The sequence below is a fragment of the Salinimicrobium flavum genome (assembly GCF_042684505.1).
Classification (GTDB): domain Bacteria; phylum Bacteroidota; class Bacteroidia; order Flavobacteriales; family Flavobacteriaceae; genus Salinimicrobium; species Salinimicrobium flavum.
Map to the genome: position 1 here is coordinate 170,779 of NZ_JBHULT010000008.1, position 57,671 is coordinate 228,449.

General features: G+C 42.8%; 54 protein-coding genes and 1 tRNA gene (1 of these 55 running past the window's edge). 28 read left to right on the top strand and 27 right to left on the bottom strand.

What is annotated here, in order from left to right; translation table 11 throughout:
• A protein-coding gene (prfA, locus tag ACFSTG_RS08960; RefSeq protein WP_380751830.1) for a peptide chain release factor 1 crosses the window boundary here: on the bottom strand, positions 1–189 show its start. 888 nt of this gene lie to the left of the window's left edge; only the first 189 of its 1,077 coding nucleotides appear in the window; it begins with the start codon at positions 187–189; the stop codon falls past the left edge of the window.
• A 120-nt stretch (positions 190–309) separates the two neighbouring features.
• On the opposite strand from prfA, the gene ACFSTG_RS08965 reads away from it, so the two are divergent.
• The gene (locus ACFSTG_RS08965; RefSeq protein ID WP_380751346.1) at positions 310–786 is read left to right on the top strand and encodes a peptide-methionine (S)-S-oxide reductase; all 477 of its coding nucleotides are present in this window, start codon (positions 310–312) and stop codon (positions 784–786) included.
• Positions 787–855: 69 nt separating this feature from the next.
• A complete protein-coding gene (locus ACFSTG_RS08970) occupies positions 856–1,233 on the top strand; it encodes a GxxExxY protein (RefSeq protein WP_380751349.1) in 378 nt (125 codons plus the stop codon).
• 81 nt (positions 1,234–1,314) lie between these two features.
• Here ACFSTG_RS08970 and ACFSTG_RS08975 read toward each other — a convergent pair whose 3' ends face one another.
• The 3 genes from ACFSTG_RS08975 to ACFSTG_RS08985 all read right to left on the bottom strand — a co-directional run bounded on the left by ACFSTG_RS08975 (position 1,315) and on the right by ACFSTG_RS08985 (position 5,868).
• Positions 1,315–2,496, bottom strand: coding sequence for an AIR synthase related protein (locus tag ACFSTG_RS08975; protein WP_380751352.1), 1,182 nt, complete (start codon positions 2,494–2,496; stop codon positions 1,315–1,317).
• A 119-nt stretch (positions 2,497–2,615) separates the two neighbouring features.
• Positions 2,616–4,802, bottom strand: coding sequence for a glutamine synthetase III family protein (locus ACFSTG_RS08980; RefSeq protein WP_380751355.1), 2,187 nt, complete (start codon positions 4,800–4,802; stop codon positions 2,616–2,618).
• A 118-nt stretch (positions 4,803–4,920) separates the two neighbouring features.
• Entirely contained in the window at positions 4,921–5,868 is a 948-nt protein-coding gene (locus tag ACFSTG_RS08985) for a calcium/sodium antiporter (RefSeq protein WP_380751359.1), read from the bottom strand.
• Between the two features lie 169 nt (positions 5,869–6,037).
• Between ACFSTG_RS08985 and ACFSTG_RS08990 the strand changes: the two genes are divergently transcribed.
• From ACFSTG_RS08990 to ACFSTG_RS09005, 4 genes are all read left to right on the top strand, one after another.
• The gene (locus tag ACFSTG_RS08990) at positions 6,038–6,397 is read left to right on the top strand and encodes a BlaI/MecI/CopY family transcriptional regulator (RefSeq protein ID WP_380751363.1); all 360 of its coding nucleotides are present in this window, start codon (positions 6,038–6,040) and stop codon (positions 6,395–6,397) included.
• Positions 6,397–8,367, top strand: coding sequence for a M56 family metallopeptidase (locus ACFSTG_RS08995; RefSeq protein ID WP_380751366.1), 1,971 nt, complete (start codon positions 6,397–6,399; stop codon positions 8,365–8,367). The genes ACFSTG_RS08990 and ACFSTG_RS08995 overlap by 1 nt, the downstream gene beginning before the upstream one ends.
• Positions 8,367–8,504, top strand: coding sequence for a hypothetical protein (locus ACFSTG_RS09000; protein ID WP_380751369.1), 138 nt, complete (start codon positions 8,367–8,369; stop codon positions 8,502–8,504). Before ACFSTG_RS08995 ends, ACFSTG_RS09000 begins: the two co-directional genes overlap by 1 nt.
• 192 nt (positions 8,505–8,696) lie before the next feature.
• Positions 8,697–8,846 carry an SsrA-binding protein gene (locus ACFSTG_RS09005; protein ID WP_380751372.1) on the top strand — a complete coding sequence of 50 codons (150 nt, stop codon included), beginning with the start codon at positions 8,697–8,699 and terminating at the stop codon, positions 8,844–8,846.
• A 2-nt stretch (positions 8,847–8,848) separates the two neighbouring features.
• On the opposite strand, the gene ACFSTG_RS09010 is transcribed toward ACFSTG_RS09005, so the two are convergent.
• Positions 8,849–9,367 carry an adenine phosphoribosyltransferase gene (locus tag ACFSTG_RS09010; RefSeq protein WP_380751375.1) on the bottom strand — a complete coding sequence of 173 codons (519 nt, stop codon included), beginning with the start codon at positions 9,365–9,367 and terminating at the stop codon, positions 8,849–8,851.
• A gap of 158 nt (positions 9,368–9,525) precedes the next feature.
• On the opposite strand from ACFSTG_RS09010, the gene ACFSTG_RS09015 reads away from it, so the two are divergent.
• From ACFSTG_RS09015 to ACFSTG_RS09045, 7 genes are all read left to right on the top strand, one after another.
• Positions 9,526–10,011: a YciE/YciF ferroxidase family protein gene (locus ACFSTG_RS09015; protein ID WP_380751378.1), complete on the top strand. Its 486-nt coding sequence runs from the start codon at positions 9,526–9,528 to the stop codon at positions 10,009–10,011.
• 267 nt (positions 10,012–10,278) lie between these two features.
• Positions 10,279–10,761 carry a hypothetical protein gene (locus tag ACFSTG_RS09020; RefSeq protein ID WP_380751381.1) on the top strand — a complete coding sequence of 161 codons (483 nt, stop codon included), beginning with the start codon at positions 10,279–10,281 and terminating at the stop codon, positions 10,759–10,761.
• 90 nt (positions 10,762–10,851) lie between these two features.
• The gene (locus ACFSTG_RS09025) at positions 10,852–13,209 is read left to right on the top strand and encodes a S9 family peptidase (RefSeq protein ID WP_380751384.1); all 2,358 of its coding nucleotides are present in this window, start codon (positions 10,852–10,854) and stop codon (positions 13,207–13,209) included.
• A gap of 109 nt (positions 13,210–13,318) precedes the next feature.
• Entirely contained in the window at positions 13,319–13,756 is a 438-nt protein-coding gene (locus ACFSTG_RS09030) for a universal stress protein (protein WP_380751387.1), read from the top strand.
• Positions 13,757–13,963: 207 nt separating this feature from the next.
• A complete protein-coding gene (locus tag ACFSTG_RS09035; protein WP_380751390.1) occupies positions 13,964–16,705 on the top strand; it encodes a PAS domain S-box protein in 2,742 nt (913 codons plus the stop codon).
• Positions 16,698–17,162 carry a response regulator gene (locus tag ACFSTG_RS09040; RefSeq protein WP_380751393.1) on the top strand — a complete coding sequence of 155 codons (465 nt, stop codon included), beginning with the start codon at positions 16,698–16,700 and terminating at the stop codon, positions 17,160–17,162. The genes ACFSTG_RS09035 and ACFSTG_RS09040 overlap by 8 nt, the downstream gene beginning before the upstream one ends.
• 79 nt (positions 17,163–17,241) lie before the next feature.
• Positions 17,242–18,288 carry a Gfo/Idh/MocA family oxidoreductase gene (locus tag ACFSTG_RS09045; protein ID WP_380751396.1) on the top strand — a complete coding sequence of 349 codons (1,047 nt, stop codon included), beginning with the start codon at positions 17,242–17,244 and terminating at the stop codon, positions 18,286–18,288.
• A gap of 10 nt (positions 18,289–18,298) precedes the next feature.
• Here the strand turns inward: ACFSTG_RS09045 and ACFSTG_RS09050 are convergent, their stop codons facing one another.
• The 3 genes from ACFSTG_RS09050 to ACFSTG_RS09060 all read right to left on the bottom strand — a co-directional run bounded on the left by ACFSTG_RS09050 (position 18,299) and on the right by ACFSTG_RS09060 (position 23,025).
• Entirely contained in the window at positions 18,299–19,669 is a 1,371-nt protein-coding gene (locus tag ACFSTG_RS09050; RefSeq protein ID WP_380751399.1) for an alanine/glycine:cation symporter family protein, read from the bottom strand.
• Between the two features lie 117 nt (positions 19,670–19,786).
• On the bottom strand, positions 19,787–22,342 hold the full coding sequence (locus ACFSTG_RS09055; protein ID WP_380751402.1) for an ABC transporter permease: 2,556 nt from the start codon (positions 22,340–22,342) through the stop codon (positions 19,787–19,789).
• Positions 22,336–23,025, bottom strand: a complete 690-nt coding sequence (locus ACFSTG_RS09060; RefSeq protein ID WP_380751405.1) for an ABC transporter ATP-binding protein — start codon at positions 23,023–23,025, stop codon at positions 22,336–22,338. The genes ACFSTG_RS09055 and ACFSTG_RS09060 overlap by 7 nt, the downstream gene beginning before the upstream one ends.
• A gap of 64 nt (positions 23,026–23,089) precedes the next feature.
• Between ACFSTG_RS09060 and ACFSTG_RS09065 the strand changes: the two genes are divergently transcribed.
• From ACFSTG_RS09065 to ACFSTG_RS09080, 4 genes are all read left to right on the top strand, one after another.
• Complete coding sequence (locus ACFSTG_RS09065; protein ID WP_380751833.1) at positions 23,090–23,776, top strand: arylesterase; 687 nt, start codon at positions 23,090–23,092, stop codon at positions 23,774–23,776.
• A gap of 237 nt (positions 23,777–24,013) precedes the next feature.
• Positions 24,014–24,271 (top strand): GIY-YIG nuclease family protein, encoded by a 258-nt coding sequence (locus ACFSTG_RS09070; protein ID WP_380751408.1) that lies wholly within the window; start codon positions 24,014–24,016, stop codon positions 24,269–24,271.
• Positions 24,249–24,322, top strand: a tRNA-Arg gene (locus ACFSTG_RS09075). The genes ACFSTG_RS09070 and ACFSTG_RS09075 overlap by 23 nt, the downstream gene beginning before the upstream one ends.
• Before the next feature lie 39 nt (positions 24,323–24,361).
• Positions 24,362–24,733 (top strand): hypothetical protein, encoded by a 372-nt coding sequence (locus ACFSTG_RS09080; protein WP_380751411.1) that lies wholly within the window; start codon positions 24,362–24,364, stop codon positions 24,731–24,733.
• A gap of 120 nt (positions 24,734–24,853) precedes the next feature.
• Here ACFSTG_RS09080 and ACFSTG_RS09085 read toward each other — a convergent pair whose 3' ends face one another.
• Both ACFSTG_RS09085 and ACFSTG_RS09090 read right to left on the bottom strand, forming a co-directional pair.
• Positions 24,854–25,525 carry a M23 family metallopeptidase gene (locus ACFSTG_RS09085; protein ID WP_380751414.1) on the bottom strand — a complete coding sequence of 224 codons (672 nt, stop codon included), beginning with the start codon at positions 25,523–25,525 and terminating at the stop codon, positions 24,854–24,856.
• Between the two features lie 238 nt (positions 25,526–25,763).
• Positions 25,764–26,429, bottom strand: coding sequence for a class I SAM-dependent methyltransferase (locus tag ACFSTG_RS09090; protein WP_380751417.1), 666 nt, complete (start codon positions 26,427–26,429; stop codon positions 25,764–25,766).
• A gap of 409 nt (positions 26,430–26,838) precedes the next feature.
• On the opposite strand from ACFSTG_RS09090, the gene ACFSTG_RS09095 reads away from it, so the two are divergent.
• The gene (locus ACFSTG_RS09095) at positions 26,839–27,954 is read left to right on the top strand and encodes a DUF2914 domain-containing protein (protein WP_380751420.1); all 1,116 of its coding nucleotides are present in this window, start codon (positions 26,839–26,841) and stop codon (positions 27,952–27,954) included.
• Between the two features lie 553 nt (positions 27,955–28,507).
• Positions 28,508–28,798, top strand: coding sequence for a GIY-YIG nuclease family protein (locus ACFSTG_RS09100; protein ID WP_380751423.1), 291 nt, complete (start codon positions 28,508–28,510; stop codon positions 28,796–28,798).
• Between the two features lie 451 nt (positions 28,799–29,249).
• Here the strand turns inward: ACFSTG_RS09100 and ACFSTG_RS09105 are convergent, their stop codons facing one another.
• Together ACFSTG_RS09105 and ACFSTG_RS09110 are read right to left on the bottom strand one after the other, a co-directional pair.
• Complete coding sequence (locus ACFSTG_RS09105; RefSeq protein WP_380751426.1) at positions 29,250–31,061, bottom strand: alpha-amylase family glycosyl hydrolase; 1,812 nt, start codon at positions 31,059–31,061, stop codon at positions 29,250–29,252.
• 84 nt (positions 31,062–31,145) lie between these two features.
• Positions 31,146–31,340 carry a DUF2200 family protein gene (locus tag ACFSTG_RS09110; RefSeq protein WP_380751836.1) on the bottom strand — a complete coding sequence of 65 codons (195 nt, stop codon included), beginning with the start codon at positions 31,338–31,340 and terminating at the stop codon, positions 31,146–31,148.
• Between the two features lie 233 nt (positions 31,341–31,573).
• Here ACFSTG_RS09110 and ACFSTG_RS09115 point away from each other — a divergent pair, with 233 nt between their 5' ends.
• A complete protein-coding gene (locus ACFSTG_RS09115) occupies positions 31,574–32,842 on the top strand; it encodes a hypothetical protein (RefSeq protein WP_380751429.1) in 1,269 nt (422 codons plus the stop codon).
• Positions 32,843–32,965: 123 nt separating this feature from the next.
• On the opposite strand, the gene ACFSTG_RS09120 is transcribed toward ACFSTG_RS09115, so the two are convergent.
• Positions 32,966–33,262, bottom strand: a complete 297-nt coding sequence (locus tag ACFSTG_RS09120) for a transposase (RefSeq protein ID WP_380751839.1) — start codon at positions 33,260–33,262, stop codon at positions 32,966–32,968.
• A gap of 86 nt (positions 33,263–33,348) precedes the next feature.
• Between ACFSTG_RS09120 and ACFSTG_RS09125 the strand changes: the two genes are divergently transcribed.
• From ACFSTG_RS09125 to ACFSTG_RS09140, 4 genes are all read left to right on the top strand, one after another.
• On the top strand, positions 33,349–33,822 hold the full coding sequence (locus ACFSTG_RS09125; protein ID WP_380751432.1) for a YybH family protein: 474 nt from the start codon (positions 33,349–33,351) through the stop codon (positions 33,820–33,822).
• A 177-nt stretch (positions 33,823–33,999) separates the two neighbouring features.
• Entirely contained in the window at positions 34,000–35,862 is a 1,863-nt protein-coding gene (locus ACFSTG_RS09130) for a cystathionine beta-synthase (RefSeq protein WP_380751435.1), read from the top strand.
• A 399-nt stretch (positions 35,863–36,261) separates the two neighbouring features.
• Complete coding sequence (locus tag ACFSTG_RS09135) at positions 36,262–37,464, top strand: serine hydrolase domain-containing protein (RefSeq protein WP_380751438.1); 1,203 nt, start codon at positions 36,262–36,264, stop codon at positions 37,462–37,464.
• 168 nt (positions 37,465–37,632) lie between these two features.
• On the top strand, positions 37,633–38,307 hold the full coding sequence (locus ACFSTG_RS09140) for a site-2 protease family protein (protein WP_380751441.1): 675 nt from the start codon (positions 37,633–37,635) through the stop codon (positions 38,305–38,307).
• On the opposite strand, the gene ACFSTG_RS09145 is transcribed toward ACFSTG_RS09140, so the two are convergent.
• From ACFSTG_RS09145 to ACFSTG_RS09175, 7 genes are all read right to left on the bottom strand, one after another.
• Positions 38,308–39,165: a universal stress protein gene (locus ACFSTG_RS09145; RefSeq protein WP_380751444.1), complete on the bottom strand. Its 858-nt coding sequence runs from the start codon at positions 39,163–39,165 to the stop codon at positions 38,308–38,310.
• A gap of 10 nt (positions 39,166–39,175) precedes the next feature.
• Positions 39,176–40,801, bottom strand: coding sequence for a BCCT family transporter (locus ACFSTG_RS09150; protein WP_380751447.1), 1,626 nt, complete (start codon positions 40,799–40,801; stop codon positions 39,176–39,178).
• Positions 40,802–40,830: 29 nt separating this feature from the next.
• Positions 40,831–41,970, bottom strand: a complete 1,140-nt coding sequence (locus tag ACFSTG_RS09155; RefSeq protein WP_380751450.1) for a hypothetical protein — start codon at positions 41,968–41,970, stop codon at positions 40,831–40,833.
• 179 nt (positions 41,971–42,149) lie between these two features.
• Positions 42,150–43,838 (bottom strand): FAD-dependent oxidoreductase, encoded by a 1,689-nt coding sequence (locus ACFSTG_RS09160; protein ID WP_380751453.1) that lies wholly within the window; start codon positions 43,836–43,838, stop codon positions 42,150–42,152.
• Between the two features lie 229 nt (positions 43,839–44,067).
• The gene (locus ACFSTG_RS09165; RefSeq protein WP_380751456.1) at positions 44,068–45,942 is read right to left on the bottom strand and encodes a T9SS type B sorting domain-containing protein; all 1,875 of its coding nucleotides are present in this window, start codon (positions 45,940–45,942) and stop codon (positions 44,068–44,070) included.
• Positions 45,943–45,983: 41 nt separating this feature from the next.
• Positions 45,984–46,979 (bottom strand): PorP/SprF family type IX secretion system membrane protein, encoded by a 996-nt coding sequence (locus ACFSTG_RS09170; RefSeq protein ID WP_380751459.1) that lies wholly within the window; start codon positions 46,977–46,979, stop codon positions 45,984–45,986.
• A gap of 294 nt (positions 46,980–47,273) precedes the next feature.
• A complete protein-coding gene (locus ACFSTG_RS09175; protein WP_380751462.1) occupies positions 47,274–47,642 on the bottom strand; it encodes a hypothetical protein in 369 nt (122 codons plus the stop codon).
• A 452-nt stretch (positions 47,643–48,094) separates the two neighbouring features.
• Here ACFSTG_RS09175 and ACFSTG_RS09180 point away from each other — a divergent pair, with 452 nt between their 5' ends.
• The gene (locus tag ACFSTG_RS09180; protein ID WP_380751465.1) at positions 48,095–48,760 is read left to right on the top strand and encodes a DNA-binding response regulator; all 666 of its coding nucleotides are present in this window, start codon (positions 48,095–48,097) and stop codon (positions 48,758–48,760) included.
• Between the two features lie 169 nt (positions 48,761–48,929).
• Here the strand turns inward: ACFSTG_RS09180 and ACFSTG_RS09185 are convergent, their stop codons facing one another.
• The 5 genes from ACFSTG_RS09185 to ACFSTG_RS09205 all read right to left on the bottom strand — a co-directional run bounded on the left by ACFSTG_RS09185 (position 48,930) and on the right by ACFSTG_RS09205 (position 52,730).
• The gene (locus tag ACFSTG_RS09185) at positions 48,930–49,205 is read right to left on the bottom strand and encodes an ATP-dependent Clp protease adaptor ClpS (protein WP_380751468.1); all 276 of its coding nucleotides are present in this window, start codon (positions 49,203–49,205) and stop codon (positions 48,930–48,932) included.
• Between the two features lie 50 nt (positions 49,206–49,255).
• On the bottom strand, positions 49,256–50,089 hold the full coding sequence (gene prmA, locus ACFSTG_RS09190) for a 50S ribosomal protein L11 methyltransferase (RefSeq protein WP_380751471.1): 834 nt from the start codon (positions 50,087–50,089) through the stop codon (positions 49,256–49,258).
• Between the two features lie 12 nt (positions 50,090–50,101).
• The gene (tpiA, locus tag ACFSTG_RS09195; RefSeq protein ID WP_380751474.1) at positions 50,102–50,854 is read right to left on the bottom strand and encodes a triose-phosphate isomerase; all 753 of its coding nucleotides are present in this window, start codon (positions 50,852–50,854) and stop codon (positions 50,102–50,104) included.
• A 209-nt stretch (positions 50,855–51,063) separates the two neighbouring features.
• Positions 51,064–52,158, bottom strand: a complete 1,095-nt coding sequence (locus ACFSTG_RS09200) for a BT_3928 family protein (protein WP_380751477.1) — start codon at positions 52,156–52,158, stop codon at positions 51,064–51,066.
• A 14-nt stretch (positions 52,159–52,172) separates the two neighbouring features.
• The gene (locus tag ACFSTG_RS09205) at positions 52,173–52,730 is read right to left on the bottom strand and encodes a DUF1599 domain-containing protein (RefSeq protein ID WP_380751480.1); all 558 of its coding nucleotides are present in this window, start codon (positions 52,728–52,730) and stop codon (positions 52,173–52,175) included.
• Positions 52,731–52,814: 84 nt separating this feature from the next.
• Between ACFSTG_RS09205 and folP the strand changes: the two genes are divergently transcribed.
• Positions 52,815–53,639: a dihydropteroate synthase gene (gene folP, locus ACFSTG_RS09210; protein WP_380751483.1), complete on the top strand. Its 825-nt coding sequence runs from the start codon at positions 52,815–52,817 to the stop codon at positions 53,637–53,639.
• Between the two features lie 37 nt (positions 53,640–53,676).
• Positions 53,677–54,450: a diadenylate cyclase CdaA gene (cdaA, locus tag ACFSTG_RS09215; protein ID WP_380751486.1), complete on the top strand. Its 774-nt coding sequence runs from the start codon at positions 53,677–53,679 to the stop codon at positions 54,448–54,450.
• A gap of 6 nt (positions 54,451–54,456) precedes the next feature.
• Here cdaA and ACFSTG_RS09220 read toward each other — a convergent pair whose 3' ends face one another.
• Both ACFSTG_RS09220 and truA read right to left on the bottom strand, forming a co-directional pair.
• A complete protein-coding gene (locus ACFSTG_RS09220) occupies positions 54,457–56,229 on the bottom strand; it encodes an ABC transporter ATP-binding protein (RefSeq protein ID WP_380751490.1) in 1,773 nt (590 codons plus the stop codon).
• A complete protein-coding gene (gene truA / locus ACFSTG_RS09225) occupies positions 56,229–56,969 on the bottom strand; it encodes a tRNA pseudouridine(38-40) synthase TruA (RefSeq protein ID WP_380751494.1) in 741 nt (246 codons plus the stop codon). The genes ACFSTG_RS09220 and truA overlap by 1 nt, the downstream gene beginning before the upstream one ends.
• A gap of 103 nt (positions 56,970–57,072) precedes the next feature.
• Here truA and ACFSTG_RS09230 point away from each other — a divergent pair, with 103 nt between their 5' ends.
• Positions 57,073–57,567, top strand: a complete 495-nt coding sequence (locus ACFSTG_RS09230; protein WP_380751498.1) for a metallophosphoesterase family protein — start codon at positions 57,073–57,075, stop codon at positions 57,565–57,567.
• Positions 57,568–57,671: the final 104 nt, after the last annotated feature.

Here is a 57,671-nt window from a genome sequence, read left to right on the forward strand (position 1 = left end):
CTCTTCGGCCTCAGAAATATTTTGTGTCAGGGCCATGTATTTTTCACGTTCCTGCATCAGTTTTTTAAGGTCCTTGTATTCCTTGTTCAGCTCTATATAACGCTTTTGATCTGCAATCACATCGGGTTGAATGATCAGGTCATTCACCTCGTCAAAGCGTTGCTTCACAATATTCAATTTCTCGATCATAACATCTGCTTCTAAAGTGGCAAATTTACGATAATTCCACGGATTTTTAGAATGCATTTTTTCTACGGAAGAATACTTAAAAAATTGGTCATACTGCGGAAATTCTTTAATTTCAGACGGATGAGAAATACCAAAAAAATAGGTCTTGGCGGCGGTTGTCACTGGTGCACCGAAGCAGTTTTCCAGGCGGTAGAAGGGGTGCAAAAAGTAGAACAGGGATACATTGCTGCCCATGGGATAGCATCCTCTTTTTCTGAAGCCGTCATTGTCCATTATGAGCCAAAAAAGGTAGATCTCGATAGACTCCTGAAAATTCATCTTCACACCCACAATTCCACCTCCAATCATTCCTTCCGGAAGAAATACCGTAGTGCGGTTTATTTTTTCTCTTCGGAAGATGAAAAGGCGTTGCATAAAATTCTAGAAAAACTACAGCAGGATTTTGAGAAGACACTGGTTACTGAAGTACTGCCGTTCGAAGAATTCAGGTCTTCACGAGAGTCTATCCAAAATTATTACCACAAAAATCCAAATGCTCCTTTTTGCAAGAGATATATTGAACCGAAACTTACCGTAGTAAATAAAATTCTAAAGTGATGATCTCCCGCTGTTTTCGGAGATTTTCGCAGATCTATTTTTTATTCTTTAAATTCAAGAAAAACAACAATGGAAGAAAATGATATTTCCTTTAAAATAAGAGGAGCCATCTATAAAGTTTTTAATCATTTTGGTCCCGGCTTACTTGAATCAGTGTATGTTGCCGCTTTGGCAGCAGAATTAAGGAGGGACGGATTATCTGTAAGAAAGGAGGTGCCAATTCCAGTGGTGTTTAATGAAGAAAAATTAGAAGTGGGATTCAGAGTGGATCTTCTAATACAGGAAAAGGTTTTGATCGAAGTTAAATCTATAGAAGCTATTGCTCCCGTTCATCACAAACAGACATTAACCTATTTAAAATTAACAGGATTAAAATTAGGAATACTGGTCAATTTTAATGTAGAAAACATTAATGATGGCATCCACCGCAAGGTTAATAATTTTTAATCTGCGAATATCAGCGCCATCTGCGGGAAATTTCTCCTTTGCTATTTTTGCAGAAACCTCTGCACTCTATGCGTGAACACTTTAGAAATACTCGAATTCCCCAAATTCACTTTTAATCGTCAGCTTTTTCTCGTCTGCTGCTTCTACTCTACCTACAATTTTCGCATCCACATTAAAGGATTTTGAGATGGAGATAAGGTCTTCGGCGATAGCTTCATCGACATATAGTTCCATGCGGTGGCCCATATTGAACACCTGGTACATCTCTTTCCAGTCTGTCCCGCTTTCTTTCTGAATAAGTTTGAACAAAGTTGGAACTTTAAAAAGATCATCCTTGATCACATGAACCTTATCCACGAAATGCAGCACCTTGGTTTGGGCTCCCCCGCTGCAGTGAACCATTCCGGAAATGTCATTTTTGGAATATTTTTCCAGGATCCTTTTGATCACCGGGGCATAGGTGCGGGTTGGGGAAAGAACAAGTTTACCGGCATCCAGCGGACTACCCTCAACCTTATCTGTCAGGTTCCTTGACCCTGAGTAAATGAGTTCCCCGGGAATAGAAGGATCAAAACTTTCGGGATATTTTGACGCCAATGCTTTTCCAAAGACATCGTGACGCGCAGAGGTAAGCCCATTGCTACCCATCCCGCCGTTGTATTCTTTTTCGTAAGTGGCCTGACCAAAAGAGGCAAGCCCCACGATCACATTTCCGGGTTTGATATTGGCATTATCGATCACCTCACTTCGCTTCATGCGTGCCGTGACCGTGGAATCTACGATAATGGTACGCACCAGGTCACCCACATCTGCCGTTTCCCCGCCAGTGGAGTGGATATTGATTCCGAAGCCCTTAAGATCTGCAAGCAATTCTTCGGTGCCGTTGATTATAGCAGAGATCACTTCCCCGGGAACGAGGTTCTTGTTTCGCCCAATGGTGGAAGAAAGCATGATGTTATCAACAGCCCCTACACACAGCAGGTCATCGATGTTCATAATGAGGGCATCTTGCGCGATCCCTTTCCAAACAGAGAGGTCACCCGTCTCTTTCCAGTACATGTAGGCAAGGGAGGATTTCGTCCCCGCCCCGTCTGCATGCATAATGAGACAGTGATCTTCATCACCCGTAAGATGATCGGGTACGATCTTGCAAAAAGCCTTTGGGAACAGACCTTTATCAACATTCTTTATGGCGTTGTGAACGTCTTCTTTACCCGCAGATACTCCTCTTCCGGCATATCTCTTACTTATTTCCTTGCTCATGGTTGTGTGTTTGTGGTGCCCAAAGATAAACAGATTTCAACTTTTAGTCCCGTTACCTTCCGAATTAAAAAAGCCACACCGGGGATTCCCAATGTGGCTTAAAATATTTCTGCTGAGTCTTACCTGGTAAACAACAATTCCCTGTATTTGGTCAATGGCCAGATCTCATCATCGATCAACAGCTCCAGCTTGTCACAGTGGTAGCGGATGGTTTCAAAGTAAGGCTTGACCTCATCGCAGTACATGATCGCTTTTTCTTCGGCATCTTCCAGCTTGTTGGCTTTTTTACGCACTTCGATCATTTCAGTAATACCTGAATTTATTTTCTCTATGTGTCTCGAAATTTCCTTGATGATCTCCAGCTGCTCCTTGGAGTGCTCTGTAAATCCTTCGTCAAAGATCTCCTTAAGGCCACGAACATTTTTGATCAATATATTCTGATACCTTATCGCTGTGGGGATCACATGATTCCTGGCAATATCCCCAAGGATCCTACTTTCGATCTGCACCTTCATTATGTAATCTTCAAGTTCGATCTCATGTCTCGCATTTATCTCGACCCGGTTCATCACCTTTAGATTCTCAAAGAGAGCTATATTCTTTTCGGTCATCATAGCTTTAAGAGCCTGAGGAGTATTCTTATTGTTGCTTAACCCTCTTTTTTCGGCTTCCTTTTCCCATGCTTCAGAATATCCATCACCTTCAAACCTGATATTCTTTGATTGTTTGATATATTCTCTCAGGACATTGAAGATGGCATCATCTTTCTTCATCTTCTTTCCTTTGGTAAGGCCGTCTACTTCTTTTTTAAATTCCTTTAACTGGTGGGCCACGATAGTGTTAAGAACTGTCATTGGCTGGGCACAGTTGGCGGTTGAACCTACAGCCCTGAACTCAAATTTATTTCCGGTGAAGGCAAAAGAGGAGGTTCTGTTTCGATCTGTATTGTCCAACAGGATCTCAGGGATCTTACCAACTACATTTAATTTAAGTTCGGTCTTCTCTGCAGGGGAAAGTTTCCCGTCGGTCACTTTTTCAAGTTCATCGAGGACTTCGGTAAGTTGCGTCCCAATAAAAGTAGAGATGATTGCCGGTGGGGCTTCATTTGCTCCCAGACGGTAATCATTGGTTGCACTGGCGATAGTTGCCCGCAAAAGTTCCTCGTGATCATGTACAGCTTTGATGGTGTTGATAAAGAAAGTAAGGAACTGAAGGTTTTTCATGGGTGTTGAACCGGGGCCTAAAAGGTTCACTCCGGTATCTGTACTCAAAGACCAGTTGTTGTGTTTCCCGCTTCCGTTAATTCCTGCAAAAGGTTTTTCATGGAAAAGAACCACGAAATTATGTCTTTCAGCCACCCGGTTCATAATATCCATCAACAGGGAGTTGTGGTCTACAGCCAGGTTGGCTTCCTCAAAAATTGGTGCAAGCTCGAATTGGTTTGGTGCTACCTCGTTATGTCGTGTCTTTACAGGCACCCCTAAAAGCATACATTCTTTTTCAAGATCTCTCATATAAGAAAGTACACGGGAAGGGATGGAACCAAAATAATGGTCATCAAGTTGTTGTCCTTTTGCCGGCGAATGTCCCAATAAGGTTCTTCCTGCCAGCTGTATATCAGGTCTGGAAGCTGCCAGTGCAGAATCGATCAGAAAATATTCCTGCTCCCAACCAAGGGTTGCATGGACTTTGGTGACATTTTTATCAAAATATTTTGCCACGGCTGTAGCTGCAGAATCTACTGCATGAAGTGCTCTGAGTAACGGAGTTTTAAAATCAAGCGCATCTCCGGTATAAGATACAAACACACTTGGAATACAAAGGGTGGTTCCGTAAATGAATGCAGGAGAAGTAGGATCCCAGGCAGTGTATCCGCGGGCTTCAAAAGTATTCCTTATTCCCCCGTGCGGAAAGCTGGATGCATCAGGTTCCTGTTGTACCAGTTGTCCCCCTCCGAATTTTTCAATGGCAAGTCCGTCTCCAATAGTTTCAAAAAAGGCATCATGCTTTTCTGCTGTAGTTCCTGTTAGAGGCTGGAACCAGTGAGTATAGTGGGTTGCTCCTTTAGTAATAGCCCATTCCTTCATTCCGGTCGAAATATGGTCGGCGATGGTGCGGTCAATCTTTTTTCCGGTCGCATTGGCTTCCAAAACACTCTGGAAAGCTTCCTTTGTAAGGAATTGACGCATTACACTTTCGGTGAAAACGTTTCTGCCAAAAAGTTCTGACCTGCGCTCCTTTTCTTCTATTTCTACAGGTTTACGGTTTAGGGTTTCTTTTAAAGCCTGAAATCTTAATGTTGCCATGTTGTGCTGTTTGAGGGTTTTGTACAGCGCAAAAGTACATTTTTTTATTTCACCCCCAATTTTTTAAGGGTAGTTTCCAGTAAATTTTAATTTATTTTAAGAATACCCCCCTATTTTTTCACCCTATGAACGCCAAACTGATAAAAATAGCATACCCGGCGAACAGAAAAAGACCTTTTAATCTGCCCAGGGAGAATCTACGGGGAAGGAAGGCCAGGGGAATAAGAATAAAAGCAATACCCATCATCCAGAAGATATCACTGGTAAGGGTGGCTTCAGATTTTACAAGTATGGGTTGAATTATTGCGGTGATCCCCAATACTGAAGCTATATTAAAAATGTTGGAACCTATCAGGTTCCCCATGGAAATCGCCTTTTCCTGTTTTAAAGCTGCAATTACTGAAGCAGCCAGTTCGGGCACACTGGTCCCAATGGCGATCATTGTAACAGAGATCACCCTTTCACTTATACCCATAGTGGTAGCAAGATCTACAGCCCCGGTTACCAGAAGTTCAGACCCTCCCCAAAGTGCTGCTCCTCCAATAACCAACCAAAGCACTGTTTTGAAGGTGGAAGTTGCCTGCAGGGCGGGATCAACCTCATCTGCCCCTATTTCTGGTTTTTTACGTGCGCGACGTATTAAAAGGATTAGATAAAGAACAATACCTCCCAGAAGGAGCAAACCTTCCCACCTGGAAAGCACAAGACCCGAAGACAGAAAAAAGTAAAGTACAAAGGAGAAGATCATCATAATAGGCCAGTTGAACCTGTAAAAATCCCGGTCAACCAACAAGGGAGAGATCATTGCGGTAATACCCATCACCAGTCCTATATTGGCAATGTTTGAGCCTATAATATTCCCCAGGGAAATATCTGAAAAACCTTCGAGAGCTGCCTGCAGGCTCACCAGCAATTCGGGGGCCGAAGTGGCGAAGGAAACTACGGTGAGACCAATTACCATCCGGGAAAGATTCAATTTAAAGGAGATTGCTACAGAAGACCTTACCAGGAATTCCCCTCCTACTACCAACAAAATAAATCCAAGGACTATAAATAGTATGCTCATCAATTTTTTTTGCGAAGATAAAAGATTCTTACCTAATGCAGGAATTTCGGCACTTTTAGGCAGGTTAATAAAACCTTAAACCGAAAAATGAACATAATAACTAGAAAAATAGTTGTGAAACGAATTTTTTAGTTATGTTTGTTTTTAAGTACGTGTAAAAATAATATTCATGGAAAAACTTACCAATAAAGAAGAGGAGATCATGAGGATCTTATGGCAACTGCAGACTGCTTTTGTCAAAGATGTCATTGCAGAGATTCCCGACTCCGGTCTGCATTATAATACCGTTTCCACGATCATCAGGAATCTGGAGGAAAAAGGATACGTGAGCCATAAAGCTTTCGGAAAAACACACCAGTATTATCCTTTAATCACCAAAGAAGAATACCGAAAGCAGTTTATGAATATGGCCACTAAACGCTTTTTCGACAGCTCTTATAAGAATGTGGTTTCTTTTTTTGCCAAAGAGGAAAAGATAAGTGCACAGGAACTGCGGGAGATCCTGGAGATCATTGAAAAGAAAAAATAATGCAGGAATTGATCATATACCTCTTAAAAAGTGCAGGATTAATAAGCCTTTTCTACGCCGGCTATTATTTCCTGCTAAAGGACGATACCAACTTTAAAACCAATCGCATCTTTTTACTCGCAGGAATCATAACCTCTCTACTCCTGCCCTCTCTTGAGATCACACGTACTGTTATCGTTGATACAGCTTCTGTACCGATCTTCTTTGAAAATGCCTCGGCCACCTCAATATCAACAGTGCCGGCCGAAGCAGCAGGGACCGACTGGTGGCAAATCGCCGGCATGATCTATCTTATTGGCTTCAGCTTTTTCCTCCTGAAGTTCCTCCTCGAACTCTTTTTTCTTCTGAAGTTGATCTTTAAGCATAAATCATTTCGAAAAAGTGATCATTATCTTATTCACAAACCCGGAATCACCCAACCTTTTTCCTTTTTTAAGCATATCGTGCTTGATCCTGATCAGCATAGCCCGGCCGAATTGGAAATCATCCTGAAGCACGAGCACTCACACGTCCGCCAATGGCATTCGGTTGACCAGCTACTTAGTAGCTTTAGCGTTTACCTGCTATGGTTTAATCCGTGGAGCTGGCTATACAGGAAAAGCCTTGTTCAAAATCTGGAATACCTGGCAGACAAAGAAGTTATTCTTGAAGAGGTGTCAAAAAAAGAATATCAAAAAACCCTTTTAAAGATCTCTCTAGGCGATTATCGTCCGGCCCTTACCAATCAATTCTATCAATCCTTTATCAAAAAACGAATTATGATGCTCAATAAAAATACAACTCAAAAATCCAGTTTTTGGAAGACAGGTTTGTTATTGCCTTTCCTGTTTTTCTTCATTCTAAGCTTTAACGTAAAGACAGAAGCCCAGGAAGTTATTAGCGGGTCAAATCCTAAGATTTCAAAAATGGAAGTTTCAGCCTACGTTACAAAAGATTCAGAAGAGAAAGAGCTTCGGGCATTAGAAAACCTCTTCGGGAAACAGGGAGTGGAATTAAAATTTGATGACCTTGAATTTTCTGAAGGATTACTAACCAATGTGGCGGTTTCCTTCAGAAAAAAATCTACGGGAACTACCGGCAACCTTTCCCTCAATAACTCTAACGGGATAAGTCCCTTGTTGATCTATACAGATGGAGAGAAAGTAGTGATGACTCCCAAAACTGCTGTACCCGAAAAATCTGAAGGTGCATTATCCGGATTGGGAAATTCCCCGTTATACATCATTGCGGGAAAAGAATACAAAACCTCCCAGCTTACAGATAAATATATAGAGACTAAAGGAACCTGGAGTGTCATTAAACCAAAAGAGGCCTTAGAAGAATTTGGGAGCAAAGCAAAAGATGGTGCCATAATTATTTCTGAAAGCAATATTATTGATGATTTCAAAGAAGCGCTTAAACATATGGATCTCAAACAACTGAGTTTCAACCAAAGATATATTCAGGTGAAAAAGAATGCTCCTCCTGTTCTATTAAGAATTGAAACAAAAGTTAATCAGAACTCTACTCCTGCACCCTCCAGTTTTAAATCCCAAAAAATTCAGTTTCATTCCGATCCAGATGAAATTATTGCCTTCCAAACCGGAAATAAAAAGGATCAGAAATATTATTTCAGGCAAATGAATACGGTTGTGATCCTTGATGGAGAAGTAATGGAAAAGGATTTTGACGTAAATACTATTGAACCTTCAACTATAAAAAGTCTCAATATTCTAAAGGACGCAGACGCTGTTGAGAAGTATGGAGAAGGTGCTAAAAATGGGGTGATCAAAATCGAACTTAAATCTGAAGAAGAAATTAAGGCCACCAGCGAACTTTCAGAAGAAAAGTCAAAACCTTTAAACATAAGAGTTAGTAATGTGCAATTTGATAATTCAAAGGAGAAGAGAAGCGCCAGGCTTTCTGTACGGGATGTAGGAAGTGCAGATCCAGATGCATTGACAGGCTTTACGTGGTCGACGGAAAAATAATGGACAAGGATTTTGATCCTGATTTAATTGCACCAAATGATATTGAATCAGTAACTGTGCTAAAAGGAGATAAAGCAACTGCAAAATATGGAGAGAAAGCTTCCAAAGGGGTAATTGAAATCATTACAAAAAAGTAATACCGGTTTTGGGTGGCCGCCGGCCATTCAAAAGTTCAAGGTTTAAAGCTCATCTGACCTGCAAGGTTTCTAAATCCTTGTAGGTCTTTTTTTTTGTTCCAAACCTACAAGGTCCCAAAAAAGTCCTTGCAGGTTAGTTGGCAGCCAACCACTGAATACTATTTTCCTATCTTTGATAGAAACCAACCCTTCATGAAAAAGAAATTTTTCAAGCTGTTGTCAAAACTCAATAAAAAGATATTGCCCAGCTACAGCAAAAGACAACTCGACCTGGCCAAAGCCACCAAATTTCAAAAAGCCATCATTGGCTGGAAATTGTGGGTGACCAAAAATTCCCTTTGATGCTATTCTACTGTGAGTAGCGATACCACCTGGTAGGGTTTTAATTTGTCCTTTCCATGCAAGAAGGCCAGTTCCATAAGGAAATTACACTGCACAATCTCCCCTCCCATTTTTTCCACCAACCTGCATGCAGCCGCAGCAGTACCCCCCGTTGCCAAAACATCATCATGAATGAGTACTTTCTCTCCTTGTTTGATGGCATCTTTATGGATCTCCAGTACATCCTCTCCATACTCCAGGGAATAATTTTCCCGGTAGGTTTCATAAGGTAGTTTTCCGGGTTTACGTATAGGAACAAAACCTGCATGAAGTCTTTCTGCGAGTAGGGTTGCGAAAAAGAAACCACGGGATTCAATACCCACTACCTTATCTATTTTAAGGCCGTTAAGTTTTTCCAACAGGATCTCTGTCGCTTTTTTGGCTGCTTCAGGATCCTGAAGCAATGGGGTTATGTCCTTATAAACGACACCGGGTTTGGGAAAATCGGGTACATCCCTAATATAATCTTGAAGGTTGAACATGGAGGATAATTTAAGTTACGAAGATAGAATTTTCCGCAGGAAAAATACAAACTTCCTACACCCTGTTAGTAAAACAGCAACAAACATTTAGAACTCATTTAACTGCTCCACAGACCCGGATGAATTAAATTAGATGGAACCAAAAAAATATGGAAACTATGAAAAATTTGAAAGATTTGTTCGAACATGAGTTGAAGGATTTGTACAGTGCAGAAAACCAATTGCTGGCGGCACTTCCTAAAATGCAAAAGAGCGCCAATGACAGTAAATTGAAAAAAGCTTTTGAGAAACATCTCAAAGAGACTGAAGGCCATGTAAAAAGACTGGAAGAGATCTGCGAAAAACTTGGGATCAAACCTACCGGCGAAACCTGTAAGGCCATGAAAGGACTTGTAAGTGAGGCAGAATCCTTCCTTAAAGAAGATGCCGAAAAAGAAGTAAGGGATGCGGGTCTTATCGCCGAAGCTCAACGGGTAGAACATTACGAGATCGCAGCTTATGGTACCGCCGTAAGATATGCCCAGGAACTGGGACATGACGACGTTGCGGCCAAGTTGAAAAAAACTCTCGACGAAGAATACAAAACTGATGATCTTTTAACCGATATGGCAGAAGACAGAATAAACAAAAAGGCGATAAAATAATAGCTCTTTCAGCTTTTTTGTGAAGAAAGAAGTCGTCTAAAAAATCAAATTTAGACGACTTCTTTTTTCTCCTATAGAAGAATGAAACCACAACTCATAAAAGAGAAATTATACTATAAATATTTAACTGAAAACCAGCGAATTATACAGCTTCCTGATGATGTGCTAAATTTTAGTTAACCCTTTGAAAAGCAATTAAATAACACCATATTTTTTCTTATATTATATTCCCCTGCCATGATAAAGGAAAAGAATAAAATTTCAGCAATGAACGAGCAAATAAAAAGGGCCAAACAGCTTCAGGAACTCCTTATCGACAATTTCCTTGTCGCCAGGCATTGCCGTAAATCAACGGAAATCATTTCAGAAGTTTCCCTTAGCTATTATTTTCAGAAGCTGGCCTCAAAACGCTCACAATTTGCCGTTGAACTAGGACAGCAAACTACCAGGTTGCAGGAGGTAAAACCCGCCGTGTCTCCTGCCTCCTATGAAAATAGATGGAGCGAGAAAGCCCCGGAAGATAAATTGAAGATAGTCCGCAAAAGTATTAAACTCTATAAGATCAGCCTTGCAAAGTATAAGAAGGCGCTCAGTCAGATCAACGAAGGCGGCTGCAGGGAGATCTTAATAAGGCATAAAGCCCATATTGCCAATACAATCTCTGAAATGAAAGCCCTTAAAATGCTGCTAAAGGAAAAAGAAGTGAGAAAAGCAGGAGAGGAACCTCAAAAGATCCACGAGATCCTTTAAACAGCACAACTCCAAACCATCCCGGGTTTATGGGTTTTCATTATATTGCCGGAAATTATTTAAGAATCACTACTTAAACGGTTTCCTCCCATGAACAAAACTTTATTTTTCTTTGTCGTGGCCTGCCTTGGCCTCTACCCAGCTTTCGCCCAACAATCAGACCTCAGTGTTGAAAAAATCATGCAAGACCCCCAATGGATGGGATCCTTTCCTTCCAATATCTCCTGGGGGGCGCATAGCGAAAATATTTACTTCAATTATAACCCGGAAAGAAATCCGGCAGATTCCCTGTACCGTATCAATATTAAAGATCAGGAAAAGATAGTTCCTGTTTCCTGGAAAGACCGGGAAAAACTACCCCCTGCTTCAGGCGATTTCAATGATAAAAAAACAAAGAAGGTCTTTACCCGCAGCGGCAGTCTTCTTATTTATGACCTGAAGAGCAGGAAGGAAAAGACCATTCTCGACCTGGGTGCACAGATCAGGGAACCAAAATTCCTGGCCAATGAAGATCTGATAAGCTTCGTGTTCAGTGATAATGCCTATATCTATGATCTCAGAAATGGAACGCTCAAAAAATTGACCAACATAAGGCGAGGGAATGAGAAAGAGGACAAAGACAAAGACTTATCAGAACAGGACGAATGGCTGAAAACCGAAAACCTGGAACTTCTTCAGGTAGTGCAGGAAAGAGAAACCAAGAAAGAAGAAACTGAGAAGTACAGGGAACTTACCCAGGCTCCTGAACCTTTTACCTTTTATACCGGAAAAAAACAGCTTTCCAATCTTGCCGTGGCACCTAATGGCAGGTATGTTACTTTCAACCTCATCACCAGGGCTGAAAATCCGGATACCAACGTACCCAATTATGTTGATCCCACAGGGTATACCGTGAATCTCCCGGCCAGGAGTAAAGTGGGCAGTGAACCCACAAAAATGGAACTGGCAATATACAATCTTAAAAAGGATACGGTTTACCTGGTGCAGACCAATGCCTTGCCCGGTATTAAAGACCTACCCAATTATATCAAGGATTATCCTGACCGTGAGTGGAAGGAAGAAGAAAGGGAAGTGATCGTTACCGGACCCGTCTTTTCTGACAATGGGGAGAGAGCCGTGGTCAATGTACGCTCACATGACAACAAAGACAGGTGGATCGCGCAACTTGATCTGGGAACCGGAGAACTCACATCCCTGGACAGGCAACGTGATGAAGCCTGGATAGCCGGTCCCGGAATAGGATATTCCTTTAGCAAGGGAACCCTCGGTTGGCTGCCCGACAATAAGTCCATTTACTATCAAAGTGAAGAGACAGGATATTCCCATCTCTACCTGTTAAATACAGAAACCGGAAAGAAACAGGCTTTGACCTCGGGAGAATTTGAGATCTTCGATCCTTTCCTTTCCAATAATAAAAAGCACTGGTACTTTACCTCTTCTGAAGTTGATCCCGGGGAAAGACATTTTTACAGAATGCCGGTTAACGGGGGGCAAAAGGAAAAACTAACTAACATGACGGGAAACAATGAGGTTGAACTTTCGCCAGATGAAAAATATATGGCCATAAGACACTCCTACAGCAACAAACCCTGGGAACTCTACCTGAAAAGGACCTCGAAGCAGGCAGAGGCAAAACAACTTACTGCCGGGGCTACAGAAGATTTTCGGGCTTATGATTGGAGAGATCCGCAGCTGGTAAGTTTTACCGGTAAAGATGGAGCAGAAGTTCCCGCTAGGTTGTATACGCCGGAAACATCGAACGGAGCCGCAGTGATCTTTGTCCACGGTGCCGGGTATCTTCAAAATGTTCACAAATGGTGGTCAAGCTACTTCAGGGAATACATGTTCCACAACCTGTTAACAGATCTTGGGTATACCGTGCTTGATATTGATTACCGCGGCAGTGCAGGTTACGGGCGTGACTGGCGAACCGGCATCTACCGGCATATGGGTGGAAAAGATCTCGCAGATCAGGTCTCGGGGGCTGAATTCCTGGTAAAAGACCATGGGGTAGATGCAGAAAAGATTGGGATCTATGGAGGTAGCTACGGCGGATTCATTACACTGATGGCTATGTTCACCGAAGCAGACACTTTTAAGAGCGGGGCAGCTTTAAGATCTGTGACAGACTGGGCGCATTATAATCACGGCTACACATCTAATATCCTGAACGAACCGGTAAGTGACCCTATAGCCTACAGAAGGTCCTCCCCTATTTATTTCGCGGAAGGATTAGAAGGCAACCTGTTGATCGCCCATGGAATGACAGATGTCAACGTGCATTACCAGGATGTGGTAAGGCTTGCGCAGCGATTAATAGAACTTGGAAAAGAAGATTGGGAAATGGCGGTCTATCCTGTAGAAGGCCATGGATTCGTAGAACCCAGCAGTTGGACTGATGAATACCGAAGGATCCTTGAACTCTTCAATGAGACCCTTTTAGATTAGATAAGTTTCAGATCTGGTGCAGAAATGCACCAGATCTTTTTAGTGACCCCCGGGAAGGTTTCCCGCCTGAACTTTTTTTAATATCTTTAATCGACTAATTAACCACCCCATGAAAAATATCCTTGTTGCTATCAATTTTGAGAAGAATGCTGAACGCCTTTTAAATAAGGCCGAAGAATTTGCCAGAACTTACAATTCCAAGATCTGGATCCTCCATGTCACAGAACCTGATCCCGATGATTTCCTCGGCCTGGAAGCAGGTCCTCAATTTGCCCAGGACAGAAGGGTAGAAAAAAGGAAAAAGGAAGGTGTACTGGTGCAGGAACTGGTTCAAAACCTTAAAGCAAAAAATCTGGACGTGGAAGGTCTTCTAATAGAAGGGCCTACAGCCAAGACCATTAAGAAGAAGGTAAGGGAGCTGGATGTAGATCTTCTGGTGGTTGGTCATCAAAAAAGAAATTTCTTTTATCAAATGTTCGTAGGGAACATTGAACAAGATCTGGTGGAGGATCTAAAGGTTCCGGTGGTGTTGGTGCCGCTGAATTAATCCAGTATGTAAGAAATATTTTACATTTATTTAATTTCTATACGATAAAACACATATTTTTCCGATTATCAGCACCTTAGAAATAATTTATAATTTTGAAAACCGATAAATTATAATATCTTTATCTTTTATTTAACAAATCATTAAGATTTGTTTTTTATCCTGTTTCAGCTGAATCTGACCAGGAAATGAAGGCAAGATGGATCTATGACTGAATACTGGAAAGAAATCTTTGCGGAAATACCTGTTCCCTGCGTGGTTTTGGAACCGGAGGAAAACAGGGTGTTTCGAATTCTTGATGCCAACGAGGCTTACTGTGAATTAACCGGTACACGTCCACAGGATCTTTACAAAAAAAGTAGTGAAGAAGCATTTCCCGCCAATCCGCAGCAGCCGGACCACGGCCATCACAAACTCCTGGAATCCCTTAATAAAGTTATGGAATCTGCAGAGAAGGATGTGCTGGAGTGCTTTAGGTATGATATTCCCATATGGGGTACAGATCAATTCGAAGAGCGTTATTGGAACACCCAGAACATTCCGCTCAGGGATGAAAACGGCCGGGTAAAACTTATACTACACACCATCCGCGACATAACCCTCGAAACCTTATTTGAGAAAAAGGAAAAAGAAATACAGGAAGAGCTTAGTATCAACAGGCAGCAATACAAAAATTTTATTAGAGAGAATCCTGACGGCTTGTATCGTCTGGACCTCAAAGGAAAGATCCTGCATTCCAATGAAGGCCTGGCCACACTGGCAGATATTCCTCTGGAAGAAATTATTGGTATGGATCTCCTGCCTTTTTTCGCACCCCATCACAAGGAGATGGTAAGGACCCATTTTTTAAAAGCCACCCGGGGCAGTATTACCTCTTTTGAAGCAGATTTCATTTCTTCACAAGGTGCAGCCAGGGTCTTAAGAGTGCTTTTAATGCCCATGCATCTTGAGGGGAAGGTCACCGAAGTACACGGGATCGCCAAGGATGTTTCGGGACTTAGGGAATCTGAAAAAGTTATTGTTGAAAAAAGTCGGTTCCTGGAGGTCAATGCCGCCTTTATAAGTTCCCTTCTTGAAAATGACCTCGATGACAAGGCCTTACATGAAACTTTTGCGATCATTGCCAAAACTGTTGAGGCAGACAGAATGTATTATTTTGGGGCAGACAAGGACCCTGAAACGGGAGAGATACTTATAAGTCAAAAAGTAGAATGGTGCAGTGACCGGGCAAGTGTACAACTAGACAATCCCGAATTGCAGAATATGCCTATAAAACGAGTGGAGGAGATCACCGCTCCCCTCACCCGGAACCTACCTTTTTCAGCCGTTCTGAGTGAACTTTCTGAAGGGCAAATGAAACAGATCTTCATTGAACAGGAGATCAAATCTATGTTATTGCTGCCCATTTTTGTGGAAGAACAGCTTTTTGGTTTTGTAGGTTTTGATGATTGTAAAAAAGAACGCTGCTGGAAGAATGAGGAAGTGACCTTTCTTCAAAGTTTAACCCACAACCTTACAAATGCGTTCGAAAAAGAAATTGCACTTGACAAGGTGAAGAAAAGGGAAGAGGAATTGATCCTGAGTGAGCAAAAGTTCCGTGCCCTGGTGCAGGAAGGCTCTGACCTCATAGGGATCCTTGACCTGGAAGGGAATTACTCTTTTTTAAGCGAGAACTATAAATCTGTTCTGGGGCTTGAACCTTCTGAACTTATCGGGAAAAATGCTTCACAATTCATTCACCCGGAAGACTGGGAACGGGTACGGGAGCAATTTTTAGCACTGGAGAATACCAAACAGGTTAAAATATCTCCATTCCGCTTCAGGAATAGCAAAGGAGACTACCGTTGGGTACAGACCACGGCTACTAATTTACTCAACGATACGGCTGTAAATGGTATAGTGGCCAATTCACGCGATATTACTACGATAGTGGAACAGGCCCGGGAGATAGAACATATCAATGAGCGCTATCAACTGGCTGCTACGGCCACCCAGGACCTTATCTATGACTGGGACCTGGAAAAGGACGAGGTAACCCGTTTTCACAGAAGTTCAAGGGAATTCTTCGGTTATCCTTCAGAAGTGGTTACTAAACGCAACTTTTGGCGGGATCACATTCATCCAGATGACCTTCTCGTTGAAAAACGTAAGCTGGCTTATATATTTGAGGACCCTTCAGAGAATCACATTAAGACCGAGTACCGTTTCCGAAGAGCTGACGGCACTTATGCCCAGGTGGTAGATAAAGGGTATATCATAAGGGATGCCAATGGAAAACCCAAACGTTTAATTGGGGCAACCAGCGATATTTCTGATATTAACGCCAAAAAAGAGGCTCTAAAGATCGCCAATAAACGCTTCAAAATGGCCATGAAGGCCACCAATGAGATGATCTGGGACTGGGATATCGCGACAGATTCTGTTACCAGAAGCAAAGGTTACAAGAACATTTTTGGCTATGATACCAATGATGCCACCTCGGTTCATTCCTTCTGGCTTACCAAAGTTGATCCAAAAGACCAGGAAAAAGTAGTTAATTCCCTGAACAGGGCTATAGCTAACAAAGACCAGGAAAAATGGAAACTGGAATACAGGATCATCAAGGCAGACGGTAGTGTTGCTTTCGTTAACGACCGTGGCTATATCATAAGAGACAATGAAGGCAAGGCAACACGTATGGTTGGAGCCGTGCTCGATGTTACCCATTCCAGAAAGCTGATAAGGAAGATCAAAAAACAAAACACGGTACTTAAAGAGATCGCGTGGGAGCAGTCTCACGTAGTACGCGCCCCTTTGGCACGCATTAAAGGTTTACTGCACCTGCTGGAAAATGAGTATTTTGAAGATATGACAAGGGAACAGGTTCTTTACCACATTCATAATTCTGCCGATGAACTAGACGGTATCATCAAGAACATCGTTGGCAAAACAGAAGAGATCAATGCCTGATCATAGTGAGAAAAAATCATTTGAGGTCCTAATCGTTGATGATGACCCCGTTGTGTCGCTGCTACACAAGAATCAGCTGAAAGTGACCATGATGCCCCTACCACCCCTTTTGTTCAGGAATGGGAGAACTGCGCTTGACTATCTCAAAAAGAAGGATTCTGAAGAGAATAATTTTTTGATCCTGCTTGATATTCACATGCCTGTGCTCAATGGCTGGGAATTTCTCACGGCTTTAAAAAATGAAAATCTTTCTTCTGGAATCTTTGTGATCCTGGTCACCTCCTCCATTAATAAAGAAGACCATATGCGGTCAAAGGAATTCAACCATGTAATAGGTTTTTGCCGAAAGCCTTTACTGGCAGACCAACTTAGGCAGATCATGCAACTAAAGGAGGTGCACACTTTATTCTCAGGCTTCCGGAAAGCGGCCATGCGGGAAGGTGAGCTTCGGAAATAATCCCTTAAAGGTCTGAAGACCTGCTCCTGTTAAAATAATTCTGAAATTTTCCCCATTTTTGGGTATCTTAAAAATAAAAATGAGAATCCTCAATACAGCCCTTGTAGGTTACGGCTCCGGTGGAAGAATATACAATGCTCCCCTCATTTCAAGCCTTCCACAGTTTAGAGTAACAAGGATCTTAACCTCCAACCCCGAAAATATACGGGCTGCCAACATAGATTTTCCTGAGGCCAAAGTGGTTGATGAATTTTTGGAGATCTGTAATGACCCGGAAATTGAGCTGGTGATCATTGTTCTCCCTAATCACCTCCATTACCGTTATGCCAAACAGGCACTGGAAAACGGTAAACATGTACTGGTAGAAAAACCTTTTACCACCACGGTGAATGAAGCCAATGAACTTATCGAACTGGCGAAACAGAAGAACCTCGTTCTCAGTGTCAACCACAACCGCCGATGGGACAGCGATTTCAGAACGGTGAAAAAGCTGGTGGAACATAACATTTTGGGAGACATCGTGGAATATGAAGCTCATTTTGACCGGTTCAGACCCTCTGTCAAAGTTGGCTGGAAGGAAGATCCCGACATTCCCGGCAGCGGGATCGTTTATGACCTGGGGAGCCATTTGATAGACCAGGCCCTCAACCTTTTCGGAAATCCTACAGAACTCTTTGCAGATATCCGTATTCAGCGGGAGGGGGCAAAAGTTCCCGATAATTTCGAGATCCTGTTGTTCTATTCCAATCTAAAAGTGAGCCTGAAGGGAGGCATGCTGGTAAAGGAAAAAGGTCCCGCTTTTAGTGTTTTTGGCACCCGGGGCAGCTTTCTAAAATATGGGGCAGATGTACAGGAAGAAGCTCTTAAAGCCGGTAAAAAACCCGCAGATGATCCTGAATGGGGTATGGAACCTGAAGAGAGTTGGGGGAAACTCAATACCATAGATACAGAGGAATTCCTTGCGAGTGCGCCCGGGGATTACCTTCTCCCCTACCTCAACCTTTACCAAACTATTCTGGGAGAAGAAGAGCTGGAAGTAAAACCCGGGCAGGCCCGGGATGTCATCAAAGTAATTGAGCTCGCAGAGAAGAGCCACCGGGAGAAATGTATCGTTCAGTTCACCTGATCTCTTTTACTTAGATTTCCAGTTTGGCAAAATATTTCTTTGCCTCTTTCAGTACTCTTGGCGCCATAATAAGAGTGGCAGTCATGGTTGGGATAGCCATCAATGCGAAGAATCCGTCGATTAGATTGATCATCATGCTCAGGGAAGTGGTAGCTCCTACCAATATACTCAGCACGTAGAAATAGTTGTAGTAATGCTTCCTTTCAGCACCTATCAGGAAGGAGAGACATTTAGTTCCGTAGTAAGAATAGGAGAAAAGAGAGGATATACTAAAAATCGCTATACACAGGAGCAAAAGATAATTCCCAAATACAGGCATGGAATCATCAAAGGCTGCGGCCGTAAGGCTCACCCCGTTCACATCTGTGGTTTGCCAAACCCCCGTCACCAAAATAGCCATTCCCGTAAGGGAACAAACCACAAGGGTATCTATTGCAGGTCCAAGCATGGCGACCAGCCCTTCCCTTACCGGTTCTGTGGTTTTTGCGGCGCCGTGGGCCATTGGAGCGGTTCCTATCCCGGCCTCGTTGGAGAACGCACCACGTCTGATCCCCAAAATGATAATTCCGCCGAGCACCCCTCCTAAAAACGGTTCTCCGGAATAATTTTCCGCAGCAAAGGCATCCGTAAAGATCATTCCGAAGTAATGGGGCACCACCTCATAATTCACAATTAAAATAATGACTACTGAAATAAAATAGAGGGCTACCATTGCCGGCACCATACGGGACACCGTTTTACTGATGCGCTCCAGTCCTCCCCATATCACCACGGCGGTGATCCCGGCGAGCGTTATCCCAATGACCAGATTGGACATGAAATCCACCTCCACTCCATTTGGGGTCAGCAAAATATAATTGATCGCCTGAGTAAGCTGGTTAACATTAAAAACGGGCAGAGCACCAATAAGGCCCGCCACACTGAAGAAAGCGGCCATGATCCACCACTTCTTTCCAAGGCCTTCTGTGATGAAATACATAGGCCCGCCCTGAAGATCTCCCTTACTGTCCCTGCCGCGGTACATCACCGCCAGGGTATTGGTAAAGAATTTTGTGGCCATTCCAATCACCGCGCTTACCCATAACCAGAACATCGCCCCCGGACCTCCAATGGCAATGGCGACCGCTACCCCGGCAATATTCCCCATCCCTATGGTTGAGGCCAGGGCTGTTGAAAGTGCCCTGAAATGGTTTATCTCCCCCGGATCATCGGGGTTATCAAATTTACCCCGCAGCACCTCAATGGAGTGCCTAAGGTACCTGTAGGGAAGAAATTTTGAAAGGATCAGCAGATACAATCCGCCACCGGTAAGCAATATTAAAAGCGGAAGTCCCCAAACAAAAGAGGCGAAATCAGCTATAAACCCGTCTAGTTTAGCCATGAAACAAATATAAGTGAAGCAGGAAGGAATTTCCAACATCTTTTTCTCCGGAAATTCCTTTTTCCTCCCTTAGCTGCAAATTTATCAGGATAAATACCTCATTAGGGTCTTCTTCTTTTATCGCGCCTCTTTCCGAAGCACCTCCAGCGGTGGACTTTTAATAACGCTTATACTGTTGGCCAGCCCTATTAATAAAACCAGCAATGTAATTGCGGGGAACAACAGTAAAAATGGCACCCACGAGGGAATGAATCCGGTATCGAAGAGTAGCCAGGCCAGCAACTGACTGGCCAGCAGTGACAGGAGGATTCCCGATAAACTGCCCAGCACCCCCAGATACAGATATTCCAGGGCGGTGATCTTCAGGATCTGGCTGTTACGGGCCCCAATCGTTCTTAAAAGAACACTTTCCCTTATACGCTGATATTTACTGGTCCTTACCGCCCCCAGCAGCACTATGATACCGGTAAGTATGCTGAAAAATGCCATGAAATTAATGAGCCAGGAGATCTTGCCAAGGATATCTTCTATCACCATAAGCACCTGCCTCAGGTCTATCACAGAAATGTTGGGAAATTGCCTTACCAGCTCCCGCTGAAGACCTGCGGAAGCCTCTTCATTGGGAACTTTGGTGGTCAAAACTCGGAATTGCGGGGCATCTTCAAGCACCCCTACAGGAAATACAATGGAAAAATTCAACTGCATTCTCGCCCAATCCACCTGCCTGATGCTTTTTACAACGGTGGGCATTACCACCCCCTGTACGTTAAAACTTAGTTTGTCACCCAGCCCTACCTTTGCATTCTCTGCGAAATCCCGGCTAACCGAGATGGGCACAGCTTCCTGTTGTTCTGCCGCTGATGCTAACTGCCCTTCCTCCAGAATTTCAGAAGCAATAAGGGAATCACGGTAGGTAACCCTGAATTCATGGTTAAGCACCCAGTTATTGATTCCTGACGTAGTATCCAGCCTTAGTTCATTTACAGGAATGTCTTTAATACTTTGTACCCGCATGGTTACGATGGGAATATTGTTGATCACCGGAAAACCTTGTTGGGTGATAACCGAAGACACTCCCTCCTCCTGCTCTGTCTGCACATCAAGCAGGATGATATTGGGACTGTCTTCACTGCCTTCTATGGCAGCCTGCGCAAGGAGCAGGTCCTTCGTGAAATACAAGGTGCTGATGAGAAAAGTACCCACTCCTATAGCGAGTACCAGGGTGAGGGTTTGGTTCTGTGGCCTGAAAAGATTACGCAGGCTCTGCCGCGCAACAAAACCCCAGGAGGTGGGAAAGAATCGCCGGATTAGGTTCATAAACAACTGCCCGATACCTGCGAGAATGGAAAAAGTGACGATTAGCCCGCCCACGAAGGCAAGCGAATATTTTAGGTCCTTCAAAAGCCAAAAGGAAAAGAGGAAAATAAACAGAAACACTCCCAACGATACCATTACCGCTGACATTCTGGAGCGGGACGCGTTTTTTTCCTGCACACGCAGGGCTTGCAACGGGGAAACGTAGAGGGTCCCTATCAAAGGATAAAGTGCAAAAAGTACAGACATGGTGACGCCCAGCAGCAGCCCCATCAGTATCGCCTGCAGCGAAAAGGTAATATCCACTTCCAGAGGCAGGAGATCTCCCAGCACATAAGGAAAAAGCTGCTGTAAAACGAGACCTAATACTGTCCCGGCGACCCCTCCCAGAAATCCTATTACCGCGATCTGCAACAGGAAGATCAAAAAGGTTTGTCGCCGGGTGGCACCCAGGCATTTCAATACGGCCACGGCGCGAAGTTTCCCTCTTATGTAGATATGAATGGCACTGGCTATCCCCACACATCCCAGCAACAAGGCGATAAAAGCCACCAGGTTCAGGAATTTTCCGAAGTTCTCATACCGGCGCCCAAGTCGCTCACTGGTAGAGGTATGTGTATCTAGGTCGGCGTCGTTCTCGTCGAGGACAGGATCAAGCTTTTCATCAAGCTCCTCCATATTTGTACCCGGGGCAGCTACAAAATAGAATTCGTAGTCAATCCGGCTGCCCTTTTGTACGAGTCCGCTTTCGGCAATGTAGCTGTAAGGTATGACCACCGGAGGAGCCACAGAACTGAAAATTGCCGTACTGCCGGGGATAGACTTTAATGCCCCCGCAACCGGCAAGGTTACAGCGCCCACTTTAATACTGTCTCCCGGCTGCACCCCCAGCTGTGCCATGACCGTGGCGTCTACCAGGGCTACATCACCCCTGCGGAATTGTTCTGCAGCCGTCGGCGGGGTGGTTTCCATTTTCCCATAGAAGGGGAAACCACCTTCTATCCCTCTCACCTGCACGAGCTTGGTAGCCCCGTCTTTGGGAAAAGCAGCCATAGAAGCGAAATTTATCTCCCGGGCATCTGCTCCCCCAAGGGAATCGATGATCTGCTGTACCTGCTCGTTGGGCGGACTGTCACTGTCAATAGTGAAATCTGCCCCCATCAGGGATTTTGACTGTATGGCAATATTGTCTTCCAGGTTTTCCCCAAAAGATTGAATAGAGACTACGGCAGCGATACCCAACACGATAGATGCCATGAACAGGGACAGCTTCCTGCCGCTTGCTTTCCCATCTCGCCACGCCATCTTAAGCAACCAGAAAAAAGAAGCTTTTGAAGAAATTTCCTTTTCTCTTACCATGACGCAGAAATATCTTTTGCCACGATCTTTCCTCCTTTGAGTCTGAGGATCTTCTGGGTTCTCCGCGCAAGGTCAATATCGTGGGTCACGATCACCAGGGTGGTACCAAGTTCCTTGTTCAGGTCAAACAGCAGGCGTTCCACCTTTTCACCGGTTTCGGCATCAAGGTTTCCGGTAGGTTCATCGGCAAAAAGCAAAGAAGGACCATTGGAAAAAGCCCTTGCCACTGCCACCCTTTGCTGTTCCCCTCCCGATAGCTGGGAAGGATAATGGTCCAGACGGTCTGCCAGGCCTACTTTTCCCAGCAGTTCCCGGGCCGTTTTGGAGGCGCTTTTCACCCCCTGTAACTCCAGGGGCACGCTTACGTTCTCAAGGGCTGTGAGTGTTGGGAGCAACTGGAAATCCTGGAAAATGAAACCTACCTTTTGGTTTCTCAGTACCGCACGTTCATCTTCGTTAAGGGAATTAAGCTCGGTTCCGCATAAGGTTATATTTCCCGAATCCGGGCGGTCAAGTCCGGCGCAAAGTCCCAGCAAGGTCGTTTTTCCGCTACCCGAAGGACCCACTATGGCAAAGGTTTCCCGTTCTTCTACACTAAAACTAATATCCTGCAGCACTTTTAATGTTTTGGAGCCACTGGAATAGCTTTTCTCTAAATGTTCCACGTTTAATATCTTTGCCATCTTTCTTTCTTATCTTTTGAAAAAGAAAAATAACGAAATGATTTTGAATATGAGGCCCAACCCAATGATAAACTTTACCCGACTGTTGCCACTACTTTTGCTGGCTTTTATGATCTCCTGCGGGGAGAAAAAACAGGAGACGGAGAAATCTGCTGCAGAAGAGGTTTCTGAGGAGCAGCAAGAAGAAAAAAGAACCGGCAAGGTCATCCTTTTCTTTGGGGACAGCCTCACCGCCGGCCTGGGTCTTGATCCCAATGAAGCCTTTCCTGCAGTCATACAACAAAAGCTTGATTCCCTTAATTTGGAATATGAGGTGGTGAATGCCGGCTTAAGCGGTGAGACCACCGCCAGCGGAAAGAACAGGGTGAGTTGGGTACTGAACCAGGAGGTGGATATCTTTGTACTCGAGTTGGGGGCCAATGACGGTCTGCGCGGAATTCCGCTGGAAGAGACCCGAAAGAACCTGCAGGAAATAATTGATACGGTAAAAGAAAAAGATCCCCAAACCCGCATTTTACTCACCGGGATGCAGATCCCACCCAATATGGGTCCGGAATATACGGCAGAGTTCCAGGCCATCTTTCCCGAACTGGCAGAGCAGAACCAGATAGAAATGATCCCTTTTCTGCTGGAAGGCGTAGCAGGCGAACCCGAACTTAACCAGGGAGACGGTATTCATCCAACCGTTGAAGGACACCGCATTGTAGCCGGAAATGTGTGGGAAGTTCTGAAGCCTATGGTGGTGGAGTAAACGGTATTTTATTTTCTAAGGAATATGTTTTTGTTTTTTATAAAATAGGTTATATTTGCACCCGCCTACGGAAAAAGGTTGAAACCTTTTCCTTCGGCGGGCAGGCCCGCTGATATTTTTGAACGAACCTTCGGTTCGATAAAGTGGCGAAAAAGTAATATTAGGCCTCGTGCCCGCCCGAACGTACCGTTCGGTACGGGCGGGGAGCAACTGAATAGCGATTTTACTTATTAATTAATGTATTTCGTTTACGTTCTTTACAGTTTGAATTTTGATCGTTCTTATATTGGAATGACAACAGATTTAGAAAAACGACTTTACCAGCACAATACTGGAAGAAATAGTTCGACTAAGCCTTTTGTCCCGTGGAAAATTGTTTATCATGAAGAATTTCCAACCATACATCAAGCAAGAGAGCGAGAAAAATTTTTAAAAACAGCTGCCGGAAGAAGGTGGCGAAAAAGTAATATTAGGCCTCGTGGCGCAACTGAATAGCGCATCTGATTACGGCTCAGAAGGTTACAGGTTTGAATCCTGTCGAGGTCACTTAAAGCAGAAAGTCCGCAGCGAAAGCTGCGGATTTTTTTGTTTTACGCAAAAGCTGAGCTTGCTCAAAGCTTTGGAGGAAAACCAAAAAACGCAACGCCGACAGGCGGGGCGGACTTTGTATTTTCAGGTGGGGACTTTCTCAGGAACAGCGGAGCTAATCCGGAAAAAAACTCCAAATTACAAGCACCAAATTCCAAAGCTGGAATAAAATACTCCATAGGGATTTATCATCCGCAAAAGCTGAGCTTGCTCAAAGCTTTGGAGGAAAACCAAAAAACGCAACGCCGACAGGCGGGGCGGACTTTGTATTTTCAGGTGGGGACTTTCTCAGGAACAGCGGAGCTAATCCGGAAAAAAATTCCAAATTACAAGCACCAAATTCCAAAACTGGAATCCAATACTCCATAGGGATTTATCATCCGCAAAAGCTGAGCTTGCTCAAAGCTTTGGAGGAAAACAAAAAAACGCAACGCCGACAGGCGGGGCGGACTTTGTATTTTCAGGTGTTATAGTATAACGTAACTTGTATCACTGTTTTGGGAGCACACTATTCGTTCTAAACTGCTCCCCTTTATAACCACCAACAAAATCAAAAGGAACTGAGGTGAGACCGCCTGGGAGTTTGTCTGCAATTAAAACAGCAAAATGAAGATGAGGTTTACTTGAGTAGCCGGTATTTCCAGAAAGACCGATAGGCTGCCCTGCTTCAATATATTCTCCCGGGCTCACAAAACTTCCCTTCTGAACAAGATGAGAATAGAGGAAAAAACGGTTGCTTGCAGAATTATAGAACAAAATTTTATTTCCGAATTCAATCCAGCTTTCTTCGTTAGCTCCGTCCTTATAGCCTTCCACCACCTCCACTACATATCCTGATGTAGCAGCGTAAAGCGTATCTCCCACCGGGAGGGAAAAATCCAAAGCAAATTTGGACATATCCTGGTGGTGGCTGAGGCTCCCATAGTAGCCCTGCAGGATCCTGATGTCACGCTTTCTGGAAACAGGAAATTCTATAGGTACATCTTTTACCGGGATAGACGGATCACCATATTCTGCACCAAAAGAAATTTCAGGAATTGCTTCCCTCCAGGTTATATTGAGGACTGTATCTTGTTGTGGTTTTAGTTGTATTATTTTCCAGGGGAGATCTTTAGAGGAATTAATTATAATTCGGGTGGGGCACTTTAATAAGTTGGTCAAAGCAATATTTAATTCAGAATCTGTTTTTCCGTACGATATTTTAACCTGCTTTGTCCTTTCCAGGGCTTTTTTGGGCAGTCGGGGGCCACATCCCATAATGATTAGTAAAAGTAAGAGAAATATGGACGTGAAACCCTTTATAGCCTTTGCTTGCATAACCTGTAAATTACAACAGGTTTTAAAAATAGCATTTTTTAAGAGGCAAATCTTTGAAGCACCTAAAACCCAAACCACAAACCTACCTTAGCTTATACATAGTGGTTACCAAAACTCCTTTAAACCCCGGAGCCGGAACAGATAATAACTGTTTTTCTTCTTTGACCTTAAAGTGAAACGGTGATGCGGAAAGCTTTACGCCACTTTGTTTTTTTAGCCTGATTCCCTGACCCGAGATAATATCCTTATTGGGTTCAAAATCTCCTTCCGGTAAGTGCTCGGTTAGAATTATATACTTAAAATCGTATAATTTTTCTACCACGCTTTGTATTTCCTCATTCGATAAATGTTGTAACACCTGCCGTAGAATCGCGCAATCTCCCGAAGGCAGATCATCTGTTGCAATGTCTAAAGCATGGAATTCTAAATTATCTATTTTGAATTCTTTTTTATTATGCGAGATAAGATCCGGAACTATGTCTACAGCGATATACTTTTTGGAGTACTTAAGGAGTTCTTTCCCAATATTAAAATCCCCACACCCCAGATCGCAAATTACCGGCGGAGTTGCAAAATATTTGAGAAAAGCAGATACCACAGCTATGTATGCATCTACTGTCTCAGGATGATGTGAGCCTAAACCAGAGTAGAATTCATATTGCTTTCCTCCCCACAATTTTCTTTCATAGATCTGCGCCATGGCATCCTTGGTTGGCCAGGGTTTCTTTATTTTTTTGTCTTTTGTCATTTAACAGATAGAAACTGGATCATCACTCAAAAGTAATGGATTAAAATCTGGAACCTGCAATGGGTGAATCACCAAATTTTAATTTTCAAAAGTGGGCAGAAAGCAGGGGACGGTATAATAAAACCACCAAATGTCAAACCTGCCTGCCGGCAGGCAAGGTTCTAAATCTCATTGGATTAAGGCTAACAGCAATAGCTAAAAGCCAACAGCTAATAGCTAAAAAATTATCGGTGTATCCATGCCTTTTTTTTGAAGCATCGAATAACAATGAACAATAAATATTTAATTCCCTTCCGTTGAAATATTCGATAAGATCCTAATTCCGCTTTATTTCATAAGCTCTCCGGCATTAAAGTCAAAGCAAATATCCAGATGAAGTTTTTACCCTACATTTGGCGCTCAATATATTATGAGAAGAGCTTTAGTAAGATATAGAAAAAGTGTTTTTGGAACGTATGTTATTCGCAATCAAAAGTACGCTTCCATTCTTTTTTTTATGGGTGGTTTTATTTTTGATACGTGGACCTTAGGGCGAATAGATCGTGTTTATGATACGGTGGTACTTTGCTCGCATATGACCTTATTATCCATAACGCTTTATTTATATAATACCGTGGATAATGACAAGTGGGAAGGTACTTTTATCAGACGTTATTCCGAATATTTTCCCCTACTCATACAGTTTTTCTTTGGCGCCCTCTCCAGTGTTTTTGTTATCTATTTTTTCAGAAGTGTGTCCATGTCAAAAACCATGTTTTTTTTCATACTGCTGGTTCTGCTCTTATTTGCAAACGAGTTTCTTAAAAAGAAAATCTCCAATAAATACCTTCAGTTTAGTGTTTATTTTTTTATAAGTTTTACCTTTTTCGCCTTTATGATTCCCACGCTGATCAGGGAAATGAATACCTTTATTTTTATCATTTCGGGACTTGTAAGTTTGGGGTGTACGCTGGCACTCATCACGTTTATTTACAGGTCAAGCCCAGGCACAAGAGCTGAGATAAGTCTTAAAAAACTAATCAGTCTTATCCTTACTATCTATATAACAATTAATGTTTTTTACTATTTCAATCTTATTCCACCGGTGCCACTGGCTATGGATACCGGGTTGGTGGCTCATGATGTGCATAGAAAAAATAACGAATACATCGTTACTTACGAGAAGAATCCATGGTATGTATTTTGGCGTAAACATCACACCACATTTCATCGTCAGGCAGGTCAAAGAGTTTATGTGTTCACTTCTGTTTTTGCACCTACAGATTTAAAGAAGTCCATTTTTCATAGATGGAAATGGTACAATCCCGACACCGGAAAATGGGAAGTAACTGATGACCTTGGCTTTGAAGTTGCCGGTGGGCGTGATCGTGGTTTCCGCGGATATACTTATAAAAACAACCTTAGGGAAGGCCAATGGAAAGTTGATGTAATTACAGAAGAGGAACTGGTACTTGGTGTTGTGGATTTTGTGATTAAAAACACTTCTGAACCTCATGAAGAAGGAATGGTAAAGAAATCATATTAACAACTGTTTCCTCGATACTATTTTTATTAATTCCGCCGTCAGTTCGAGTTTTTTGGCTGAGCAGGAGCGAAGGCAAAAAGTATCGAGAACCGAGGCGATTCTCCCTCGTTTTCACACGTCGTTCTCGATACATCCCGATAGCCATCGGGACACTCGAACTGACGATTTCGTCTCTGCTATTTTAATCATGCATAAAGTTTAATACGCCGTCAGTTCGAGTTTCCTGATCGAGCCTGAGCGAGAACAGGAAGTATCGAGAACCAGACGTGCATGTAAACCCGTCGTTCTCGATACATTTTCTTCAATGCTCCCGCATTTTCAGAAAACACTCGAACTGACGGGTATTCAAAAATGGCATTTTTGGGAGGTAATTTTTGGAGCACCAAATTTCAACTTTAAATTACATCAATCTTGAATTTTAAATTTTGAATCCGGAATAACACCGCCGTCAGTTCAAGTGGCTTTCCGGCTGCAGCGCAGGTGGAAAGATGTATCGAGAACAGAGGCGATTCCAATCCGGCGGGAATTCCTCGAAAAAGCATAATTTTAATGGATGAAGTTAAGTTATGTCTATATTCTCCGATGCGCTGATGACACCTACTATACCGGTGTAACTTCCAACCTTGACAAACGAATTACAGAACATCACGTCGCAAAATACCCGGACAGTTATACTGCCCAGCGCCTCCCGGTGGAATTAGTCTTTTATGCGGAGTTCACGGATATTAATCATGCAATAGCTTCAGAGAAACAGATTAAGAACTGGTCCCGGACTAAAAAGGAAGCCTTAATTGCAGGAAGGTATGAGGAACTGCCAAACCTGGCGAAGAAATTTAAAAAGTAACTCCGCCGTCAGTTCGAGTTTTTTGGCTGAGCAGGAGCGAAGGCAAAAAGTATCGAGAACAGAGGCGTGACGCGACTCCTTTGTTCTCGATACTTTTTCTGCCCTGCTTTCGCATTGCAGAAAAAACTCGAACTGACGGGAGCCGTTGTTAAAATTGAGGTTTTTCAGGAATTGCAAAGTCGCCGTCAATTCGAGTGGCTTTCCGGCTGCAGCGCAGGTGGAAAGATGTATCGAGAACCTAGGCGTAACCCGACTTCCTTGTTCTCGATACAAAATTGTCCTCGCTTTCGCTCGTACAATTTCACCTGCCTGCCGGCCAGGCAGGCTCGAACTGACGGAAGAATCGTTCGTTTCAATTTGTTTTAAAGTTTGAGCATACCACCGCTGTCAGTTCGAGTGATTTTCAAAACCTGTTGAAAAAGAGGTGTTCCCCGATTACCGTAAAATTTATTTATAAGGTATAGATCTGGCTGCCATACGCGGGTATATTCACTTGTCCTGTCCAGGCCTTATCATCCGTAACTTTTTCTTCGGTATTCATTCCGTCGACGGGCAATTCGGAAAAAGCCTCGTCATAACCTTTCCAGGCACTATTGAATCTCAGCTGCCAGTCCGTATCTGTTTCGATTCCAATGCCATAATTCTCGTAATCTTTATTGCCAAAATTGATGATCACAAGCACCGGCTGCTCATTTTCCCCGGGATTATTGCGCTTATAGGCGAGTATCTTTGTTTCCTGATTGAGATGTAAAATTTCGGTTTCCTGGCCTCTCAAGCCTTCAGTAGCCCCAAATTCACCGGTCCTTAATTTAACAAGGTCTGCTGCCAGACGGGTGATCCCCTTCATGTTCTCAAATTTTCCCCAGTCCAGGGCTTCATGATCCTTAAAATATTCGTCTTCCAAAAATTCCTGACCCTGGAAGATCATTGGAATTCCGGGTGCCGTCATGACCAGTACCAGGCCTATTAAAGATCTCTTCTTTGCAAAGGCACTCTCAGCATTCCCGGGATGTATCTCTTCGGGGACGCGGGCCTTTCCGTTTGCTACTTCGTCATGTGATTCGGTGTAAATGACCCGGGAAAAAGCATCCTCGCCATATTGATAGGTAAGTGCATTTGCAATGGCCTCCAGATCTCTGGCGTCATCTTCGGCATTAATCAAAGCCTCTCTTATAGGGTGTACAAAATGAAGGTCCCATTGCGCTCCATAGCCAATTCCCCCGTCTTCTATCCTGTTCGTAATGAGGTCCTGACCTTTAAGATCTTCGGCTATAGTAAGTACTTTAGGGTACTTGTTCCTTATTTCAGTATTGATGTCGCGCATTAGGATAAGGCCTTCAATGATCTCGGTATCAAATCCCAGACCGCCCCCTTCATACCTTATATAAGAGGTAGCATCCATTCTGAGTCCGTCACAGTGGTATTTCTCGATCCACATCAGGGCATTATCCCTCAAATACTGCCGTACTTCCGGCCGACCATAGTCGGGGCGTGTATCTCCCCACGGGGTATCACTCCTGTGGTCATTGTAGAAATAAATACCGCCTTTTCCATTTTCACTCCATCCATCAAACTGCCAAAGATCTACATCTGACGGACCGAAGTGGTTATAGACCACATCCATGATGATACCAATTCCATATTTATGAGCCTCTTTTACCAGGCTGTACAAACCATCGGGTCCTCCGTAATCCTGTTCTATCGCAAAGGGATGAGCGGAATTATATCCCCAGGAAATGCCCCCGGCAAATTCGGCTGCCGGTAACAATTCTATACAATTGATCCCCAGTTCCTTCAGGTAGCCTAATTTTTCGATGACGTCATTAAAGGTGCCCACCTGGTCTGCCTGTTTTCGGTTGAAGGTGCCCACATGCAGTTCATAGATCACCAATGAGTTCCAGGAGGGAAGTTCAAAACTATCCCCTTCCCAGTCGAAGTCCAGTCGGCGTATGATGGAATTCCCATTTGAGTTGGTTACTTCCGGTGCATAGGGATCATTTCGAAAAAACTTGTCCTCTCCGTTAAAGATCACATACTTGTATTGCTCCCCTTCTTTGGCCTTATCGGTAACACCGGCCCAATAACCTGCCTCTTCTTTTTGTAATTCCAGCCCGTCTTCTGACCAGGCATTGAAATCACCGGCTACAAAAATACGGTCGGCATGAGGAGCCCAGACCCTGAAAGTCACCTGGTCATTTTCCAAAATCGCCCCCATACCTTTTGATGCCGCTATAGGTTGCATCACCTTTTCTTCACTGTTCATGTTATCCTTCTTTGATACCTGTAAATGTACTTCGGTAAGGAATGCTACTGTTTTATTTATGAGGAAATTAACCTTGATGAAAGGTCATAAGTAACATTTTCTGCAATCAATTGGTGCAGGGTTTTTTTCAAATCCTGTTGGCCATGTTATAACCTGGTGCAACTCTGCTTTTGTTATGCCTGTCTTCTCAATTTTGGTAAGGTAGTGAGGATAAACAGAAGCAAATGTGAGATTAGCTAAATAGTCATCGTGAGTTTTTGAGGTACTAATTCTTAGAATATTGAAACAAGCTAATTAAGGTACCAAAGGCTTTGTCATAAGAGAGATTCAAAAATGACATTTTTTGGAAGAGATTCTCCAATCTTAACTCCTGAATATTCAATCAAATCCTGCACGCCCGCGCCTCCGGTTCTGGATTTTTGCAGAAGCGGAGCGAAAAAGAGCCTTCAGCATTAGCCTTTTTAACTATATTTGGCTCCCCTACAATGAAATCAACCACCTTAAATTCATTGATGAAATATTTCCTGCTCCTCAGTATTACCTTGTTATCTATAAATATCTCTAGTTCTCAGGAACAAAATAACAAAAAGATCCGATTATATCTGGACTGCCAATCCTACTGTGACAAGGAATTCATTAAAAGAGAAATTCCTTTTGTAGATTATGTCAATGATCGTTTTCAGTCTAATGTCTTTATTCTGTCAAATAGCCAGGTAACCGGCAGTGGTGGACGGGAATACAAGTTACAGTTCACCGGAAGGGAGATCTTTGCAGGTGTAAACGACACGCTGACTTTTGTAAGACAGGCAACCGCGACAGATGATGAAGAAAGACAGCAAATGGTACAGGCCATTAAACTGGGATTGGTAAGATATCTTGCAAAGACAGAGCAGGGAAAAAAAGTGCAGATAACGGTTGAGCAGGAAGAACAAGAAAGTGAGACCGAAGCTGAGGAGTCGGTTGAGGATCCCTGGAACCTTTGGGTCTTTAACGCCCGAATCAACGGTTATCTCAACGGTGATAAAAATTATTTCAGTAATAACTTTAGTACTGGATTTACAGCTTCCCGAATTTCTGAAGACCTAAAGACAACCACCTCCATAAGTTATGGCGTTAACAGAAATCGCTATGGTACGGGGGAAGACGCCATAAAATTTTCAAATGAGAATTACAGAGCAAGTAATACCACCGTATGGTCTTTGAACAGCCATTGGTCTGCAGGTGGTTACCTTGAATTTATCAGATCAGATTTTAGTAATTACGAAGCTTCCCTGACTCTTACTCCGGCAATTGAATACAACTTCTTTCCCTATTCGGAATCAAACAACAGTTATGTGGGATTGATGTACAAAGCAGGTCCTTCTTATTTTGAATATGTAGAAGAAACAATCTATTTCGAAACTGAAGAACTCCGGTTTCAGCAGAATCTTTCCCTGGCTGTGAGCCTGAATAAAAAGTGGGGACAAATTAGCGGTTCGGCAGCTTTTGGGCATTACTTCCATGATTTTTCGAAGAACAAATTAACCTTTTCCGGATATGCAGATCTTAGGTTGTACAAAGGTCTGTCGTTCAATATTAGCGGTTATTATGCACTGCAACGAGACCAGCTCAATATAGTCAAAGGAGACATCTCAAATGAAGATCTTTTGACCAGGAGAAGACAGCTTGACTCCAACTATTCATTTTTTACCAGCTTCGGACTTCGTTACAGGTTTGGATCGATCTTTAACAATGTTGTCAATCCACGTTTTGACGGTGGCGGTGGCATCATGTTCTTTTAGAGGACCAGAGGAGTGAAAGAGCCCTGATGGGGAAAACTACATTAACATCCCGTGAAGCGGGATGAATAAGAAGGACAGAGTGAGAAAGCCCTGAAGGGGCGGAATATAGACTCATCCTAAATATTATTCCCAGACATACTTCTCATTATAGTCGACATTATATTTTTCCAAATATGCCCTATACTCCTCCTGAAATGTCTTCTTTCGATGGTGTTCATGTTGATTAGCGATGTAGGAAATGACTCTATCGATTTCAGAAGGTTTTACCGTAAATGCCCCATATCCATCCTGCCAGTAGAAGTTGGCATATTCCACTCCTTTAGTTTTAATCCAATTAGAGGAATGCGATTTTAATTTTTCCATAAGTTTCATCAAGGCTATCTTCTTTGAAAGCATGCAGAGGATGTGGACATGACTAATGAACCGCGGTGTATAATTTCTCCCGAATAATTTCCTACATTTAAGTCATTTACAACACCATACTACCAAAAATTTATTCTGATCTTATGAAAAATATAGCATTATTACTTCTTTTTATTTTCATAGTAACCGGCTGCGCTGAAGAGAAGACTGAAGTAGTTGCCGGGGATGATACAGCCAATGAAGTTTTAAAGGCGTATAACAACATGTATAACTCCTATGCTCAGGGAACAGATGAATTTTTTGATTACTATGAAAATGACTTTGTAAGGGTGCCCACTACAGGAGAGGTGCAGAAAGGTGTTGAAGGACCCAGGGCTGAATGGAACGATCTTTTAAAAACACATTCCCTTTATCTGGAAAAATATGGGGAACCTGAAATTATTTTAAGTGAAAATCAGGTGGTTACTATAGGAGACTACACCGAATATTTTATTGATCGGGAAACAAAAGACAGTGCCTATAATCGCGGAGTTTATATTGCTGCCTGGAGAAAACAGGACGACGGTTCATGGAAAATATCCATGGATACCTGGCAGGCAGGTCTTGAAAAAAAATAATTTCACCTGTTCCATTTAGATCAATAGGATACTCTCTTAAAATATTTGCTGATTGTTTAGCCTCTCAGCATTGTATTCATAAGTGAAAACTATTAATGTATTGGCACAAAAACCCGGGATCTCTTTTTAATTAAGATGAAGCAAATTACCTTCACGCTCTCTTAAAAAACCATTTCCATGAACGAGAAGCAAGTGCTGAATTTTGTTGAGAACGTATTAGACAATATGCCGACAGACTGGTTAAGACTAACCACTCATCGCCTGGATATTTATAATGAAGGCCTGGCCAAAACACAATTTTTGGAACAGTTCGAAGATTTATTTAATAAGAACAACTCTGAACCTTCTGCACTTGCCGGTTTACCCACTGCTTACGATTACATTCGTTTAGGTCATCCCTTATCATCGGTCCTCGAATGGGCGATCGCTAAATTAAATGATCTAAAACCTGAGAATGTCATCAGTTTTTCATCCAGAACAATTCCGGTTTTAGCAGTTCTTAGAAAGAATTTATTTAATAATAAAAATACCCGGATACTTTATACCGGGGAATTACCCGATCATTTTGATGCTGAAACCCTAAAACGTGTTTACGGTTATAATTTTGAACTGAAACAAATTGAGAATGTAGAGGAAATTCCTGAATTTAATGGCAGTACCGTTTTCATTTCAAATGAGGATGCCGGGCTGTCTGCAGGCCGAAAATTCGGAGATCCGGACCTCACCCGGGAAATTGACTTTCTTATTAGTGTTCACCCTCACTTCGGAAGTATTTTATTGGTGAATGGGGAGAAAAATGATAATTATATTTCAGAAATACAACATGTACGCAGAAGAGAGACCATTGCAATGACCCCGGCTGACTGTTATTCTGCCTTGCAGCAACTAACAGGAAGAGGTGTTGTTGAGGAAAAAACCAATCCTGAAACAAACAAGGCGAAGGTTGAAGCTTCCATAAGATCTATTACCGGCACTAACTCTAAAGCCCTACTTGCTTCTTCAGGATTATCCATGCAATATGCGATCATGATGGGACTCATCGATGAAGCGCTTGAAAAACATAAGGGAAAGGCTATTAAAATTATTGTTCCTCCAAATTGTTACGGTGGTACGAATGACCAGGCCAGGAGAGTTGCTGCCGCCCTGGATAATGTTGAGGTGTTAGATCTTTTGGTGGATGGGAATAATGACATGGTTCTTAGTATAGATCATGTTTTGGACCGGGTCGCTAAAGAAGATGCCGTTCCTTATATCATCGCTGAAATTCCAACTAACCCAAGAGTTGAAGTTCCCGATCTTCAGAAATTAAGAGAGGTCTTAAGTAAAGTCCGTAAAACTGCCACCGGGGAAATTGCTATTGATCCTGTTTTTATTTTGGATCAGACCTTTTGTCCTAATGTCCGGTTTTTAGCTAAAGATGGAATTCTAAGCCCTATCCGCACCATTTCATACGTTAGCGGATCCAAATTCCCGAGCGGCGGAAAATGTACTGCCGGTTATTGTGTAGCCAATGAAAAGGCTGAAGCCTCATTGGATAAAATCGAAAAACATCTGGTGCTTTGCGATAATGAGGCTACAGGACTCCAGGTGGAGATTTTGGCAGAGCAGCTACCTTCAATGAATCAGAGGATAAAAGATGCTTACAGGAATACCCGTGAATTTGTAGATTTTATCAGGGAAACCCTACCGGAGGCGAAGATCAATTTTGTTTCAGAAGAATTGGCAGCAGAAGGTTTCACTCCCTCGGTCTTTTCGTTAGATCTTCCAACGAAAGGGAATACTCATGAAGAAAGAGAAGCTTATAAACGAGCCCTGAATCAAAAATTGATCAATATGATGATCAATGAGATCCCAAATGAGAGCAAATACTGCGTGAGCTACGGGCAATTAAAAGGCTGTTACTGGACGATACCCGCTACATCTACCCAGGGAACGACTAAGGAAGCAGATAAGGATTATATCGCACGGGTATCTGTATCTCCCGATCTGGATCTTGAACATCACAAAAAAGTTTTTCAGGACTTCGTAGCGCAAATTTGATTGTAAATATGGGTATACCTCATAAGCAAAATAAGATTTTATTTTAGGTTAAAATCTAAATTAGGAGCCGGAAATGCTCTGCCGGAGGCATTGGAGAGAAATGAAAAATGCGCAGCGCAACAGCGATGGGAGCTTTGTATTTTTAGGCGGCTCATAGGAAATCTTATCCTGTGGAGGAAGGCCAAATTCCTAATACCTAAAAACCATTTTTCGTTTTATAACCCATGTAACCAATTAATTACCATACATTTATAGAAGCACAACCACATATCTAATGATAAGATCCTTTAGAAGGAAGTAATTCAATAGTTTTCGAAGCTTTGTGGTCAAAAAAAGAGATCAATTAAATGACGGCCATTCTTACTGTAAAAATGTTAATCAGCATTAATTGGATATATTATGAAAAAGACCATATTTTTTGTTTTGGCAGCAATCCTGGTTCTGGGATGTCAGCAAAATAAAACGAAATTAAGCGATTCAAAGACAGTAAGCGATTCAACTTTAAAAACATATTTTGAATCAAGTTCAATTCCTGCAGCCGTTATGGGGACAATCGATGCAGATGGAAACATGACGTGGTATCATTTCGGGCCTTCTATTTGGGAAGATTCAACCACGGTGATTTCAGAAAATAATATTTTTAGATTGTTTTCAATGACAAAAGCTATCACCTCTGTGGCTGCATTACAACTTGTAGAAAAAGGGCTGATTGGATTGGATGACCCATTAAACGAATTAATGCCTGAAATGGTTAGCATTCCAATCCTGACGAAGGAAGGAGATCTTATAAAGTCTGACCAAATTATTACCCTAAGGCACCTGTTAAACAATACCTCTGGATTTGGAAATGTATATTTTTCGTCCAGGCTTTATAATTTCAATCCTGAAAATTGGGATTACAAAGATAAGCCCCGATTATTCGAACCCGGAACAGCCTATGCTTATGGAACCGGTTTGGATTGGGCCGGAAAGGTCATTGAGAAATTGAGTGGACAAGATCTTGAGACTTATTTCCGGGAAAATATTACAGGTCCTTTGAAGATGAATGACACATGGTTTAATGTGCCGGCTGACTTGTCCCAAAAAATAGTAACCTTTGGTAGACGGGATTCTTTAGGGATTATTAATGCTTTGGCTCATATTCCTGAAAAACCCGATACAGATTATAAAGGAGCAATGGGTCTTTATGGTTCACCAGGTGATTATTTAAAGTTTTTAAACTGTATGCTAAACTTCGGAAAATATGAAGGGGGGCAGTTGCTAAAAACCGAAACGGCCGAACTGATGTTTGAAGATAGTTTACCAAAAGAAATTAAAATACCTGCAGTTGAACAATTTGATAATGGTGGAATAATAGGATTTTCAGGAGAACAAATTGACCAGATGAAAAATGACCGATGGGGGTATGGGTGGTATATTGAAAGTGATGAAAATAGTGATCGACCGGTTAATTCTGTTTACTGGGGTGGCGTAAATACTTATTATACCTTAGATCCACAGAATAAAATTGCGTTAGTCTTTTTTGCAAATTACTTTCCTGCCAACGACAAGGAGAGTTATGACTTCTACAAATTGTATGAAAAAGAAGTCTATTCACGCTAATGGGATGTTTGAAAGCACGTCGCCGTGGGTAAAGGAGATTTCTAATTAAGTAATTCTTTCTGGGTTCATAGGAATGACAAATACCCATAAACCTCAGCACTATTTTTCATTTGTTTTAAGAGTCCACAAATCTAATTTTTATAAATTATGATTTGATAAAACATATCCATGTTTGGCATAAACGACATCCCGAAATTCCTGCTGGCTTTTTTCCTGGTCCTGCCCCTCATTTCCATTTTGCATGAAGCAGGACATGTCCTCTTTGCCTGGCTTATGGGCGCGAAAAACATCAGGGTCGTGGTGGGGAGTGGGAAACCTGTCTTGAACATAGGGATCATCGAGATACGCCAATATTACTTCTGGTATGGCTTCTGCACATTTGAAAATATTGAACGTAAGGAGAAGTTGGCGAACATCCTTATATTTTCCGGAGGTGCACTTTTTAATCTCTTGAGTACTATCGCAGTGATCCTGCTTGTGGAGAATGAAATTCTGGAAGCCGGCTTGCTCACCTATCAATTCACTTATTTCTCCATGTATTACGTGTTCTTTGCCCTGCTGCCTATGCTCTATCCCGGCGGAAACTACAGCGACGGTAAAATGATCCTTGAGCTGTTAAGGAACAAAGAAGAGGTGATAAGGGAGCGAACCTATCGCGTGAAAAAGAAAACCGAAGAAGAAAAATGGCAGGTTCTGGATCACCACAACAAGTTGATCGAAACCTTCGATAAGGAAGAAAATGCGATGGAAAAAGCCCGGGAAGTGGCACATGAGCATAGGCCCAGCCGTATCATCAACAGCAAAGGAAAAGAGGTTCAAAATTATCCCAGGATCCCATTATAGCTACTTTACCACCCATAAAGGCACATCCAGGTTGGAATTGAACAACTCCTCGGTTACCGTTCCTACTGCGAAAGGAGAAAAAGTATTTCCGCCTTTATCGGAGACCACCAGCAGGTCAACTTCTGAATTTCTAAGATTGGCCAGGATCTTTTGGGCAGCTCCCGATTCCCTGCCCATAAAGATCAGCGGCTCAATTGCTTCGGAATAATTCAATTTCTTCAGGAACTTATCGAATTTTTCCTTCACATGCTTTTCCACCTTGGGACCCATAGATTCCGGAGTGACATAGGGAGAAAATTGAACAGGAACGCTGTATACGTGCACCACTTTTAAAAGTACGTCATGCCCCTCCTGAAGTTTTTTGGTTACCGCAAAGACCTTGCGGGAATCTTGCGAAAAATCAGTCCCGGCCCAGATAACATCTATCTTTTCACGGGCTGCTGCAGGAATCGCAAGAATATCACAACGCAACAAGCGTAGTAATTTACCACTTACCACCCCTGTTCCTTTTTCATGTTTTTTATTCCCCAGAAGGGCAAGATCGATCGCGTATTTTTCCACAATGTACTTAAGCAGAGATTCGCTGTAAGGATCTTCAGAGATGAGTACTTCCCAGTTTGCAGAAGCCGAAAAATGTGCTTTTACCTTCTCATTGAGTTCGTCCCCAATCACCTCGTCAAGATTCACATCTTTGAGATTTTCTTCAAAAAGTTCAGATATCTCATATTTCTTGATGTTGTGCACGAAATAAACGTTTTCTGCCTGCAGCCTTTCTGCAATAAAAGATGCATAAGTAATCAGTTTTTCATCTATTGCTGAAAGGTCCAGGGCTACAAGTATATTTTTGATATTTTTCATAACAATGACATTACCGGTTTTCCTTATTTTGGTTAGTCGCTCTTTTTTTGATGATGTCTGAGATCACTTCTTCATAGCTCTCCAGTTCCTTCTGGGCCTTTTTCTCCTCAGATTTACGGTGTTCATCCCGTACGCCTATATAAAGCGAATAACACATAAACAGGAGGATGAACGCAAACGGAAGACCTGTAACTATAGATGCTGTTTGGAGGGCCTGTAGTCCCCCGCCAATTAAAAGTACAGCCGCAACAGCACCTTCGGCCACCGCCCAGAAGATCCTTTGCCCCACAGGGGCATCAATTTTACCGCCCGAGGTAAGACTATCTACTACCAGGGATCCCGAATCTGAAGAGGTGACAAAAAAGCCTGCGATCAGGATCACAGCTATAACGTTCAATACTACCGCAAAAGGAAAATCTTCCAGGAACACAAACAATGCAGTGGCAACATTATCGTTAACAGCATTTATAATTGTTTGATCTCCTGAAAGGGCCTGTTGAATCGATGTGCTTCCAAAAGCAGTGATCCAGAAGAAAGTTATGAGCGAAGGCACAATAAGCACCCCCAGGATAAATTCCCTGATACTACGTCCTTTCGAAATACGAGCAATGAACATGCCCACGAAAGGAGACCAGGCGATCCACCAGCCCCAGTAAAAAACCGTCCAGGCATTCTGCCAGTTGTTCCCGGTATAACTCTCTGTCCAGGAGGATATTTCCAGAAAACTGAAAAAATAATTTCCGGTATTCTGTACGAAAGACTGAAAAATAAAGATCGTAGGTCCCAGGACCATCACAAGCAGTAAAAGCAAAACTGCTGTCCTCATGTTCCATTCACTCAGGAATTTCACCCCTTTGTCCACCCCCAGAACCACAGAGATTGTGGCAATAGCGGTGATTCCTGCAATAAGGCTTACCTGGGTAATGATACCACTGTCTATCCCAAATACATGGGCCAGCCCTGCAGCTATCTGCTGTACACCCAGCCCTAAAGAGGTGGCCAGGCCAAACACCGTCGCAAGAACCGCAAAAATATCTATGAGATCCCCCCTTTTTCCGTAGATCTTATCCCCCAGAACAGGATAAAAAACCGAACGAATGGTAAGCGGTAAGCCGTGGGAGTAAGTAAAATAGGCCAGGGAAAGCCCCACCAGGGCGTAAATCCCCCAGGCGTGAAAACCCCAGTGTAAAAAAGTAAAATTCATGGCTTCCTGAGCCGCCTCTGGGGTACCTCCATCAGTAAGAGGCGGATTCAGGAAATGCGTTACCGGTTCGGCAATACTCCAGAATAACAATCCAATACCCATTCCCGCACTAAACAGCATGGCAAACCAGGAGATGGTCTTGAATTCAGGTTTGGCGTCCTTCCCTCCTATGCGAATGTTTCCAAATTTACTGAAGGCCAGGTAAAGCACAAAAACGAGATAGATATTGACACAAAGTACAAAAAACCAGCCGCCGTTATTGGCCACAAAATTCTGAATGGCGTCAAAATATCCTTCAGCCTGTTCTTTGAAAATCAAAGTGAGAGCAATGCTTATGATAATGATAATAGAAGAAGTAAAAAAAACCGGACCATTAACTTGTAGTCCCATAATCGACTTTCGCTCATCACTTCTTACAATCTTTTTAGCCATGTTCTGTGTCTTTAAATTTAGTTTCCGTTTTAAAAATAGTAGCCGAAGTTAATATTGAACCTCGCTTCCCATTTGGCATCGGGATCTCCCGCGGCAAAATCATTGACAAAATTGCCACCCAGCCAGGAATGATTGTACCCGGCCGCATAATCAATATAAGTGTACAGGTTACCTGCAGTAACCAGCACTCCCGTCACATTCATAAAGGAATCTTCAAAAGAATTTTCATTTTTCTGCATATACCCGAAATCATTGTAGAACTGCAGATTAGATACAGGACCCCAACTTACAGGCACATCTCGTGCGATCGCGAGGGTATACAGGTTGAAATCTGCCGCTACTTCGTAAGGTGCGCCATAAGCTGCCATGGTGATGACCTCTTCGGAAACACCTTCCTGGTTTTCGGGGTTATGCGAAACAAGCATGGCTTCACTCTTTAGATTCCATTGTTTAAAATCGGCTTCGTAATGCAGGGCGAGAGCGTAATGATTTCCGGTCTTTTTAGTGTTGATATTGTAAAGACCTCCATACTGGCCTGAAATACCCAATCGCGAATGCAGGCTGTCACCCCATTTATACAGAAGCTTTGCATTTCCCTGGTGCACCTCTTTATTATTCCCCGCCACGTCATAGGAATACCTGCTGTGAGAAACTGCTGAAGCATCACCAAACCTTAGTTCCTCGGCATTTTTAAAATAGGCAATCTGATATTCCCAGTTTTCCCCAAGATGCATGTATTTTATTCCCATGTCATGATCATCTTCCAGTCCCATGTAATAGCCAAGATTAAAGAACCAGTTATGGGAATTGTACTGCTGAATCCCGAGGGGCACCTGGGAAAGACCTACCTGCAGCTCCCGGATCTTGTCAAACTTATAGCCGAACCATCCTTGCTTTAGCATTCCTCCCCCAAAAGCTTCGGAATAATGACGGAATTCAGCATTGACATAGATGCCCTGATAAGCTGCAACCGCATTTATCCTGAACATGTCATAGCCAAAATCTCCACCCCTCTTCTTTTGCTCGGGTTTCCAGGAAGAAAGATTATAATTGAACCGCAACGCCCCACCCAAGTCAACTTCAGGAGATTCCTGCGCTCGTAAAGGGAAAACAAGACAACTGCTGCAAAGAACCAGTAAAACACATATGTTTGGAAGGAGATCTTTCATGGATGAACAATGGTGATCTCTAAATTAAAGCGAATCCTAAGGAAAGAAGTTCTCTCTGGTTATAAAATATTGTTAAGACATTGCCTCCCGGGAAAATTGAACATCCCGGGACCAGGCATCTAAAAAATAAAAAGTCCCCACTTCTGTAGGAACTTTTTATGGAAGATCTCAGATCCTGGTTACTCCAGTACCGACACCTGTCTTTCCAATAAATTCCGTTCAGTTACAGCAACTTTATAGGTCTTATTACCTCCGTCCAGGTTTTTTACTGTAAACCCATTTTCCTGAAGGATTCGGGTAGCTAAATATCCTCGTAATCCTGCATGACAGTACAGATAGATCGTCTCTGAAGATGGTAATTCCTCAAGTCGTTCCCGAAGTTCATCCAGGGGAACATGCACCGCACCCTCAATGTGCCCTGCCTCCCACTCTGTTTTCTCCCTTACATCGAGTAAAAAAGCACCGGACTCCTGTAAGTTTTCCACTTCATGCCATTGGAAGGTTTCCAGGCTGCCCTCCTGCATATTCAGGGCAACATATCCCAACATGTTCACAGGATCTTTTGCAGAAGAGAACGGCGGTGCGTAAGCTAATTCCAGCTCAGGAAGATCGTAGATGGATAGACCTCCCTTAATAGCAGTTGCCAGTACATCAATACGTTTATCTGCTCCTTTTACTCCTACTGCCTGTGCTCCCAGTAACCCACCATTATGGGGAGAAAAAAGTAGTTTTAAAGCCAGAGGGGCTGCGCCCGGATAATAACCCGCATGAGAATTGGGATGAATATGTACCACTTCGTATTCTTCTCCTTGTCCTTGCAATGACTTTTCGTTGTTGCCGGTAGTCGCTACCGTAAGATCAAAGACCTTTGCGATGGCAGTGCCCAGGGTTCCTTTGTAAGGGGTGGGTTTGCCGGAGATCGTATCGGCCACAATACGGCCCTGTCTGTTGGCAGGCCAGGCCAGCGGCACGAAACAATTTTGTCCGCTTATGTAATCTTTCACCTCAATAGCGTCACCCACTGCATAAATATAAGGATCTGAAGTCTGAAGAAATTCATTGACCCTAATGCTCTTTCGATTCCCCAGCTCAAGGCCGGCATCTGCAGCCAGTTTACTTTCGGGCTGCACTCCTGCGGCCATAATGATCATATCTGTATACAATTCCTCCCCGTTCTGAAGAATCAGCTTTTTACCTTCAGCTTCAATGCGGTCCAGCCCATTTTTCAAGTAAAGTTCCACGCCTTTTCCGCGTAAATGCTCCTGCAAAATGGCTGCCATTTCAAAATCAAGGGCGTCCATCACCTGTTCTGAAACTTCTACCAGTCGTATCTTGATTCCCAGCTCATGCAGGTTTTCTGCCATTTCCAGCCCAATGAACCCGCCGCCCACGATAACCGCACTTTCCGGTTTGATCTCGTCTACATAGGCTTTAAGTTTATCGGTATCGGGTATATTTCTGAGACTGAAAAGGTTCCTGGCTTCAGTTATTCCCTCAATGGGAGGAAGAAAGGGTTTTGCACCGGGGGAAAGCAGAAGCACATCATATGCTTCTTCGTACTCTGTTCCTGCTCTAAGATCTCTGATCGTAACGGTCTTAGCCTCACGACTTATGGATAATACTTCGCTCAAATTTCGAATATCGAGCCGGAACCTTCTCGACATTCCTTCTACCGTTTGCACCAGCAGTTTTTCCCGTTTTTCTATGGAACCTCCTATGTAATATGGCAGCCCACAATTGGCAAAGGAGATGTGTTCTCCCCTTTCCAGCAGGACTATATGACTATTTTCATTCAGGCGTCTTAATCTAGCGGCAGCAGTTGCGCCACCCGCAACTCCGCCAACGATCACAATTTTTTGTTTTTCCATGGATAACTTCATTTAACTGAAAATCTGTAATAACAATTTCTAAAACTTATTTTTCAGATCACAAAGTTGAGGGGATTATAGAAGAAAAATTATGACTGAGGTCAGGAGTTGAGGAGTGTCTTTTGGGAAGAATTTACAACGATGGTCCTGAATCTCCTTTTTGAAACTCCCAACATGAATAACATTATTACAAGGCCTTTTTCTACGGAAGGCGGAGTTGATCCATATTTTACCTCAGCAAACTAAAATGGCCTCTTTTGCTCTCGAAACCATCTATTGAGATCTCGAACCAGTAATCATCTGCGGGGAGGTCTTTACCGGCAAAGGTGCCGTCCCACCTGAAATCTTCCCCGGCTCCCGATCTTAAAAGCCGGCCATAACGATCAAAGATGTTGATGTGCGAAGCGCCAAAGAAAGAAAGCCCCTTTACCTCAAAATTGTCATTATAGCCGTCACTGTTAGGAGTGAAATAACGTGGAATGACAATATGTGCAAATTCCCGGACCACGGTTTGGCAGCCGCCTGTGTCGCGAACCATGGCGGTATAAATCCCCCCTTCTACGGAAGGAAAAACATTAGAGGTTTGAAAATTGCTTCCGTCAAGGGAATATTCAAAATGCCCTTCCTGTGCCAGCAGGACGGTTACCTTTTTTTCTTCGGAAACGATCGTGGTTATCTCGGGAACTTCCGCAGCCGCAACTTCTATTATTTTAACTACACTGCAGCCAAAACTGTTGGTGATCAACACTTCATAAATACCGGGACTTCCTACGGTTATTTGTCTGGTGGTCTCACCGGTAGACCAGGAATAATCATGAGCTGTTAAGCCGGCATCAAGTTCAACCAATGAAGCTTCACAAAGTATCACTACCTCATCTGATATTTCTGGTAACGGGAAAACATGAAGACTCACCGCAGTCCTTGGACCGGGATTACAACCTGAATTAATCTTTACAGCTTCAGCGTAAAAAGTTCCTTCAGAAGAAGGTGTATAGGTGAGTGAATTTTCGGCTAAAAGCGTACCCCCGGCAGCCGCATCATACCAGTTGACGGTTTCGTCATCTTCTACCTCAACGCCAAGTGCCGGAAAGCTTTCTGTTCCGCATACCTCCTTGTCTCCGGGATTGAACGGTGCTTCGGGAGTTTTAATGATCTTCACATGGTAGGCCTCTGAAGCCGAATTACAAAGATTCCCCGAAAGATTCGCGGCGTCTTCGGCTACCTTCACCCTGAAAAAAGCCGAAGAGGTGAGCGCCGGGGTTTGGTAGGTGTCATTAGTTTCTCCCGGCAGGTCTTGCCAGTTCTCATTGTCGCTGCTTTGCTGCCATTGAAAATAATGTGAGTTGTACACTGAAAGATCGGGGGTGGCCGTTAATTTTACACTTACCGGGCTTTCCTCTTCACATACCGTCACCCCGCTGGCCGCTGTTCCTTCACCGGTCACCGTGGTGAGGTCTCCGCAGGACCTGAAGGTGATGTCATCAATGGCAAGATCATTTCCGCAGCCGCCATCCCCGTTATTGAACATTTTCAGGATGATGGAATCCTGCCCTGCCTGTGACCGGAAAGTCAGGCCATACTGTTCCCATTCAGGCGTTCCCGTTGAAGGGATATCACCTGTACTCCCTTCCTTCAGCAAAACAGAATCTGTTACATCCCATATCTCGAATCTTACATTTACAGGGATCCCGCCATTTGGGCAATAACCACTGTCCCGATCATATACATTAAGGATAAATGCTGAAAATTCGTAGGAGGTATTTTGACACAGCCCTGAGATCTCTTTGCTGTAAAACTGTCCTGATGTATACGAAGCATTGACAATTAAGGCCCGGCCGCCCGAAACTGTGGTGTTGGGTAGCCATGAATGCCAGGTATCTATCCCCCCTCCTATATTGTCAGAGATGGTGTATTGCCCGTCATAAGGATCTTCGGTCACAAAGCCATAGCTGGTCACCCCGGCAGGCAAAGGGGAGCCCGTGCCATAGCCGGAGCCAAAGGTCTCCTCAAAAATGGGATCCCCCTTACTCCCTTCACAAAATCCCAGTTGAGCGCGCACCGCTGTACTCAACAAAAGGATCCATAAAATAAGTAGGGTTCTCATTTTTTACATTATTTCAGCTAAGGCATCTAATTTCATATTTTTCAGCGTCTTCTGGTTTGATTCACGCCCGGGCAATAACAATCATACCTGCCCCGGTTCTTCCCAAAGTTATACCCCAGGGTGATTTGATGGAATCCGCCGTTACTGATCACTGTTTCATTGATTTGCTGACTGTACGTATAGGCAAACAGCAGGTTATTGTACTCAAGGCCCAGGAAAGGAGTAAGGTAATTCAGGTTTTCATATGCGGTATCTGTAGTGGCGTCCAGCGTCCTTCTGTACGAGATTCCGCCATACAAACTGCCCGATTCCAGGGATCTGTATACTTTGAGGTTGAGATCCACAAGTTTTTCATTTGCTGCCTCTTTCCACTGAAACAATAAAGAAGGTTCATAACTCCAGTATCTTCGGAAAGTTTCGATCACATAACCACCAGAGAAAATGAATTTTCGCTGATTTGCCGGAACGGCATCAGAAAAGAAAAGATCTCTCTTGACAGACAAAATATTCTTTGCCGAAAAATGGGCAAAAAAATTCATGTAATAGTAAGATGCTCCAACATCAATATTACCATAGATATCTGCAGCCCTGCCCTCGCCTATTAGAGGATCTGGCCCTGTAAACCCGCTCTGGTCAAGACTGTGCTGAATAAGTCCGCCGCTTAGCCCGAATGAAAGCTGGTTGAGATCAAGATCATCTATTGAGAATCTTAGGTGATAGGCAAAAGTACCAAAGGTCCCTCGTCTGGAATAGTTACCATTATGATCATTGAAAATGATCCCTCCCAAACCGATATTTTCTTTTACCCGTGCATGTAGGCTCAGTGTTTCGAAACCGGGTGCATTTTTCATATCTAACCATTGTCTACGGGCGGTCAATCTGATTTTATTCCTATTGGAGGCACCCGCCATTGAAGGGTGTAACAGGTAAAGGTTGTCTGTAAGATAATCTGAATAAGTAGGTGACACTTCCTGGGCCCGTAGTCCGGGAGAGTACAACAGGCTCAGGACGAGCATGACGGTCATCAAGAACCTCATAAAATCACTTTTCAGTGTCACTTTCCGGAACAGAAAGAACACCCACAAATTTAAAAAATTTTTAGATTCTTTTAACAATTATAAACTCAAATACAGAGTGGCCTGAAGGATATAAAAAGGTTAATTCAGGTTCATTGAAAAGTAAAAAACCCAGTAGAAGGCTACTATCGAATTATTGTGATATGGACGATTACGAACAATTTGTTCTGATACCGTAAGAATAAACTTCTGAAATTTATGATTAGCCAGAGGCTGCCTTTTAAGCAACCTTTTTTTATAGAGGTTTTCGATTTTTTAAAGGTAAATGGCCAGGATTAAAATAGCTATCAGGAAGAAAGCCAGGAAAATATATATCAAAAGGGTCCTGTTTTCTTTTTCTTCTGCATCATGGAAGTCGGCAATCACAGGTTTAGCCTCAAGTTTATCGATAGTTTCCAGTTCCTGCAGCATTGCAGACACACCTATTTCCTTTGCTTTCTCTCCTCTTCGGGTAAGATGAAGCTTATGGTCTTCAATGGTGATCAATTCATATTTCATCAACTTATTAAAATCTTCTGCATTTTCCCCGGAAAGAATCAAAGTGGCATCCTCTTCTTCAATAAGCTTTAGCAAATAATCTGAGTTGCTGCTAAATCTTTCTCTCCTTAATGGCTCCTTTATCACAACCTACTGATTTTGAGATAAAATTACGGCAGGTCAATCATATATTTATATTTATATATTTTATGTTTCTCATAAATAATTGTTATGAATTATTCCCTGCACCAGTTAAACATATTTCTTACGATGATTAGGCTTTCCCCCATTACATAAGGGACGAAATACAAAAGATCATAACTGAAAATTTCACTCACCTGAATCCATAAAAATTACCATCCTTTATTTTTCGGAAAATATTCCTGAAATATCAGAGTTACCTGGTAATTGTAATAACCTTTCGAAAAGGAATCATCCAATAGCCCTTCCGGATAACGCACCATTAAATTCCCTTTTCAAAACCACAATTTTTACAGGAATTTATGCCCAATTACGGAAAACCGTAATTTTTACCGGGATAGAAGAATTATCTTTGATGAAAGAGTAAAGGGAAAACATATTTCCCATAGGTGATCATCATGTTTAAGAAAGTTTTAGTTGCCGAAGACCTGGATAGCATTAACCACGCTGTCGCTACCGTTTTAAAAGAACTGGGCGTACAGGAGGTGGGACATGCTCAATATTGCGACCAGGCATGGATCATGGCAAGAAAAGCATTGCAGGAAAAACAACCGTATGAGCTTCTTATCTGTGACCTTTCTTTTAAACCCGATCACCGTGAAGAAAATTTAATTTCGGGACAGGAACTTATCGCCGCCCTCAAAAGTGAAGATCCTTCCCTGAAGGTACTGGTCAATTCTATTGAAGATCATCCTCAAACTGTAAAGACCTTGTGGGATTCGGGAAATATTGAAGCCTATGTATGTAAAGACCGCAATGGGATGAAAGACCTCAAAAATGCTATTTGGGCACTTGAAAAAGGAAACACTTTTAATTCCCCTCGTATTGAAGCGGCTTTAAAAAAAGATAATCTTTTTATCCTGAATGAGTTTGAAATTAGCCTGCTTACCTCTATTTCCCGCGGTCTGACCCAGGAAGATATAAGAGATCATCTAATAAAGAATAATATTTCCCCCAGCAGTAAAAGCTCGATAGAAAAAAGGCTTAAGGAGCTGCGGGAAGAATTTGGTGCTAATACGACCCCACATTTGATTGGGATCGTAAAAGACCTGAAACTTATATAATAGGTGTCGGTTCTTTGCAAAACAGGTTGGGTAGGGACAATCTGTGGCGCTAGACCGACATCTTTATTTCAGAAAGTTTCAGTTACCTCATCGCCTATCCATATTCCTCCCGGAGGAAATTTTCCGGAGAAAATATCCATAAAAACATCCTGCCGGAAGTGCTCTCTCCTTAAACTATTTCAGCAGAAAGGCCTTCCTCGAGGAGTTTCCCGCATCGTGGTTCAAGGTCTTTATACGTTCCGGTCTTTACTGAACATTTTCCCTTGTAATGCACCAAAAGTGAACATTGTTCAGCTTGTTCAGGGGTATGATCACAGGCAATGATCAATGTTTCGATCACATGGTCAAAAGTATTGTAATCATCATTATACAAAATGATCTCATGTGTTTTCGCCTCCTTCGTTGATACCTTCTTCTTTTCTAATACTTTTTCCTTTGTACTCATAATCCTTCTTTTTCAACAACTTACATCTTCAAATATAAAAAAATTCCCTCTTAATTTTTCTTAAGGAAACGCAGGGCAACCCACTCATCCCGCTCCAGGAAATCATCATATACCAGTTGGTGTTTTTCACATTCTTCTTTTATCGATGGGATGTCCTTTGAATAGAATCCGCTTAGATACAATTCCCCTCCCGTTTCCAGACAACTGATGTAGGTTGAAATATCCTCCAGCAGGATGTTCCGGTTGATGTTGGCTATTATGGTATCATAACTTTTATCCTTAAGCAACTCTGCCCCCCCTTCAAATACCGAGATCTTACAACATTCATTACGCTCCACATTTTCCAGGGTATTTTGATAGCACCAGTTGTCAATATCAATTGCATCTACCGCACTGGCTCCCTTTTTCTCGGCAACAATGGCCAGTACCCCCGTACCACATCCCATATCAAGCACCTTTTTGTCTTCAAGGTCATGTTTCAACAGGAATTCGATCATCATATGAGTGGTGGCATGGTGACCGGTACCAAAGGACATCTTTGGTTCGATCACAATATCATACTTAACTTCAGGTTTGGGATGGAAAGGGGCCCGAACCCCACATTCCGTGTTTACAATAATGGGGTGAAAATTCTTCTCCCACTCTGTGTTCCAGTTCACCTGCTCTATCTCGGTTTGGGTGAATGAAATTTCGAATTCATTTGACTGGAGTATGTGTATTCCCGCCAAAGACTCTGCCTCAAATTCTTCTTTTGGAATATAAGCAGTGATCCCATCCTCATTCTCCACAAAACTTTCAAAACCGGCAAGTCCCAGTTCTGCGATAAGGATCTCAGACGCGGGTTGCACCGGTTCAATTAAAAATTTAAACTCCAGGTAATTCATGTTCTTCCAATATTAAATAGCCTGCACAATACTAAGAAAATCTTCGGCTTTTAAACTGGCGCCTCCAATTAGTCCGCCATCTACATCTTCTTTGGCAAAAATTTCCTCTGCATTTCCCGGTTTCACACTGCCACCGTATAAAATGGCAACCTGGTTAGCTATCTCCTCTCCAGATTTTTCTGAAACGGTCTTTCTTATAAAGGCGTGCATTTCCTGCGCCTGCTCAGGAGAAGCAGTTTCCCCTGTCCCAATTGCCCATACCGGTTCATAGGCAATCACAATCTTGTCCCATGCGTTTGTCGGGATGTGGAAAAGACCTTTTTCAAGTTGAGTTTTAACCACATTAAAGTGATTTTTACTTTTCCTGTCATTGAGTTCTTCGCCACAACAAAAGATCACTTCCATGTTATTTTTTAAAGCCGCATCAACTTTTTTCGCAAGAAGCTCATCTGTTTCCTTATAGATCGCCCTACGCTCGCTATGACCAAGAATAACGGTTTTCACACCCACGCTGGTGAGCATTTGAGCAGAAACCTCCCCGGTGAAAGCCCCACTCTCATTTTCGTTCATATTCTGCGCTGCCACCTCAACAGATGTCTCACGCAAGGATTCAAAAGCATGGTAAAGATTGGTGAACGACGGAGCGACAATCACCCTCACTCCCCCACCACCAGACCAGTTATTCTTAATCTTGCTCAACAGATCTTCTGCCTGGGCAAGGTCATTGTTCATTTTCCAGTTTCCGGCTACTATTTTATCTCTCATAATCAGGTTTTTAAAAGGATAATATAAAATTCATTTTTTGGAGGCTTAGCTAAAAGTTTCCTAAAAAAGAAAGTTATTTTGATCTGTTAGGAATAATGGAGCACACAGCTTCCCGGGGATTTTATCCCGCGAATGCAAATATAAAGATAAGGCAGGAAAGAAAGGAAGATTCACCTGCTCTATTAAAGAGATTACCGCAAAATATCCTTTTAAAGTTCCAGCTTTTCGGAATCGTTCCAGTGCAGTTTTTGAACAATAGTTCCTTTTCTCAATTTAACGATCCCGGGATTACTTCTTATGACCGTCTTTAAAGCGGTTTCATCGCTAAAATAAAAATCAAGATCAAGTCCATATTCCTGGTTGGCCTGCTCTTTGAGCTCTTCTCCCGAAGCCGAAAGTCCGATCACACGGTAACCCTGACTACGGGCTTTTTCGACCACCTGTTTCATCTTTTCCATTCCCTCTGTCTCGCTTCTTCCAAGACTGTAGGCAATGATCATGAGCAGCTTATCTTCCTGCAAGATCTCTGAAGTGTAATCCTTCCCGTCTTTTTCAATTGAGAAGTCATGAATGGGAGGCTCATAACCTTTAGTTACCAGTTCTGTCTCCACTCCTATGAATTCTCCATCAACGGCAGGATAAGAACCCGAGGTGGTATATATCTTCTCTTCTCCATTCACCTTAAACTTCCAGTTATAATCATAGACCGATTCCGGAGCCCCTTCAGGCACATTCATTGCCTCCTCTATGTTCGTTCCCACTTTATAAGCCCTGAAGTCAATAAGAGGCAGGTGCATCAATACGTAATAGGCAAAAAGAAAGCTTAGCATAAATGACAGAAAAACGATCCAGCGATGCGAGGCTTTGGCAAAATATGGGTTAATATATTTCCGATTAAAGAAAAGGATCAGGATAAGTACAAATAGTATAACATCTTTATAGAAAGACTGCCAGGGAGTGAGAGGAATGGCATCCCCAAAACAACCGCAATCTGTTACTTTATTATAATAAGCGGAGTAAAAGGTCAAAAAGGTAAAGAACACGATCATTAACAGCAGTGCCCAGGTAGTGAATTTGGGGAGATAACCAATAAGAAGCATGATCCCCACTACCAGTTCAAACACCACCAGCAGGATAGCAATGACCAGCGCGAAAGGGGCAAGAAATTCCAAATCAAGAACAGAAGGACTAAAATATTCTTCCAGTTTAAAGGAAAATCCAATGGGATCATTAAGTTTTACAAATCCTGAAAAAATAAAAAGTATTCCAACGACCCATCTGGCAAAACCTACAAGTATTTTCATGCTGTTCTTTTTAGTTATGATCTGCTTAATTCGCTATTCTCATTAATATGTATCAGGGCAAAAATGGCGTAATTGATCATATCTTCATAATTCGCACTTATTCCTTCACTTACCAGGGTCTTGCCTTTATTATCTTCTATTTGTTTAATTCTCAATAGCTTCTGAAGGATCAGATCTGTAAGGGAGCTAACCCTCATATCCCGCCAGGCCTCGCCATAGTCGTGGTTCTTATCTTCCATAAGGCTTTTGGTATCCCCGATAACCTTATCATAAAGTTCTGCCACTTCTTCGGAAGTAAGATCGGGTTGGGCAGCCACTCCTTTTTCCAGCTGAATTAAGGCCATCACCGAATAATTGATAATGCCAATGAACTCAGGCACCTCCCCCTCATCAACTTTTCGCATTTGGTTTTCCTGAAGGCTTCGAATTCTCTGGGCCTTGATAAAGATCTGATCTGTAAGGGAGGGCAATCTAAGAATACGCCATGCACAACCGTAATCTTTCATTTTATTCATAAACAAAGTGCGGCATTCCTCTACCACCGCATCATATTGTGCTGAAGTATCCTTCATAAAAACAGGTTATTTGCGTAAATTTCGCTGAAATATTTCGATTTGTCAAAGTTAATTTTTCCATTCAAAAATCATAACCATTAAATGTACATCAATTGTAAAGGCAGATTAATTGATCTTTCCACCCCCAAAGTGATGGGAATTCTCAACGTCACCCCAGACTCTTTTTATGATGGTGGCCGCCGGAAAACAAAAATGGATTTCCTGCTGCACGCTGAAAAAATGCTGAAAGAAGGAGCTACTTTCATTGATGTGGGTGCCTATAGCAGCCGGCCGGGAGCAATTGATATTTCAGAAGAGGAAGAAATTGACAGGATACTTCCGGTTGTGGAATCATTGGTAGGGAATTTTCCTGACATCCTTTTGTCTGTCGACACCTTCCGAAGCATTGTTGCAAAAAGAAGTATTGAAGCAGGAGCAGCCATGATAAACGATATTTCAGCCGGCAACCTGGATAAAGCAATGATGAAGACCGTGGCGAATCTCCAGGTGCCATATATTCTCATGCACATGCGCGGCACGCCGCAGAACATGAAGGATCTTAATGAATATGATGACCTTGTGGAGGATGTTCTTTTCTACTTTTCAGAAAAAATTTCAGAAGCAAGAGATCACGGCATCAATGACCTCATCGTAGATCCCGGTTTTGGATTTTCAAAGAACATCTCCCAGAATTTTGAACTGCTTTCCCGCCTTGAGCTATTGCAAAAGCTGAATTTACCGGTATTATCTGCCCTTTCCAGAAAGTCACTTATTTATAAGACATTCCAAACCACGCCTGATGAAGCCCTTAACGGAACAACTGTTCTCAATACCATATCCCTTTTGAAAGGTGCAAAGATCCTTAGGGTGCACGATGTAAAGGAAGCAGTGGAATGCGTGAAATTAGTGGGCCGCATGGAAAACTAACCCAGTTTTTTTTACATTTACCAAAAAGCAACCTACTTTGGAATTTTTAGACCTTCGTATTCTCGATATTGTTGATATTGTTCTTATTGCGGCCCTGCTCTATTATCTGTACAAACTGGTAAAAGGCACGGTTGCGGTCAACATTTTTATTGGGATCGTGATCATTTATTTTGTGTGGAAGCTCACTCAGCTGTTGCGCATGGAAATGTTGAGCAATGTACTGGGAGAGTTCATTGGGGTTGGAATGTTCGCGCTGATTGTCGTTTTTCAGCAGGAGATCAGGAAATTCCTGTTGATGATAGGTTCTACGAACTTTGCCAGGAGAAGACGTTTTCTCCAAACCCTGAAGCTTATCAAAGACGATCTGGAAACCCCGAATGATGTGGAAGCAATAGTTCGTGCTTGTGAGAATATGGGGAAAACCAATACGGGAGCACTTATTGTGATCCAGAAAAGTACCAGCCTTGATTTTGTTAAGAATTCAGGAGATGCAATGAAGGTACAGGTCAACCAACCCATTATAGAATCTATTTTTTATAAGAACAGTATTCTTCATGACGGGGCGATAATCATTGAAGACAATTATATCACCGCTACAAGGGTTGTGTTACCCGTCTCCAACGACAGGACCATTCCCTTGAGATTTGGGCTGCGTCACCGTGCCGCCGTAGGGATAACTGAAAAAACTGATGCGGTTGCACTGGTGGTGAGTGAAGAGACCGGGCAGATCTCCTATTTAAAAGATGGGGAATTTGTCATGTTTGACGGCAAAGAAGATCTTATTCAAAAACTTAAGGCAGACCTGGTGTAGCCCCTTTTACAAAGTCTCTTCCTCCTGCATGAATTGTACCTCGTAGAGATTTTTATAGTACCCGTTCTCCTTCTGAAGCAGTTCTTTGTGAGTACCGGTTTCTACGATCATTCCTGCATCCATTACCAGAATTTTATCGGCTTTTTTAACAGTAGCAAGCCTGTGGGCGATCACTATGGAAGTCCGTCCCCGGGTTATCTTATCTGTCGCTTCCTGGATCAACTGTTCACTGTAGGAGTCTACAGATGAAGTGGCCTCATCGAGAACCAGGATACTAGGATTACTAACATAAGCTCTTAAAAATGCGATCAACTGGCGTTGTCCTGAAGAAAGCATTACTCCCCGCTCTTTTACGTTATAATCATAGCCGCCGGGAAGACTTGAGATAAACTCATGAACCCCAATTTCCTTGGCTGCCTCTATCACAGTTTCGCGTGTGATAGAGGGATCATTTAGCGTAATATTATTAAGTATGGTATCAGCAAACAGGAAAACATCCTGCAGCACAATGGCGATCTGTGCCCTTAGGGATCTTAAAGTAATATCCCTTGCATCGATCCCATCTAACAGGATCCTGCCGCTATTGATCTCATAGGAGCGGTTAAGCAGATTGATGATCGTGGATTTACCGGCACCTGTGGCCCCGACGATGGCTACGGTTTCGCCTTTATTAGCCTTAAAGGAAACCCCTTTTAGCACCTCTTCGTCATCAATGTAACTGAAATGCACCTTTTCGAATTCAATTTCCCCTTCCAGATGTTCTATTTCCAGAGTACCATTATCGGCAATGGAAGCTTTGGTATCCAGCACTCCAAAAACCCGGTTTGCGGCAACCATTCCCATTTGCAGGGTATTGAATTTATCGGCGATCTGCCGCAAAGGCCTGAAGAGCATCTGGCTTAATTCAATGAAGGCAACTATAACCCCCAAAGTGACGGCTTCACTTCCGGCCATCACCCTAAGGCCGCCATACCAAACGATCAACCCAATGGTTATGGAAGTCGCCATCTCGGCGATGGGGAAGAAAATGGAGTTGTACCACACCGTCTTGATCCAACCTTTACGGTGTTTATCATTTATTTCCTTGAACCGCTCAAACTCCTTTTTTTCACGGGTAAAGATCTGCACGATCTTCATTCCCGTGATCCTTTCCTGCACAAAAGTATTGAGGTTCGCTACCTGGGTACGCACCTCTTCAAAGGCAAGTTTCATCTTCTTTTGAAAGACCCGGGTCGCATATAAAATAAATGGCAGCACCACCAGTACAAGCAAAGTTAGCCTCCAGCTTTGGTAAAACATGAACCCTAAAACCACCAGCATTTTTAAAAGATCACTTATGATCATGAAGAGCCCCTGGCTAAAGATACTGGCAATAGTCTCAATATCACTTACAGCCCTGGTAACCAATCTACCTACTGCCGAGTTGTCAAAATATTTCATTTTGAACTGCAGCATATGCTCAAACAGGTTCACCCTTAGATCCCTGATCACTTCCTGTCCCAGCCAGTTGGCGTAGTAGATGAACAAAAACTGAAAGATCACTTCCAGAAAAAGAACACCGGCCATAAGCCCAATGTAGAACAGCAGTTGGTCATTATCTTGTGGAACTATGGAATCATCGATGGTAACCTGTAGTAAAAAAGGTCTGAGAACTGCGAAAATTGACAGGAGAATAGCCGCGATAGCCACAAAATAGAAGGTCATTTTGTAGGCAGCGGTATATTCAAGAAGTCTCCTGAACAATTTAAAATCAAATGCGTTTCCCGATGATGCAGCCATTAAATAAAAATTCTGTTTGGGTATTCTATTTTGGTTAAAAATAATCCGTGCGCAGGAACTGATGCCCCTGCCTCACTTCTGTTTTCGCTTTTTATGATCTCGTGCATGGCATCCACTTCAATTTTTCCAAGTCCAATTTGCAGCAAGGTTCCCACAATGGCCCGCACCATATTTCTTAGAAATCTATCAGCCTTTATATGGAAGACCAGGCTATTTTCTGTCTGTTCCCAATAAGCGTGGAAGATCTCACAATTATAGGTCCTTACATCTGTGCGTGATCTGGAGAAACATTTAAAGTTAGAATATTTCATAAGTACCAATGCGCCTTCATTCATTTTTTCAACATTCAGTTCCCGCTTCACCCAATAGGCAGTATCTGTTGCGAAAACATCTTTTTTCTGCACAATATAATATTCATAGCTGCGGGAAACAGCATCAAACCGTGCATGTGCATCTAAATTGACCGGTAAAACATCTACCGCAGCGATGTCTTCTGGAAGCAGGGAATTAAGCCTGAAGACCAGGTCTTTCCCAGGGTCCTCTTCGGCATCAAAATGAGCGAAGATCTGCCTTGCATGTACTCCGGCGTCGGTTCTTCCCGCTCCAACAATTTCAACAGGTCTCTGAAACAGGATTCCTAACCCGTTTTCAACTGTTTCCTGAACTGAAGGTGCATTAGGCTGTCGTTGCCAGCCATGATAAGCTTTTCCGAAGTAAGCCAGCTCCAAAAAATATCTCAATCTAAATTTTTACTTTTACGAATTAAGACACAAAGATAAGCCATTAAACACAACTGCCCTTTTCCAACTTGCTTAAGATTGTTAATCTCGTTATAAAAAACTCATGAAAAAAATACTTCTGCTTAGTGACACTCACGGGCATTTAGATGAACGAATAAAAAGTTATGCTGCAGAAGCTGATGAAATATGGCATGCGGGGGACATAGGGTCTACCGGGGTAAGTGATGAGTTGAGAAAGATCAAACCGGTGCGTGCTGTTTATGGCAATATTGACGGTGCCGAGGTGAGAAAGGATTTTCCACTGAACAACAGGTTCAAATGTGAAGGGGTGGAAGTTTGGATCACTCACATAGGCGGATATCCGGGCAGGTATTCTCCGGCCGTAAAAGAAGAGATAAGACAAAATCCGCCACGGTTGTTCATAACGGGACATTCACACATTCTGAAGGTCATGAACGACAAACGCCTGAACCTGCTGCACATGAATCCAGGAGCAGCTGGCAAACAAGGCTTTCACCAGGTAAGGACCATGCTTAGGTTCAAAATAGAAGGGGAGGAAATAAAAGACCTGGAGGTAATAGAACTGGGCAAACGGTAGAATAGATATGAGAAGTGAGATATGAGATGTGAGACCATTTAATTTCGCAGTCTGAAACACCGGAACCGAATATAAACCTCTCCGAAGAAGCATTTTTGGCTTGG

What these genes read in the sequence shown, in the direction of transcription:
- ACFSTG_RS09015 (WP_380751378.1), top strand. Translation starts at nt 9,526, where the DNA reads ATGAAAAATTTGAAAGATTTGTTCGAACATGAGTTGAAGGATTTGTAC.
- ACFSTG_RS09040 (WP_380751393.1), top strand. Translation starts at nt 16,698, where the DNA reads ATGCCTGATCATAGTGAGAAAAAATCATTTGAGGTCCTAATCGTTGAT.
- ACFSTG_RS09150 (WP_380751447.1), bottom strand. Translation starts at nt 40,801, where the DNA reads ATGGCTAAAAAGATTGTAAGAAGTGATGAGCGAAAGTCGATTATGGGA.
- ACFSTG_RS09060 (WP_380751405.1), bottom strand. Translation starts at nt 23,025, where the DNA reads ATGGCAAAGATATTAAACGTGGAACATTTAGAGAAAAGCTATTCCAGT.
- ACFSTG_RS09035 (WP_380751390.1), top strand. Translation starts at nt 13,964, where the DNA reads ATGACTGAATACTGGAAAGAAATCTTTGCGGAAATACCTGTTCCCTGC.
- ACFSTG_RS08990 (WP_380751363.1), top strand. Translation starts at nt 6,038, where the DNA reads ATGGAAAAACTTACCAATAAAGAAGAGGAGATCATGAGGATCTTATGG.
- ACFSTG_RS09130 (WP_380751435.1), top strand. Translation starts at nt 34,000, where the DNA reads ATGAACGAGAAGCAAGTGCTGAATTTTGTTGAGAACGTATTAGACAAT.
- ACFSTG_RS09070 (WP_380751408.1), top strand. Translation starts at nt 24,014, where the DNA reads ATGTATTTCGTTTACGTTCTTTACAGTTTGAATTTTGATCGTTCTTAT.
- ACFSTG_RS09010 (WP_380751375.1), bottom strand. Translation starts at nt 9,367, where the DNA reads ATGTTCAACCTTCAAGATTATATTAGGGATGTACCCGATTTTCCCAAA.
- ACFSTG_RS09005 (WP_380751372.1), top strand. Translation starts at nt 8,697, where the DNA reads ATGAAAAAGAAATTTTTCAAGCTGTTGTCAAAACTCAATAAAAAGATA.
- ACFSTG_RS09065 (WP_380751833.1), top strand. Translation starts at nt 23,090, where the DNA reads ATGATAAACTTTACCCGACTGTTGCCACTACTTTTGCTGGCTTTTATG.
- ACFSTG_RS09135 (WP_380751438.1), top strand. Translation starts at nt 36,262, where the DNA reads ATGAAAAAGACCATATTTTTTGTTTTGGCAGCAATCCTGGTTCTGGGA.
- ACFSTG_RS09095 (WP_380751420.1), top strand. Translation starts at nt 26,839, where the DNA reads ATGAGAAGAGCTTTAGTAAGATATAGAAAAAGTGTTTTTGGAACGTAT.
- ACFSTG_RS08995 (WP_380751366.1), top strand. Translation starts at nt 6,397, where the DNA reads ATGCAGGAATTGATCATATACCTCTTAAAAAGTGCAGGATTAATAAGC.
- tpiA (WP_380751474.1), bottom strand. Translation starts at nt 50,854, where the DNA reads ATGAGAGATAAAATAGTAGCCGGAAACTGGAAAATGAACAATGACCTT.
- ACFSTG_RS09115 (WP_380751429.1), top strand. Translation starts at nt 31,574, where the DNA reads ATGAAATATTTCCTGCTCCTCAGTATTACCTTGTTATCTATAAATATC.
- ACFSTG_RS09000 (WP_380751369.1), top strand. Translation starts at nt 8,367, where the DNA reads ATGGACAAGGATTTTGATCCTGATTTAATTGCACCAAATGATATTGAA.
- ACFSTG_RS09230 (WP_380751498.1), top strand. Translation starts at nt 57,073, where the DNA reads ATGAAAAAAATACTTCTGCTTAGTGACACTCACGGGCATTTAGATGAA.
- ACFSTG_RS09145 (WP_380751444.1), bottom strand. Translation starts at nt 39,165, where the DNA reads ATGAAAAATATCAAAAATATACTTGTAGCCCTGGACCTTTCAGCAATA.
- ACFSTG_RS09155 (WP_380751450.1), bottom strand. Translation starts at nt 41,970, where the DNA reads ATGAAAGATCTCCTTCCAAACATATGTGTTTTACTGGTTCTTTGCAGC.
- ACFSTG_RS09205 (WP_380751480.1), bottom strand. Translation starts at nt 52,730, where the DNA reads ATGAAGGATACTTCAGCACAATATGATGCGGTGGTAGAGGAATGCCGC.
- ACFSTG_RS08970 (WP_380751349.1), top strand. Translation starts at nt 856, where the DNA reads ATGGAAGAAAATGATATTTCCTTTAAAATAAGAGGAGCCATCTATAAA.
- ACFSTG_RS09100 (WP_380751423.1), top strand. Translation starts at nt 28,508, where the DNA reads ATGAAGTTAAGTTATGTCTATATTCTCCGATGCGCTGATGACACCTAC.
- ACFSTG_RS09090 (WP_380751417.1), bottom strand. Translation starts at nt 26,429, where the DNA reads ATGACAAAAGACAAAAAAATAAAGAAACCCTGGCCAACCAAGGATGCC.
- ACFSTG_RS09200 (WP_380751477.1), bottom strand. Translation starts at nt 52,158, where the DNA reads ATGAAAATACTTGTAGGTTTTGCCAGATGGGTCGTTGGAATACTTTTT.
- prmA (WP_380751471.1), bottom strand. Translation starts at nt 50,089, where the DNA reads ATGAATTACCTGGAGTTTAAATTTTTAATTGAACCGGTGCAACCCGCG.
- ACFSTG_RS09125 (WP_380751432.1), top strand. Translation starts at nt 33,349, where the DNA reads ATGAAAAATATAGCATTATTACTTCTTTTTATTTTCATAGTAACCGGC.
- ACFSTG_RS09030 (WP_380751387.1), top strand. Translation starts at nt 13,319, where the DNA reads ATGAAAAATATCCTTGTTGCTATCAATTTTGAGAAGAATGCTGAACGC.
- ACFSTG_RS09140 (WP_380751441.1), top strand. Translation starts at nt 37,633, where the DNA reads ATGTTTGGCATAAACGACATCCCGAAATTCCTGCTGGCTTTTTTCCTG.
- ACFSTG_RS08980 (WP_380751355.1), bottom strand. Translation starts at nt 4,802, where the DNA reads ATGGCAACATTAAGATTTCAGGCTTTAAAAGAAACCCTAAACCGTAAA.
- ACFSTG_RS09020 (WP_380751381.1), top strand. Translation starts at nt 10,279, where the DNA reads ATGAACGAGCAAATAAAAAGGGCCAAACAGCTTCAGGAACTCCTTATC.
- ACFSTG_RS09220 (WP_380751490.1), bottom strand. Translation starts at nt 56,229, where the DNA reads ATGGCTGCATCATCGGGAAACGCATTTGATTTTAAATTGTTCAGGAGA.
- ACFSTG_RS08975 (WP_380751352.1), bottom strand. Translation starts at nt 2,496, where the DNA reads ATGAGCAAGGAAATAAGTAAGAGATATGCCGGAAGAGGAGTATCTGCG.
- ACFSTG_RS08985 (WP_380751359.1), bottom strand. Translation starts at nt 5,868, where the DNA reads ATGAGCATACTATTTATAGTCCTTGGATTTATTTTGTTGGTAGTAGGA.
- ACFSTG_RS09055 (WP_380751402.1), bottom strand. Translation starts at nt 22,342, where the DNA reads ATGGTAAGAGAAAAGGAAATTTCTTCAAAAGCTTCTTTTTTCTGGTTG.
- ACFSTG_RS09105 (WP_380751426.1), bottom strand. Translation starts at nt 31,061, where the DNA reads ATGAACAGTGAAGAAAAGGTGATGCAACCTATAGCGGCATCAAAAGGT.
- ACFSTG_RS09050 (WP_380751399.1), bottom strand. Translation starts at nt 19,669, where the DNA reads ATGGCTAAACTAGACGGGTTTATAGCTGATTTCGCCTCTTTTGTTTGG.
- ACFSTG_RS09180 (WP_380751465.1), top strand. Translation starts at nt 48,095, where the DNA reads ATGTTTAAGAAAGTTTTAGTTGCCGAAGACCTGGATAGCATTAACCAC.
- ACFSTG_RS09170 (WP_380751459.1), bottom strand. Translation starts at nt 46,979, where the DNA reads ATGAGGTTCTTGATGACCGTCATGCTCGTCCTGAGCCTGTTGTACTCT.
- ACFSTG_RS09165 (WP_380751456.1), bottom strand. Translation starts at nt 45,942, where the DNA reads ATGAGAACCCTACTTATTTTATGGATCCTTTTGTTGAGTACAGCGGTG.
- folP (WP_380751483.1), top strand. Translation starts at nt 52,815, where the DNA reads ATGTACATCAATTGTAAAGGCAGATTAATTGATCTTTCCACCCCCAAA.
- ACFSTG_RS09185 (WP_380751468.1), bottom strand. Translation starts at nt 49,205, where the DNA reads ATGAGTACAAAGGAAAAAGTATTAGAAAAGAAGAAGGTATCAACGAAG.
- ACFSTG_RS09025 (WP_380751384.1), top strand. Translation starts at nt 10,852, where the DNA reads ATGAACAAAACTTTATTTTTCTTTGTCGTGGCCTGCCTTGGCCTCTAC.
- ACFSTG_RS08965 (WP_380751346.1), top strand. Translation starts at nt 310, where the DNA reads ATGAGAAATACCAAAAAAATAGGTCTTGGCGGCGGTTGTCACTGGTGC.
- ACFSTG_RS09160 (WP_380751453.1), bottom strand. Translation starts at nt 43,838, where the DNA reads ATGGAAAAACAAAAAATTGTGATCGTTGGCGGAGTTGCGGGTGGCGCA.
- ACFSTG_RS09045 (WP_380751396.1), top strand. Translation starts at nt 17,242, where the DNA reads ATGAGAATCCTCAATACAGCCCTTGTAGGTTACGGCTCCGGTGGAAGA.